Origin of the sequence: Streptomyces sp. NPDC052301, assembly GCF_044593395.1 — a bacterium.
Classification (GTDB): domain Bacteria; phylum Actinomycetota; class Actinomycetes; order Streptomycetales; family Streptomycetaceae; genus Streptomyces.
On the sequence record NZ_JBIUBE010000018.1, the window covers coordinates 1 to 55721 of the forward strand.

General features: G+C 70.2%; 52 protein-coding genes, 1 tRNA gene and 2 pseudogenes (1 of these 55 running past the window's edge). 32 read left to right on the top strand and 23 right to left on the bottom strand.

Going from position 1 to position 55721, the window contains the following annotated elements:
- Both ACIHEJ_RS35435 and ACIHEJ_RS35440 read left to right on the top strand, forming a co-directional pair.
- A pseudogene (locus tag ACIHEJ_RS35435) lies at positions 1-532 on the top strand (ABC transporter ATP-binding protein); the annotation flags it as partial.
- A complete protein-coding gene (locus tag ACIHEJ_RS35440) occupies positions 529-1371 on the top strand; it encodes an ABC transporter permease (protein ID WP_400141716.1) in 843 nt (280 codons plus the stop codon). The pseudogene ACIHEJ_RS35435 and the gene ACIHEJ_RS35440, both read left to right, overlap by 4 nt.
- A gap of 32 nt (positions 1372-1403) precedes the next feature.
- Here ACIHEJ_RS35440 and ACIHEJ_RS35445 read toward each other — a convergent pair whose 3' ends face one another.
- On the bottom strand, positions 1404-2801 hold the full coding sequence (locus ACIHEJ_RS35445) for an FAD-binding oxidoreductase (protein WP_400141717.1): 1398 nt from the start codon (positions 2799-2801) through the stop codon (positions 1404-1406).
- 289 nt (positions 2802-3090) lie between these two features.
- Between ACIHEJ_RS35445 and ACIHEJ_RS35450 the strand changes: the two genes are divergently transcribed.
- A complete protein-coding gene (locus ACIHEJ_RS35450) occupies positions 3091-3303 on the top strand; it encodes an ANTAR domain-containing protein (protein WP_400141718.1) in 213 nt (70 codons plus the stop codon).
- Between the two features lie 271 nt (positions 3304-3574).
- Here the strand turns inward: ACIHEJ_RS35450 and ACIHEJ_RS35455 are convergent, their stop codons facing one another.
- On the bottom strand, positions 3575-4231 hold the full coding sequence (locus tag ACIHEJ_RS35455) for a TetR/AcrR family transcriptional regulator (protein ID WP_400141719.1): 657 nt from the start codon (positions 4229-4231) through the stop codon (positions 3575-3577).
- Positions 4232-4329: 98 nt separating this feature from the next.
- On the opposite strand from ACIHEJ_RS35455, the gene ACIHEJ_RS35460 reads away from it, so the two are divergent.
- The 3 genes from ACIHEJ_RS35460 (at position 4330) to ACIHEJ_RS35470 (ending at position 6783) form a co-directional block, all read left to right on the top strand.
- Complete coding sequence (locus tag ACIHEJ_RS35460; RefSeq protein WP_400141720.1) at positions 4330-5361, top strand: medium chain dehydrogenase/reductase family protein; 1032 nt, start codon at positions 4330-4332, stop codon at positions 5359-5361.
- 192 nt (positions 5362-5553) lie between these two features.
- Positions 5554-5922 (top strand): hypothetical protein, encoded by a 369-nt coding sequence (locus ACIHEJ_RS35465; protein WP_400141721.1) that lies wholly within the window; start codon positions 5554-5556, stop codon positions 5920-5922.
- Between the two features lie 423 nt (positions 5923-6345).
- A complete protein-coding gene (locus ACIHEJ_RS35470; protein ID WP_400141722.1) occupies positions 6346-6783 on the top strand; it encodes a lamin tail domain-containing protein in 438 nt (145 codons plus the stop codon).
- Between the two features lie 415 nt (positions 6784-7198).
- On the opposite strand, the gene ACIHEJ_RS35475 is transcribed toward ACIHEJ_RS35470, so the two are convergent.
- The 5 genes from ACIHEJ_RS35475 to ACIHEJ_RS35495 all read right to left on the bottom strand — a co-directional run bounded on the left by ACIHEJ_RS35475 (position 7199) and on the right by ACIHEJ_RS35495 (position 10515).
- Positions 7199-7486, bottom strand: a complete 288-nt coding sequence (locus ACIHEJ_RS35475) for an SCO5918 family protein (protein WP_400141723.1) — start codon at positions 7484-7486, stop codon at positions 7199-7201.
- 67 nt (positions 7487-7553) lie between these two features.
- Positions 7554-7952, bottom strand: coding sequence for a hypothetical protein (locus ACIHEJ_RS35480; protein ID WP_400141724.1), 399 nt, complete (start codon positions 7950-7952; stop codon positions 7554-7556).
- Positions 7953-8032: 80 nt separating this feature from the next.
- Entirely contained in the window at positions 8033-9565 is a 1533-nt protein-coding gene (locus ACIHEJ_RS35485; protein ID WP_400141725.1) for a DEAD/DEAH box helicase, read from the bottom strand.
- A 177-nt stretch (positions 9566-9742) separates the two neighbouring features.
- Complete coding sequence (locus ACIHEJ_RS35490; RefSeq protein WP_361245524.1) at positions 9743-9946, bottom strand: cold-shock protein; 204 nt, start codon at positions 9944-9946, stop codon at positions 9743-9745.
- A 230-nt stretch (positions 9947-10176) separates the two neighbouring features.
- Entirely contained in the window at positions 10177-10515 is a 339-nt protein-coding gene (locus ACIHEJ_RS35495; protein ID WP_400141726.1) for a MerR family transcriptional regulator, read from the bottom strand.
- 1201 nt (positions 10516-11716) lie between these two features.
- Between ACIHEJ_RS35495 and ACIHEJ_RS35500 the strand changes: the two genes are divergently transcribed.
- The 3 genes from ACIHEJ_RS35500 (at position 11717) to ACIHEJ_RS35510 (ending at position 15272) form a co-directional block, all read left to right on the top strand.
- Complete coding sequence (locus tag ACIHEJ_RS35500) at positions 11717-13501, top strand: trypsin-like serine protease (RefSeq protein WP_400141727.1); 1785 nt, start codon at positions 11717-11719, stop codon at positions 13499-13501.
- A gap of 565 nt (positions 13502-14066) precedes the next feature.
- Complete coding sequence (locus ACIHEJ_RS35505) at positions 14067-14411, top strand: ANTAR domain-containing protein (protein WP_400141728.1); 345 nt, start codon at positions 14067-14069, stop codon at positions 14409-14411.
- Positions 14412-14738: 327 nt separating this feature from the next.
- Positions 14739-15272 (top strand): hypothetical protein, encoded by a 534-nt coding sequence (locus ACIHEJ_RS35510; RefSeq protein WP_400141729.1) that lies wholly within the window; start codon positions 14739-14741, stop codon positions 15270-15272.
- A gap of 430 nt (positions 15273-15702) precedes the next feature.
- Here the strand turns inward: ACIHEJ_RS35510 and ACIHEJ_RS35515 are convergent, their stop codons facing one another.
- From ACIHEJ_RS35515 to ACIHEJ_RS35530, 4 genes are all read right to left on the bottom strand, one after another.
- Positions 15703-16197 (bottom strand): DUF5994 family protein, encoded by a 495-nt coding sequence (locus ACIHEJ_RS35515; RefSeq protein ID WP_400141730.1) that lies wholly within the window; start codon positions 16195-16197, stop codon positions 15703-15705.
- Between the two features lie 134 nt (positions 16198-16331).
- On the bottom strand, positions 16332-16637 hold the full coding sequence (locus ACIHEJ_RS35520; RefSeq protein ID WP_400141731.1) for a hypothetical protein: 306 nt from the start codon (positions 16635-16637) through the stop codon (positions 16332-16334).
- A 369-nt stretch (positions 16638-17006) separates the two neighbouring features.
- Positions 17007-18761 carry a SpoIIE family protein phosphatase gene (locus ACIHEJ_RS35525; RefSeq protein ID WP_400141732.1) on the bottom strand — a complete coding sequence of 585 codons (1755 nt, stop codon included), beginning with the start codon at positions 18759-18761 and terminating at the stop codon, positions 17007-17009.
- 176 nt (positions 18762-18937) lie between these two features.
- The gene (locus tag ACIHEJ_RS35530; RefSeq protein ID WP_400141733.1) at positions 18938-19438 is read right to left on the bottom strand and encodes a DUF5994 family protein; all 501 of its coding nucleotides are present in this window, start codon (positions 19436-19438) and stop codon (positions 18938-18940) included.
- A 782-nt stretch (positions 19439-20220) separates the two neighbouring features.
- Between ACIHEJ_RS35530 and ACIHEJ_RS35535 the strand changes: the two genes are divergently transcribed.
- On the top strand, positions 20221-20442 hold the full coding sequence (locus tag ACIHEJ_RS35535) for a type II toxin-antitoxin system VapB family antitoxin (protein ID WP_180989643.1): 222 nt from the start codon (positions 20221-20223) through the stop codon (positions 20440-20442).
- Positions 20439-20849: a PIN domain-containing protein gene (locus tag ACIHEJ_RS35540; protein WP_400141734.1), complete on the top strand. Its 411-nt coding sequence runs from the start codon at positions 20439-20441 to the stop codon at positions 20847-20849. The genes ACIHEJ_RS35535 and ACIHEJ_RS35540 overlap by 4 nt, the downstream gene beginning before the upstream one ends.
- A 63-nt stretch (positions 20850-20912) precedes the next feature.
- Here the strand turns inward: ACIHEJ_RS35540 and ACIHEJ_RS35545 are convergent, their stop codons facing one another.
- The 3 genes from ACIHEJ_RS35545 to ACIHEJ_RS35555 form a co-directional block, all read right to left on the bottom strand.
- The gene (locus ACIHEJ_RS35545) at positions 20913-21290 is read right to left on the bottom strand and encodes a nuclear transport factor 2 family protein (RefSeq protein ID WP_400141735.1); all 378 of its coding nucleotides are present in this window, start codon (positions 21288-21290) and stop codon (positions 20913-20915) included.
- A gap of 184 nt (positions 21291-21474) precedes the next feature.
- Positions 21475-21612 carry a hypothetical protein gene (locus tag ACIHEJ_RS35550; protein WP_400141736.1) on the bottom strand — a complete coding sequence of 46 codons (138 nt, stop codon included), beginning with the start codon at positions 21610-21612 and terminating at the stop codon, positions 21475-21477.
- A gap of 37 nt (positions 21613-21649) precedes the next feature.
- Positions 21650-21723 (bottom strand) — tRNA-Gly (locus tag ACIHEJ_RS35555).
- A gap of 284 nt (positions 21724-22007) precedes the next feature.
- Between ACIHEJ_RS35555 and ACIHEJ_RS35560 the strand changes: the two genes are divergently transcribed.
- The 3 genes from ACIHEJ_RS35560 to ACIHEJ_RS35570 all read left to right on the top strand — a co-directional run bounded on the left by ACIHEJ_RS35560 (position 22008) and on the right by ACIHEJ_RS35570 (position 23386).
- Positions 22008-22169, top strand: coding sequence for a hypothetical protein (locus tag ACIHEJ_RS35560; protein WP_366011812.1), 162 nt, complete (start codon positions 22008-22010; stop codon positions 22167-22169).
- 118 nt (positions 22170-22287) lie between these two features.
- Positions 22288-22863 carry a dCTP deaminase gene (gene dcd, locus ACIHEJ_RS35565; RefSeq protein WP_400141737.1) on the top strand — a complete coding sequence of 192 codons (576 nt, stop codon included), beginning with the start codon at positions 22288-22290 and terminating at the stop codon, positions 22861-22863.
- 13 nt (positions 22864-22876) lie between these two features.
- On the top strand, positions 22877-23386 hold the full coding sequence (locus tag ACIHEJ_RS35570) for a phosphoribosyltransferase (protein ID WP_400141738.1): 510 nt from the start codon (positions 22877-22879) through the stop codon (positions 23384-23386).
- A gap of 894 nt (positions 23387-24280) precedes the next feature.
- On the opposite strand, the gene ACIHEJ_RS35575 is transcribed toward ACIHEJ_RS35570, so the two are convergent.
- The gene (locus ACIHEJ_RS35575; RefSeq protein WP_400141739.1) at positions 24281-24553 is read right to left on the bottom strand and encodes a saposin domain-containing protein; all 273 of its coding nucleotides are present in this window, start codon (positions 24551-24553) and stop codon (positions 24281-24283) included.
- A gap of 567 nt (positions 24554-25120) precedes the next feature.
- On the opposite strand from ACIHEJ_RS35575, the pseudogene ACIHEJ_RS35580 reads away from it, so the two are divergent.
- A pseudogene (locus ACIHEJ_RS35580) lies at positions 25121-25893 on the top strand (replication initiator); the annotation flags it as partial.
- Positions 25877-26032, top strand: coding sequence for a hypothetical protein (locus ACIHEJ_RS35585; protein ID WP_400141740.1), 156 nt, complete (start codon positions 25877-25879; stop codon positions 26030-26032). The pseudogene ACIHEJ_RS35580 and the gene ACIHEJ_RS35585, both read left to right, overlap by 17 nt.
- A gap of 3 nt (positions 26033-26035) precedes the next feature.
- Here the strand turns inward: ACIHEJ_RS35585 and ACIHEJ_RS35590 are convergent, their stop codons facing one another.
- From ACIHEJ_RS35590 to ACIHEJ_RS35600, 3 genes are all read right to left on the bottom strand, one after another.
- Positions 26036-27457 (bottom strand): recombinase family protein, encoded by a 1422-nt coding sequence (locus ACIHEJ_RS35590; RefSeq protein WP_400141741.1) that lies wholly within the window; start codon positions 27455-27457, stop codon positions 26036-26038.
- Positions 27458-27666: 209 nt separating this feature from the next.
- Positions 27667-28704: a YIP1 family protein gene (locus ACIHEJ_RS35595; protein WP_400141742.1), complete on the bottom strand. Its 1038-nt coding sequence runs from the start codon at positions 28702-28704 to the stop codon at positions 27667-27669.
- A gap of 65 nt (positions 28705-28769) precedes the next feature.
- Entirely contained in the window at positions 28770-30254 is a 1485-nt protein-coding gene (locus ACIHEJ_RS35600) for an FG-GAP and VCBS repeat-containing protein (protein WP_400141743.1), read from the bottom strand.
- A gap of 240 nt (positions 30255-30494) precedes the next feature.
- Between ACIHEJ_RS35600 and ACIHEJ_RS35605 the strand changes: the two genes are divergently transcribed.
- On the top strand, positions 30495-30821 hold the full coding sequence (locus ACIHEJ_RS35605; RefSeq protein WP_400141744.1) for an antibiotic biosynthesis monooxygenase family protein: 327 nt from the start codon (positions 30495-30497) through the stop codon (positions 30819-30821).
- Between the two features lie 248 nt (positions 30822-31069).
- Here ACIHEJ_RS35605 and ACIHEJ_RS35610 read toward each other — a convergent pair whose 3' ends face one another.
- Positions 31070-33388 (bottom strand): (Fe-S)-binding protein, encoded by a 2319-nt coding sequence (locus ACIHEJ_RS35610; RefSeq protein ID WP_400141745.1) that lies wholly within the window; start codon positions 33386-33388, stop codon positions 31070-31072.
- 222 nt (positions 33389-33610) lie between these two features.
- Here ACIHEJ_RS35610 and ACIHEJ_RS35615 point away from each other — a divergent pair, with 222 nt between their 5' ends.
- The 7 genes from ACIHEJ_RS35615 (at position 33611) to ACIHEJ_RS35645 (ending at position 41551) form a co-directional block, all read left to right on the top strand.
- On the top strand, positions 33611-34642 hold the full coding sequence (locus tag ACIHEJ_RS35615; protein WP_400141746.1) for an MraY family glycosyltransferase: 1032 nt from the start codon (positions 33611-33613) through the stop codon (positions 34640-34642).
- A gap of 94 nt (positions 34643-34736) precedes the next feature.
- A complete protein-coding gene (gene dnaK, locus ACIHEJ_RS35620; RefSeq protein ID WP_400141747.1) occupies positions 34737-36575 on the top strand; it encodes a molecular chaperone DnaK in 1839 nt (612 codons plus the stop codon).
- The gene (gene grpE, locus ACIHEJ_RS35625; RefSeq protein WP_400141748.1) at positions 36572-37240 is read left to right on the top strand and encodes a nucleotide exchange factor GrpE; all 669 of its coding nucleotides are present in this window, start codon (positions 36572-36574) and stop codon (positions 37238-37240) included. Before dnaK ends, grpE begins: the two co-directional genes overlap by 4 nt.
- A gap of 36 nt (positions 37241-37276) precedes the next feature.
- A complete protein-coding gene (gene dnaJ, locus ACIHEJ_RS35630) occupies positions 37277-38449 on the top strand; it encodes a molecular chaperone DnaJ (protein ID WP_400141749.1) in 1173 nt (390 codons plus the stop codon).
- Between the two features lie 5 nt (positions 38450-38454).
- Positions 38455-38907: a heat shock protein transcriptional repressor HspR gene (locus ACIHEJ_RS35635; RefSeq protein ID WP_400141750.1), complete on the top strand. Its 453-nt coding sequence runs from the start codon at positions 38455-38457 to the stop codon at positions 38905-38907.
- Positions 38908-39194: 287 nt separating this feature from the next.
- Entirely contained in the window at positions 39195-40301 is a 1107-nt protein-coding gene (locus ACIHEJ_RS35640) for a sugar ABC transporter substrate-binding protein (RefSeq protein ID WP_400141751.1), read from the top strand.
- Positions 40302-40510: 209 nt separating this feature from the next.
- The gene (locus tag ACIHEJ_RS35645; protein ID WP_400141752.1) at positions 40511-41551 is read left to right on the top strand and encodes a LuxR C-terminal-related transcriptional regulator; all 1041 of its coding nucleotides are present in this window, start codon (positions 40511-40513) and stop codon (positions 41549-41551) included.
- A 242-nt stretch (positions 41552-41793) separates the two neighbouring features.
- On the opposite strand, the gene ACIHEJ_RS35650 is transcribed toward ACIHEJ_RS35645, so the two are convergent.
- Complete coding sequence (locus tag ACIHEJ_RS35650; protein ID WP_400141833.1) at positions 41794-42729, bottom strand: helix-turn-helix transcriptional regulator; 936 nt, start codon at positions 42727-42729, stop codon at positions 41794-41796.
- 363 nt (positions 42730-43092) lie between these two features.
- Here ACIHEJ_RS35650 and ACIHEJ_RS35655 point away from each other — a divergent pair, with 363 nt between their 5' ends.
- Complete coding sequence (locus ACIHEJ_RS35655; RefSeq protein WP_400141753.1) at positions 43093-43428, top strand: hypothetical protein; 336 nt, start codon at positions 43093-43095, stop codon at positions 43426-43428.
- Positions 43429-43588: 160 nt separating this feature from the next.
- On the opposite strand, the gene ACIHEJ_RS35660 is transcribed toward ACIHEJ_RS35655, so the two are convergent.
- Positions 43589-44002 carry a pyridoxamine 5'-phosphate oxidase family protein gene (locus ACIHEJ_RS35660; RefSeq protein ID WP_400141754.1) on the bottom strand — a complete coding sequence of 138 codons (414 nt, stop codon included), beginning with the start codon at positions 44000-44002 and terminating at the stop codon, positions 43589-43591.
- 117 nt (positions 44003-44119) lie between these two features.
- On the opposite strand from ACIHEJ_RS35660, the gene clpB reads away from it, so the two are divergent.
- Positions 44120-46717, top strand: coding sequence for an ATP-dependent chaperone ClpB (clpB, locus tag ACIHEJ_RS35665; RefSeq protein ID WP_400141755.1), 2598 nt, complete (start codon positions 44120-44122; stop codon positions 46715-46717).
- A gap of 312 nt (positions 46718-47029) precedes the next feature.
- Positions 47030-47560: a YbjN domain-containing protein gene (locus tag ACIHEJ_RS35670; protein WP_400141756.1), complete on the top strand. Its 531-nt coding sequence runs from the start codon at positions 47030-47032 to the stop codon at positions 47558-47560.
- A 15-nt stretch (positions 47561-47575) separates the two neighbouring features.
- Here ACIHEJ_RS35670 and ACIHEJ_RS35675 read toward each other — a convergent pair whose 3' ends face one another.
- Positions 47576-48772 (bottom strand): mannosyltransferase family protein, encoded by a 1197-nt coding sequence (locus tag ACIHEJ_RS35675; protein ID WP_400141757.1) that lies wholly within the window; start codon positions 48770-48772, stop codon positions 47576-47578.
- Positions 48773-48883: 111 nt separating this feature from the next.
- A complete protein-coding gene (locus ACIHEJ_RS35680) occupies positions 48884-50068 on the bottom strand; it encodes a pyridoxal phosphate-dependent aminotransferase (protein ID WP_400141758.1) in 1185 nt (394 codons plus the stop codon).
- A 619-nt stretch (positions 50069-50687) separates the two neighbouring features.
- Between ACIHEJ_RS35680 and ACIHEJ_RS35685 the strand changes: the two genes are divergently transcribed.
- From ACIHEJ_RS35685 to ACIHEJ_RS35705, 5 genes are all read left to right on the top strand, one after another.
- The gene (locus ACIHEJ_RS35685; protein ID WP_400141759.1) at positions 50688-50951 is read left to right on the top strand and encodes a hypothetical protein; all 264 of its coding nucleotides are present in this window, start codon (positions 50688-50690) and stop codon (positions 50949-50951) included.
- A 794-nt stretch (positions 50952-51745) separates the two neighbouring features.
- Positions 51746-52765: an ice-binding family protein gene (locus ACIHEJ_RS35690; protein WP_400141835.1), complete on the top strand. Its 1020-nt coding sequence runs from the start codon at positions 51746-51748 to the stop codon at positions 52763-52765.
- Positions 52766-52906: 141 nt separating this feature from the next.
- A complete protein-coding gene (locus tag ACIHEJ_RS35695) occupies positions 52907-53128 on the top strand; it encodes a tyrosine-type recombinase/integrase (protein WP_400141760.1) in 222 nt (73 codons plus the stop codon).
- Between the two features lie 805 nt (positions 53129-53933).
- A complete protein-coding gene (locus tag ACIHEJ_RS35700) occupies positions 53934-54458 on the top strand; it encodes a DUF2617 family protein (protein WP_400141761.1) in 525 nt (174 codons plus the stop codon).
- An 89-nt stretch (positions 54459-54547) separates the two neighbouring features.
- Positions 54548-55721: the 5' portion of a polyamine aminopropyltransferase gene (locus ACIHEJ_RS35705; RefSeq protein ID WP_400141762.1), read on the top strand. It continues 464 nt past the right edge of the window; only the first 1174 of its 1638 coding nucleotides appear in the window; it begins with the start codon at positions 54548-54550; its stop codon lies off the right edge, out of view.

Genomic DNA, 55721 nt, shown 5'->3' on the forward strand with positions numbered 1-55721 from the left:
GCTGGGCGACCCGCAGACCGTGATGCTGGACGAGCCGGTCAACGGACTGGACCCGGAGGGCGTCCTCTGGATCCGCAACCTGCTCACCACCCTGGCGGCCGAGGGGCGCACGGTGTTCGTCTCCTCCCATCTGATGAGCGAGGTGGCGCAGGTGGCGGACCACCTGATCGTCGTGGGGCGGGGGCGGCTGCTGGCCGACACCACCGTGCGGGACCTGGTCCGCGAGGCGGGCGGCGACACGGTGAAGGTGACGACCGGCGACCCGGCCCGGTTGCGGGAGGTGCTGGCCGGGCCGGGCGTGGAGATCACCGGCCGGGGCGGTTCCGAGGAGCTGAAGGTGACCGGCCTGACCGCTCGCGAGATCGGGCTGAGGGCGGCGGAACACGGCATCCCGCTGTTCGAACTGACCCCCCGGGCCGTCTCCCTGGAGCAGGCGTTCATGGAGCTGACCCGGGACGCCGTCGAGTACCACGGCAGCACGACGCACGGCGCTGGTGCCGATCTCGCCGGGACCGCCGGGAGGACAGCATGAGCACGCTCACCGCCGCCGCCGAGGCACCCCGCACCGCGCCTCCCGCCCGCCCCCCCTACCGCGTGACCGTACGGCGTGTGCTGGCCTCGGAGTGGGCCAAGTTCTGGACGCTGCGCTCCACCTGGATCACCCTCGCCCTCGGCCTGCTCTTCCTCGTCGCCTTCGGGCTGATCGCCGCGACCCGCTACAAGACCATGTTCGGCACCCCCCGCATGGACCGGGACTTCGCCCGCGCGACGGCCGTGAGCCTGTCCCTCTTCGGCACCAACTTCGCCCAGCTCGCACTCGGCGTGCTCGGTGTGCTGGCCACCGCGGGGGAGTACTCCACCGGCATGATCCGCTCGACGCTCGCGGCCGTACCGCGCCGGCTGCCCGTGCTGTGGGCCAAGGCGGCCGTGCTCGGGCTGGTCGCGCTGGTCGTCGGCACCGTCGGCGCGTTCGCCGCCTTCCTGGCCGGCAGCGGCATCGTCTCGGGAACCCCCGCCGCACTGGGCCTCTCCCACGCGGGCGTCGTCCGCAGCCTGCTGGGCGCCGGGCTCTACCTGGGCCTCGTCGGAGTGATCGGCACCGCCCTGGGCGCGCTGCTGCGCTCGGTGGCCGGCGGCATCTCGGTGCTGGTCGCCGGCCTGATGCTGGTCCCGGGGCTCGTCTCGCTGCTCCCCGGCTCCTGGCAGGACGACGTCAGCCCCTACCTGCCGAGCCACGCGGGCGAGTCGATGTTCGCCCTGACCCGCGACACCACCACGCTGTCGCCCGGGGCCGGGCTGCTGGTGTTCCTCGGCTGGTCGGCGTTCGCGCTGGCGGGAGCGGCGTACCGGCTGGTGCGCAGCGACGCCTGACACCCCTTCACACGGCACGCGCCCGCCCGCGCTCAGGGGGCCGCGGGCGGGATGTTCTGGTTGGCGCGGAAGAAGTTGCCCGGGTCGTAGGCGCGCTTGACCTCGGCCAGCCGGTCGTAGTGCCCGCGGTACGTCCCCCGGACCCGGTCGGCGCTCTCCTGCTCGCCCAGGAAGTTGATGTAGCCGCCGCCCATCGAGTGGGGGTGCAGGTCGGACCAGTAGTCGACGCACCACTGGCGGACCAGGCCGGCGTTGGCCGGATCGGGGTCGATTCCCGCGACGACGCCGGACCAGACGGCGTCCCGGTAGGCCCAGGCCGTGTCGTCGGCGCCGGTCCGGCGGGTCGCCCCGTCCACCGGGTACAGGTGCATCGTCGACAGGGCGGTGGGGAGGTTCTGGCCGTACTTCTCGTGCACCGCGACGGCGTCGTCGGAGATGGCGTCGAAGAAGTCGCCGCGCCAGTACCACTGCAGCCCCTTGGGGATCAGCTGGTCGAACATGGTCTGCAGGGCCGGGTAGGGCATCGGGGTGGTGAAGTGGAAGGCGGGCGGCCCGGGCGCGTTCACCACGGTCAGCACCTTCTCCAGCCGGTCGTCCGCCAGGTCCCCGGTGTAGCACCACACCACGCCGCACATCTTCCGGCCGTGGATCGGCTCGGGGAAGGGCGGCCCGGGCGGGACCGTCAGCAGCAGGAAGAACCCGTACAGCTCCTCCGGAGCGGCCGGCAGGAACTCCCGGTACCACTGGAGCACCTCGCGGGTCCGGTCGACGGGCCACACGGTGATCGCGACGCCGACCGCGTCCACCGGGTGCAGCCGCAACGTGAAGGACGTGACGACGCCGAAGTTGCCGCCGCCGCCCCGCAGCGCCCAGAACAGGTCCGGGTGCTCGTCCTCGGAGGCGGTGACGAAGGTGCCGTCGGCGAGGACGACGTCGGCGGACAGCAGGTTGTCGATGGTCAGGCCGTACGCGCGGGTCAGGTAGCCGTGCCCGCCGCCGAGGGTGAGCCCGCCGACCCCGGTGGTCGACATGATCCCGGCCGGTGTGGCCAGGCCGAACGCGTGCGTCGCGTGGTCGAGGTCGCCCAGCTGGGTTCCGCCGCCCACCCGGGCGGTCCTGGTCCCCGGATCGACGTGGGCCCAGCGCATCGGGGACAGATCGAGCGTCAGCCCGTCGTCGACCAGGCACAGTCCCGGGCCGCTGTGCCCACCGCCGCGCACCGCCGGCCCCGTCCCGGTGTCCCGGGCGAAGGAGAGCACGGCGCGTACGTCCGCCACGTCGACACAGCCGGCGATCGCGGCCGGCCGTCGGTCGATCATGGCGTTGTAGATGCTGCGGGCCTCGTCGTACCCGGTGTCTCCCGGGGCGACGACGGGTCCCCGCAGTGCCTCGCGCAGACTCTCGAGAGCCGGTGCGCTGAAACCGCCCATGGGGAACACCTCCGCTTCACGCGCGCGATACGCGGACGGAGGCGAGCGCGAGACGTCCGGGCGGGCTGCGAGGGCGTGGGGTGCGGATCCGTCGCGCAGGTGACGAGGAGCGGCAGGGCGCAGCTCTCCACCAGCCCCCATTCTCCGCCTGCCCGTCCCCTCCCGCATGTCCGCCTGTCCCAGGAGTGTTCTTCCGTCCCAGGCGCGTCGCGGCCCTCCGACCCGGTACGCGCCCGATGCTCTGGAGGGGGTGGCCCGTCTCTCGGGGACGCGGCTCACTGCATGAGGCGTGTCCATCGACCAGGCGACCGGCGTGGTCATCGCGCTCGAAGGGCTGTGCCCCGAGCAGGGCTGCGCGGTCCTCAAGGAGGTCTCGCAGCGGACCGACGTCAAGCTGCGGACGGTCGCCGAGCAGATGGTGACGGCGGTGCGGGGCGGCCGGCTGCCCGACGAGACCCGCCGGGCCCTGGGCACCGCGCTGTCCCGTACCGCTCCGGGCTGAGGCAGCGGCGACGGCGGTCGTCACCGGACGTCACGCAGAGCCTCCGCGAGGACGTCGACCACCCGCCGCCGCTCCGCCGCCGACATGTCCAGGTCACCGTCGGATGGGCTGCCGTGCTCCGTCACGATGCTCTCCACTGAGCGCGGTCGGACCTGGCTCACTCCACCTGCCAGCCCGGTCCCCCGCCCCGCCGATCAACAGAACTGGTCCGCCAGGGGAGAAGGCGGCGCCGCACGCCGGCGGGCGCGGCCGGTGTACGGGCCGCGTCACGTCACCCGCGCGACGGGCCCGTCAGATCGTCCAGTTCGGCCGCGAAGAGCTGTGCGGGATCGAAACCCATCCCGGTGAAGTGCCCGGCGAGTTCCAGGGACAGGGTGCCGTGCAGCCGGGTCCAGAAGGTCAGGGCCCGGTGCAGGGCGGCGGGCGGGGCGGGGTGGCCGGCCGCCCAGTCCCGGTGGGCTCCGAGGTGCGTCTCGAAGGGTGCCGCGGGGCCGTCCGGGGGCAGTGCGGCGCAGGCGTCCAGGAGGACCGCCATGATCTCGGACGCGATCGCGGTGATGTCGTCGGGCGCGTGGTAGCCGGGGACCGGCGTGCCGTAGACGAGGAAGTAGCGCTGCGGGTCCGCCAGGGCCCATCCCCGCAGGGCGTACCCCAGTGCGCGTACGTCGGCGCCGGTCTCCGCAGCCGCGCGGACGGTGTCGGCGAGGCTGCGGTACGCGTCCCTGACGAGCTCGGTGATCAGCTCGTCCCGGCTGGCGAAGTACCGGTACAGCGCGGGTCCGCTCATGCCCATCCGCTTGGCGATCGCGTTGAGGGACAGCGCGGACGCGCCCGCCGTGGCGATCTGCTCCCACGCGCGCTCCTTGATCTCCGTACGCACCTGGGCGCGGTAGCGCTCGCGCGGGGTCTTCGCATCCTGGCTCACCATGGTTAGAGGGTATCACTGAAGTTATTGACACTTCCGCGGCCAGTGCGTTACAACTTCTAACGAACGCGATGCCAAGTAATCGAGCGGTGGAGGTCACCATGAACGCCGAAGCACTCGTCGAGGTCGTCCTGCCGGGCAAGGTCGAGCCGGAGGGGCTGCAGATCCGGCACGGGGCCGTCCCCACCGCCGGTCCCGGCCAGGTCGTGATCCGGATGGAGGCCACCGGCGTCTCCTTCGCCGAGCAGCAGATGCGCCGCGGTCGCTACTACGACCAGCCGGCCTTCCCGTTCGTACCCGGCTACGACCTGGTCGGCACGGTGCTGGCGACCGGCGAGGGCGTCGACCCCGGCCTGGCCGGCACCCGGGTCGCCGCGCTGGTCAAGGTCGGCGGCTGGGCCAGTCACGTGCTCGTCGACGCGGCGGACGTGGTGCCGGTGCCCGACGGGATCGGTGCCGCGGAGGCGGAGACCCTCGTCGTCAACGGCATCACCGCCTGGCAGATGCTGCACCGCAAGGCCCGGGTCCGCGCCGGGCACACCGTCGTGGTGCACGGCGCCAACGGCGGCGTCGGCTCGGTCCTGGTGCAGCTCGCCCGTGCCGCGGGGGCCCGTGTGATCGGCACGGCGTCCGCACGCCACCACGACGCCCTGCGGGAGCGGGGGGTCGTCCCGGTCGACTACCGCGGCGACGACGTCGCCGCACGCATCCGCGCACTCGCCCCGCGCGGGGTGGACGCCGTCTTCGACCACGTCGGCGGCCGCGGCATCGTCGACTCCTGGCGCCTCCTCGCCCCCGGCGGCACGCTCGTCTCGTACGGCAGCGCCGCCACCCGTGACGCCGAGGGGTCCAAGCAGTGGCCCGTCCTCAAGCTCCTGTTCCGGGTGTGGCTGTGGAACGCGCTGCCCAACCGCCGCAGCGCCTGCTTCTTCAACGTCTGGGCCGGCCGGGCGCTGGCCAGGAACCGGTTCCGCTCCCGGCTCCGGGCCGACCTCACCCAGGTCTTCGCCGCGTTCCAGCGCGGGGAGGTCAGCGCCCAGATCGCCGCCCGGCTGCCGCTCACCCGCGCCGCGGACGCCCTGCGGCTGGCCGAGTCCGGCACGGTCGCCGGAAAGGTCGTCCTGAACCCGTAGCGCGGGGTGGCGGCAGGTGGTCCCAGGTACTCGCCCGGCCCGCGTGCCTGCTGCATCGGCATCACCGCCGTCACCGGGACGGGGGACTGCACCGCCGACCACCGCGCCGGATCCGTCGGATAAGTGTGATTATCAGCCCAAGGTGACCCGGACACTACAGGTGGTCACCACGGCTGGCAGGAGGATCCATCGATGAACCCGGCTCTGAGGCGCCTGCTCGGCGCCACCGCGGCGGTGACCACGGGCGCCACGACCTTGCTCGGCATGGGCGCCGGTACCGCCGGCGCCGAACCCGCGGGCGCCCACTGCGCCCGCGCCGAGCGGCCCATATGGAGTGACGGCCCCAGTCGCAACGTGACCGGCCACCGCTGCAGCATGCCGGCCACCAAGCGCCGCTGGTACACCGTCGAGATCGACACCCTCGTACAGCCCCACTACAAGGCGGCGTACCTGAACGGCGACGTCGACCGGACCGAGACCCTGCGCCACGCGACCATCAGGTGCCTGGGCTACACCGCCGACAACGCCACGGTGAACTGGTTCGGCTGCGTGCCCGACTGACCCGGTCGGCGGGGGAGGCGATGACGGCGGCCGGATGTACTGGTCCGTTCCGGCGGGCCCGACCGCTGTTACTCACTTTCGGGTGAAGGTGTGCCCGGAGCGGTGAGCGGCGGGCCGGGGCCCCGTGCCGCAGAAGTCGGTGCTGGCGCGGCGGCCGTGGCTGATAAAAGGTCAATCAGGGAGTTCGGGAAATATATGGACGATGCAGTTGTCTGTCACCGGAATATGTTGAAACGGTAATGACCGACACATCCTCCCCACAAACCGGCCACTCGGCTTGCAAGGTGTGAGTGCGCGGCCAGTCGGCCGCCATTCGCACCGCGCACCACCGTCGGCCCACGACGCTTCGGCGTCGGTGGCGCCTGCAAGGTGCTGGACCTCTGTAGGGAGATCCTCGTGACTGTTTCCGCTTCCGTGCGCCGCATGACAGCCATTGCCGCCGTGGCGGCCGCCGCCGTGGGTGCCGTCGCACTGCCGGCCGCCGCCGCCGACCACCCGGCGCCCCGGGCGCACCACAGCTGGGTGCACATCACCGGGGTGCAGACCCGCTCGGACCGGGACCGCTCCGACCGGGCCCTGGACCGGGAGTGGGTGGCCCTCACCAACGACTCCCGTGAGGCGGTCAACCTCGACGGCTGGACCCTCTCCGACCGGGACGGCCACACCTACACCTTCGACCACTACCGCCTCGCCGGGCGGTCGTCCGTCCGCGTCCACACCGGCTTCGGCCGCGACAGCCGTACCGACCTGTACCAGGACCGCCGCAAGTCCGTGTGGGACCGGTTCGACACGGCGACCCTGCGCAACGACCACGGCCGTCTCGTCGACACCGCCTCCTGGGGCCGGCGCTCCCACCGCTGACGCGTCGTCACCGGCGCGCCCTCGACGGTGCCGGACGGTGTGACGCTGTCCCGGGCGAGTGACACACCACCCGGCGGCTTCCGTCCCGACGCGCAGGTCCGCGGATGAAGTACAGACCCCCAGGCCTGTGGCCTGGGGGTTTCTCGTGCGGCGGGCGACGAGAGCTGCGCGGTCAACTACCCCACGTGAACAGCTGTCCCGCCGCGGAGCGGGCCGCACCGGTTGTCGCCGGGCAGCCTGGCGGCGACAACCGGGCGGAGCGGGCCGTACCGGCCTCGTGCGGCTTGCGGCTCCTTGCCGAACCGTCGGCCCCTACGGACACGGTCGCGCGTCCGGCCCGCTCGCAGGCCGGGTGCCACGTCTGCGGTCTTCCAACCCGCGAACGGCGCACGACCCGCCGTCGCCCCGGAAAGCGTCACCAACCGAGCGCATCCTCGCCGGCGTGTACGTCACGGGCCGGCATGACCGGGCGCGCCTCATGGCAGGTGAAGCCGAGGCGGTCCAATGCCCGGCGCATCTCACTCGTCGTGAAGTCCCGGCGATTCAGCCGGGTGATCACCTCTCCGACCTGCATCACGGGGTAGGCGCGACGGCCGATGGTCACGGACACGCCGCTGACCGGTTCGGGCGTGATCCCGCTCATCGACTGCTCGACCTCACTCTTGATCAGGTCGAAGGGGAAGCGGGCGATGACACAGCGCATGGAAGCCTCCACAGGGGTGGGGAAGGACGCCGGAGAACCCGGCCGTGTGACGGCGGTCGGAAGGCGGTCAGGGCGTGAGAGCGAGGACGCCCAGGGCGTAGCCGTGCTCGTCGATCACGGGGGACACGTCGAGGGCCCGGACCCGCATGGCGGCTTCCGCCTCGCCGAGCGCGGCCATGGACGAGGTGAACGGTCCGCGGTCGAGCGGGATGTCCCGCAGCCGCGTCCGGTCGCTGTACCACGAGCCGCCGCGGTGCGCGGCGAGCTGGGCCCGGGTGACCAGGCCCGCGCACCGTCCGTCCTCGTCCCGGAGGAGCAGGTGCGGGACGCGGGCCCCGATGAGCACGGACAGGGCCACGTCGACCGCCATGTGGTCCTCGACCTGCGGTCCGGGCGCGTGCATGGCGTCGCGGGCGGCCAGGCCGGTGCCGTCGGCCCGCTGTGTTCGGGGCGGAGTCGGCGTCAAGGGGTTCTCCTCGTCGTCGGGACGTACCGGACGGGCGACGTCTCGGCCTGACTGCTGAGGGCGCATCCCCCCTGCCCCGGCTATGGGTTGGTCCTCGGGGCGGAGCGACGTACCCGGGTGGCGGCCGGACCGCTCCCCTTACGGTCGGTGGCCCGGCCCCCGCGGCCCCGGCCGGCGGATCCCTTGCCCGCGCCTCGCCCGTCGGCCGGCGCGGTGAGGGTGATGGGCACACCGGAGGGAATCCGGGCACCGGTGATGCGCTGCAGCTCGGCCTCGCCCGGACGGATCCGGGCGGTACTCGCTGTGATGCCGGCTTCGGTCATCAGCCGGTCCACCGCGCGCCGCTGGTGCGGCAGGACGAGGGTGACGACGGTGCCGGACTCGCCGGCGCGGGCGGTACGGCCGCCTCGGTGCAGGTAGTCCTTGTGGTCGCCGGGAGGGTCCACGTTCACGACGAGGTCGAGGCCCGTGACGTGGATTCCGCGGGCGGCGACGTTGGTCGCCACCAGGACCGTGACCTGGCCGTCCTTGAACTGGGCGAGTGTCCGGGTGCGCTGCGACTGGGACTTGCCGCCGTGCAGGGCCGAGGCGCGTACGCCGACGGACAGCAGGTGCGCGGCGAGCCGGTCCACGGCGTGCTTGGTGTCCAGGAACATGATCACGCGTCCGTCGCGGGCGGCGATCTCGGTCGCGGCGGTGTCCTTGTCGGCATCGCGCACGTGCAGCAGATGGTGCTCCATGGTGGTGACCGCTCCGGCCGACGGGTCGACCGAATGCACCACGGGGTCGTGCAGGTAGCGGCGCACCAGGAGGTCGATGTTGCGGTCCAGCGTGGCCGAGAACAGCAACCGCTGGCCACGGGCGGGGACTTGGCCGAGCAGTGCGGTCACCTGCGGCATGAAGCCCATGTCGGCCATCTGGTCGGCCTCGTCCAGGACGGTGACGGCGACGTGGTCCAGTCGGCAGGCTCCCCGCTCGATGAGGTCCTTGAGCCGGCCGGGCGTGGCGACGACGACTTCGGTGCCGCCGCGCAGGGCGCTCGCCTGGCGGCCGATCGGCATGCCGCCCACCACGGTGGTGAGGCGCAGCCGCAGGGCGCGGGCGTACGGGGCGAGCGCGTCGGTGACCTGCTGGGCCAGTTCCCGGGTGGGGACGAGGACGAGGGCGAGCGGCTGCTTGGGCTGGGCCCGCTGCCCGTCGAGGCGGGCCAGCAGCGGCAGGCCGAAGGCGAGTGTCTTGCCCGAGCCCGTACGGCCCCGGCCCAGGACGTCCCGGCCCGCCAGCGCGTTCGGCAGTGTGGCCGCCTGGATCGGGAAGGGCACGGTCAGGCCCTCGGCGCCGAGCGCGGCCAGCAGCCTTGCGGGCATGTCCAGTTCGGCGAACGTCTCCACCGCCGGCAGTGGTTCGGTCAGGGTGACCGGCAGGGCGAACTCCTGGCGGCGCGGAGTGGAGCGTGCGCCCTGACTGCCCGATCCCTGCGTGGGGAAACGGCTGCGGGAAGGGGAGCTCGTCGAGCGTGTGGAGCCTGAGCGGGCTGAGCCCGCCGGACGCCCAGACCTTCTGTCCGCGTGGAATCCCCCGGGAGTGCCGCCGGTGCGACGGGTGCGGTTCATGGGTGAACCTTCCTCGATGCGGCGTATCGAGGAATTCCGTCCAGCGGTGAGGACCGCGCGAGGATTCGCAAGAATGAGCCGAACGGAAAAAACAAATGAGCTGGGGCCCGCACCCCAAGAGTGCGGGCCCCAGCCTCATGATGCGCGAACCACTGGCTCGCGAAGATCGCGTCAGCGTCAGGCGGGAACGATGTTCTCGGCCTGCGGGCCCTTCTGGCCCTGCGTGACGTCGAAGGTCACCTTCTGGCCTTCCTGAAGCTCGCGGAAGCCGTTGGTAGCGATGTTCGAGTAGTGGGCGAACACGTCAGCGCCGCCGCCGTCCTGCTCGATGAAGCCGAAGCCCTTTTCCGCGTTGAACCACTTCACGGTGCCAGATGCCATATTGAATCTCCCTTGGGGGGCAGTGCCGGACTCCGCACTTTACGGAGCCGAGTCGCCGCGATGATCACCCCTCCGGAAAGATCCCGGAAAGCTTTGCAAAGAAAAACCTCTGGCAACCAAAACTGCAACTGCTATCACGCTAACACAGGCCGCACGGAAACGGTGCAGCATATTTGTCGGTGTCCGGTGATTCTCAGTCCGCGGGAGGTCGCATTTCTGTACCGGCGGGACTAGATATGCGTACCGTGCTCGCCCAGCCTCCGACGCATTTCCCGGTTCAGGCGGAGCGCGTCGTCGAGCTGGTCCTCGAGGGAGACGATGCGGCACGCGGCCTCGACGGGAGTGCCCTGGTCGACCAGCTCCCGGGCTCGGGCGGCGGTCCGCAACTGGTGGCGGGAGTACCGGCGGTGACCGCCTTCCGAACGCAGTGGAGTGATCAGCCCGGCTTCGCCGACGGCCCGGAGGAAGGCGGGGGTGGTACCGAGCACGTCGGCGGCGCGCCCCATGGTGTAGGCGGGGTAGTAGTCGTCGTCGAGGCTGCCGGCACCGGCGGCGTTCTCAGCGGGCATGACACCTTCGTTTCGGGGGACGCGGCGGGTGATCCCGGCGTACGTGGCACCCGTGCTCCCGTGACCAGCACCATCTGCCTCGAACGCCAACCCTAACTCCGGCAGGCGCGCAGATGTGGCCCCGCCGCGACAGATTTCCGTATCGAGGCAGAGCCCGCACAGCATGCACATGATTCAGGGTCACGACCCCGGCGCGGGCGCGCCCGGGCGCGGTGTGCGCGGCACCGGTACGCCACACGCCCGACGGCCTTCTTCCGGCAGGGGACCGTGACGGGCGTTGATCCCGAACGGTGGTTTCACCATGATCTGCTGTCGTTTCGGCGTCAGCCGTCCCCCGCACCGGATCGTCGTCTCACTCGCAGGGGAGCGCGACTCCGGCACCTGCCCGCAGGTCAGCGAGGTGACGGACACGATGAGCATCCACGGTCGAACCCTGCCGAGCCCGGAGCCCGGGTCGCCCGCGCACGGCACCCGGCGGCAGCCCACGACGTGGCGCCCTTCGCGGGACGGGCGGGCATCGACACGGCCGTCCGGGGGGACTCGGTCGGCAGGCTGGGTCGGCGGCACTCCCCATGGGGGCCGGTCCGGCTGAGGTTCCCCCGGTCCGGACGATGTGCCGGGGGAGCCGCCGTCAGGGCCCTGCACCCGGCCGCGCTCGCCGGTACGGCGGGCGACTTCGCGCAGTGTGGTGCTCTTCTCCTGCAAAGAGCGACGCAGCACGTCGAAGGCCTCCTCCTCCGGGACGGACCCGGCCTCGGCGTCCCGAACGGCACCACTGCGGCCACCGGCTGAACGACAGCACCTCCAGGTCACTGACCTGGGGTTGCGCATGGCGTGGGCACTGCCGCCCTCCGGCCCGTCGAAGGACGAGGGGCAGGACGGGCCCCGCGATTTCGCCAACCCGGCTGACTTTGCACATCCTTGAGCGGTTGTTCCGCACCCGTTTCCCAGCTGGTCCCGGGGGCAATTCCCGACCGGTCCTACGATCGGGCGGCCGCCGGGCGGGGAACGGAATCCCGGGACCGTGCAGGTCCCGAGCCAGTTGGCAGTATCCGCGAGCTGCCCGTCAGCCGGCGGCTTTCTCCCTGTCCGCGTGCGAGTCAACCCCTTTCACCGACGGGAGACCTGAGTGTTCTCTGCCCACAGGGCCAACGGGGGCGCAAGACGCAGGAGACGGGCGCGGAGAATCGTTCCCGCTGCCGTGGCGCTTGCCGCCGCCTTCGCCGGCGTCCTCTCTCTGACGTCCGCCCACGCTTCCCCCACCACCGTTCCCACCCCCGCCCCGGCGAAGGCCACGGTCGCCTCGCAGGCGCAGTTGACGGCCCGTGTGAAGGGCGCACTGCGCACCGAGCAGACCTCGCAGAAGCGGTCCGAGCCGTCCGCGACCACCGCGACGCCGACCACCGCGACGCCGACCACCGCTACGCCGACCGCCACGTCCTCGTCCTCCACCGCCGACCCGAAGATCATCGGTGGCACGGAGACCACGATCGCCAAGGCTCCGTGGATGGCGCAGCTCTGGTACTACGACGACAAGGGCACCAGCGACACCGCGGACGACACCGGCTTCTTCTGCGGCGGCTCGGTCGTGTCCCCGACGAAGATCCTCACCGCCGCGCACTGCGTCAAGGGCTACGACTGGCACGCCAACGGCACGATCGTCACCGGCACCGACCAGCTGCCGACCGACAACGGCGACGGCTCGGTCGACCTGCACGGAGGCACCGTCTCCGGTGTCTGGCGGCAGTGGAACCACCCGTCGTTCAACATGACCACGATCGACAACGACATCGCGGTCCTGACGCTGCCGAACCCGGTCAGCGCCAAGCCGATCAACATCACCACGTCGGACGACACCTCGTCCTACACGGCGGGCACCAGCGCCACCGTGTACGGCTGGGGCCGCACCAGCTCCACCAGCGACGACATCTCGCAGACGCTGCGCACCGCGACCCTGCCCATGGTCGCCGACACCACCTGCTCCGGCGCCTACACCACCGACTTCGTCGCGGGCCACATGGTCTGCGCGGGCACCCCGGGCACCGGATCGGACAGCGGCACCGTCGCCGCCTGCAACGGTGACTCGGGCGGACCGCTGATCGTCGGCGGCAGGATCGTCGGCGTCGTCTCCTGGGGCGTCGAGGACTGCGTGGCCTCCGGCTCGTACAGCGTCTTCACGAAGGTGAGCACGTACGTCGGCGCGGCCTACCCGCGCGTCGACGACACCAACCTGAGCGGCGACGCCGACGCCGACCTGTTCGTGCGCCGTGCCTCCGACAACACCGGCTACGAGTACGACTCCAAGGGCACGTCCTTCGCCACGCGGATCTCCTGGGGCTCTTACAGCGACAAGAACGTCATCCTGCAGAGCGACCTCAACCGGGACGGCTACCAGGACCAGGTCATCCGGCGCGCCTCCACCGGCGCCGTCTACTGGCGGCACTACATACCGGCGACCGACAGTTGGGCCACCACCCTGGTCTTCGGCAACTGGTCCACCCGTACGAGGATCGCCGCACCCGGCGATGTCACCGGTGACGCCCTGCCCGACCTGCTGTCGGTGACGGCGAGCGGCATCCTCTACATCTACCCCGGCCTCGGCAACGGCACCTTCGGCTCGCCGGTCGCGGTCGGCAGCGGCTGGAACCAGTACAACCTGCTGCTCGGCCACGGCGACTTCACCGGCGACGGCAAGGCCGACCTGATCGCCCGCAGCAGCAGCAACTCCTACGTCTACCTCTACCCGGGCACCGGCAAGTCCGGTTCCGGCGCATTCGGCGCCCGGATCCACGTCCGCACGTGGGGCCAGTTCAACGCGTTCGACGCCGTCGGCGACATCACCGGGGACGGCAGGGCCGACCTCGTCGCCCGCACCCCGGCCGGCACGCTCTATCTGTACCCGGGCACGGGCAAGGCCACGTCCGACATCTTCAGCACCCCTGTGACGATCGGCACCGGCTGGCAGCAGTACAACCTCTTCGGCTGACGTGGATTCCGTCCAGCGGCCGTGACCGCACGAGGATCCGCAGGAACGAGCCGAAGAAGAAAGAAGAGCCGGGCCTCGTGGTGCTGAGGCGGGGGACGGCCGGCGGTCTGGAAAACCCGGAAGATCAATGAGCCGGGGCCCGCACCCAAGAGCGCGGGCCCCGGCCACACGAACACGTCAGCTCCTCCACCCTCCTGCTTGCGGGACAGCCATCGTCGTCGAGGTGGCCGGCGACCGAGGCGTTCTCGGCGGGCATGTGGGCCCGCCGTGACGGATTTCCCCGTCGCGCGCAACCCGCCCGTCGGGCGGGACCGGCCATCCCGGCCATCCGCTGCCGTGCACCGCGGAAGGTGATCGACCGACGGTGACCGGTCGCCGAGCGAACTCGCAGGTGGCCTGCGGCGGACGGTCGGAGGGGTGTGACGTCGCCGGGCGACGGCGCGGCGGGTCCGGACACGGATGCACCCGAAGGGGAGGTCGGGGTAATAGTGGAGATGTCGTCCTCACTTTCCGCTCGTGCGGCAGCCTCCCGAGCGGAATATCCGCTGTCAGGGATGTGATCGCGATGTTCCATCCGCAGAACGACCCCGCCGTCCGGGTCGGAGCGCGCCCGCTCCCCGGCCGGGAGGACCTCCTCAACAAGATCGGTGAGCTGCAGAACGAGATCGGCCAGTTGCACAACGCCGTCGTCTCGCACGCCGTGGTCGACCAGGCGATCGGCGTGGTCATCGCCGTCGGTGGTCTCCGCCCCGACCAGGGCTTCGAAATCCTGCGGCAGGTCTCGCAGACCACCAACATCAAGCTGCGGCAGGTCGCCGAACAGATCGTGGACTGGACGTCCAGCGAGAGTCTGCCCGACGAGATCCGGCACGCACTGGACGCCGCTCTGTCCACCGCACGATCCGCCTGAAACGGGCAAGGGATTGCCGTTGCCCGTCAGCGCGCCACTCCCTCCCGGCCACCGCCGTCGTGCGCCTGTGCCACCGGAGTACGGTGGGTTCACCGAGGGCTTTCCGCGCACCGGCTTCGGGCCGTTGCCGTTCTCGGCGCTCGACGACGCCGGGCTGCGGTTCCGTCCGTCCCCCGGGGCTGGGTTCGTTCCATGACTGAGCACGCACCGGACCGGTCCGCGTCGGCGGCCGCAGGGCAGGACGCGGTACCGCACCTCGAGCGGGGCGAGCGACCGCGCACCAGGGGTAAGGGCGCATCGCCCGGGGTGGGGGAGTGCCTCCACCCCTTGACCCGTTGCCAGGTCGCGGACCGGCTGGTGGAACTCGGCGACCTGTACGCGGAGAGTTCCGGAGGAGGCCCGTGGCACTGGAACGAGGGACGCGGCCTGTTCCTTCGCCGACTCGCGACGGATCTGCGGCGACCGGGCTTCGCCCTGCTGATCGCCCAGGCCACCACCATGACGGGATACGCCTACGGCTTCCCCGTGAGTGACGACGGCCCCCGGTGGCCCGGTCTCGACCGGTGCCTTCCCGCCGCCCTGCGCCGGATCGCCGTGTCCGGGAGTCTCTTCGCCGTCTCCGCGATCGTCGTCCGGCCCTCGGTACGCGCCCAGCACCCGGGCCATGACTGGAATCTGGCCCGGCGCCTGCAGCGACGGCTCCTGACCGACCATGACGCGGTGCTTGGCGTCACGTTGGTGGCCCGCGGCGACGTGCAGACCCTGCGGGCCCTGCGGTCCTGGGGATGGCGGTCACCCGTACCAGGCACCCGCGCGACGCCTCGGCACGCCCCCTGCCGCGTCCTGGTCCTCGACCGCTGACCGTCCAGGCGCCCGCAGCCCGGTCGATTCGAGCGCCCGGGGGCGGGGGCGGACCTGACAGTGCCCGTCGCACGTCTCGGAGAGGCGGGACTCAGCACCCCGATGCGGTCGCAGGGCATCAGCCGGCGCGGAGTGAGAAGCCGAGGCCGGCCACGGAGAAATAGGCGCCGCATCGGTGGCTTCGTCCTCGCAGAGTGGGTTTCCTGCCCGCCGCCCGGGTACTCAGCAGGTGGAACGTCCGGTTGGGACCGCAGCTTGGCGGACTCGCGCTCGTGGAGATGCTGCGCGCATCCCCGCGAGTGCGTCATTCCCGGTGACAAGTGGTGGGGTCCGCTTCCCCGGCGAGGCTTCCGCGAACCGCGAACCGCGAGCAGCCGGGCTGTGGACAACGGGTGTTGGTGTCCGCCCCAGGTGGCGGCCGGGCGCGTTCTCAGTCCGCCTGCCCCGCCGTGCTCCCGAGCCGTCCGGTCTCGGCCAGCGCCAGCATCCGGGTGGCGGTCAGCGGGTTCTCGGGGTCGGCCGCGGCGGCGAGCAGCCGGGCGGCCGTTCCGGAAGGCTCCTCGGGCGGGACGATCAGGAGCACCCAGCGTCCCACGGTCCCGCAGTCCAGGGTGATGACGTGCGCCTCGCTTCCGGGTCCGGCCGGCTCCACGGCGATCACCCTGCCGGGCGCCATGATCGTGCGCGGGGCGCCGGGCCATTCGGAGGGGTCCACGGTGACCCGTACCGTGGTGTCCGGGTCCGGCTCCAACGAGCTCACGAGAGAGGGAAGTTCGAGTTCCAGCGCGTCGCAGCGCGGCCACCAGGCCCCGTCCAGGGGGCCATGGCTGACGTCCGTGGTGAGGGTCAGCCGAGGCAGGGGCATGCGGTACGAGTGCGCGGAGGCCGAGGTCGGGTCTTCGATGGGCGTATTGCTGGGTTCCATCGTGCGGTCCCGTTCCGGGAGTCGTCGGACGACCGCCCGTTTCGTCACTCGCCGGGAACGGCACCGCCGACCGCGCTGCGCGAAAAGCTCTCGGTGTGATCAGGCTACTCCTGGCCCGGGGAGAAGCGGACGGGTCAGTCGTCCGGCTGTGCCCGCCGCGCCGTCTGCTCCACCTCGTGTTCCTCCTCCTGCCCCTCCATCAGGCGGATGCCTTCGTGGGTCAGCGAGACGGTGGCGGGGGTTCGGTGCGAGGTCCACTCCACGCTGATCAGGCCGTCGTCAGCCAGATAGGAGCAAGCGGCGGAGAGGTCCTCGTCGGGCAGGCCCAGCTCGGTGCGGAGCGCCGATCCGCTGACCGCGGGGCTATTGGCCTCGACGGCCTCGTACAGGGACCGCAGGACCGCCTTCCGGTTGTTCTTGCGTTCGCTGAGTTTGGTCATGGCTTTCGCTCTCCGAGGTGTCGACGGCTGCGCGGGGACGGACACGGTGCGATCCCGCGGCACCACGGGCCCGGGTCCGCGATCCCGTGGCATCAGGGACCCCGGTCTCACCTCGCCGGCCTGTGCCTGCGCGGGGGTCGAGGGTGAGATGGAGCCGGAATCTCGGACCTCCTGGCCGGCGCCGGGCGAGAAACACCACGCATGCGGTCCTTGCCCGAGATGCCGGACGGCGGTACCGGGCGTGGCGCGTTTCCACGGGCGCCCCTCTTCTGAAGGGTATGCCGGGCAGGCACGCCCGTGCGCTCCGCGGCCGGTGGTCCGGCCGCGGAGCGCACCGGGCGACATCGCGGGCGATCGCCGCGTCGTCGATCACGGCTCGTCTCCCGTCCGGGGGACGGGAAGGCGCAGGGCGAGGAGGGCGATGTCGTCGGTGCTGCCCGGGGGCATCCGGGCGGACAGCCGGTCGCACAGGGTGTCCAGCGGCTCGTGGGCGAGGGCGAGGGCATGGCTCCGCAGTCGGGCGAGCTCGGAGCCGAGGTCGCTCCCGGGTACCTCGACCAACCCGTCGGTGTAGAGGAGGAGCGTGGATCCCGGCGGCAGGGCGCGGACGGCGCTCGGCCGACGACCGGCGACACCCAGGTGCGTCCCGAGGAGCAGTCCCTGCCCGGCTTCGAGGTACTGCGCGTTCCCGTCGGGGGTCAGCAGCAGGGGCGGCGGGTGCCCGGCACTGGTCCAGTGAAGCGTCCACGGGCCGGTGCCGGGGGCCTCGGGGCCCTCCAGCCGGGCGAGGACGAGGGTGGCCATCGGCACGCCGGTGATGGCCTGCATGGCGTCGTCGAGCCGGTCCACGACGGCACCCGTCGGCCCGGCGCGGTCCCAGGCGAGGGCACGAAGGATCCCCTGCAACTGTGCCATGCCGGCCGCCGCGGTCAGATCGTGACCGAGGACGTCGCCGATGACCAGTGCGAGCGTGCCGTCCCTCAAGGTGAACGCGTCGTACCAGTCACCACCGACCTGCGAGCCGGCCGGAGCGGGCTGGTACCTGGCGGCCAGCTGCACCCGCCCGTGCCGGGGCAGCGGGGGAAGGAGGTTGCGTTGCATGGCCTCGGCGACAGCGCGCTGGCGGCCGAACCGGCGGGCGTTGTCGATGACCGGGCCGACCCGGCGGCCGATGTCGCCCACCACGTCCAGGTCGCCGCCGTCGAAGGGGCGCGCCGGGTCGGTGCGCACCAGGGTGAGGGCGCCGGTGACATGCCCTCGGGTGCCCAGGGGCACGGTGATGACGGATGCCGCGCCGGTCGCCCGGAGAAAGGCGGTGTGGACGGCGGCCAGGGGGGAGTCCGGCGGTACGTCCACGCACGTCCGGTCCTGCAGGACGGGGTCGCCCCCGCTCAGCACCTGCACCAGGGGCGAGCGGGCCCCTTCCCCGGCCGGCGGAAGGTGACCGCGCCAGTCCTCCTGACCGGCGTCACGGCCCTCGGGGCCGGTCACCGCCACCCGGTACACCTGGCGGGAGCCGACCCGCAGGTCCACCGCCGCCCAGTCGGCGAGACGGGGAACCAGGAGCCGGCTCAACCGGGCGAGGGCCTCGTCCACCTCCAGGGTCTGCCCGAGCACGTCGGTGATCTCCGCAACGAGCGTCAGCCGCTCGGTGAGGTCCTCCAGAGCACTCGTACGGTCGGCTCGCTCCGCTCGTTCGCGCCGTTCCGCCCGCTCTGCACGTTCCGCGCGTTCCCGACCGCCTCGCCGCTCCTTCCCGGCTTCGACGACCAGTACGACCATGCCCGAGGGGAGGCCACCGTCCGTCAGAGGCGTGGCCGACCAGGAGATCGGGATCAGCCGTCCATCACCTAGCAGGTACCTGTCGTCGTCCCCGTACGCCGCACGCCCTTCGGCCAGTGCCCGCAGCAGCGGGCAGCGCTCGCGCGGGATCAGGGCGCCTCCCGGGTCCCGGTGGCACAGGTCATGCAGGTCCTGGCCGTACATCGCCGCTGCCGGGCGTCCCAGCAGCCGCTCGGCGGCGGGGTTGACGACGACGATCCGCCCTGCCAGGTCCACCACGGTCACGGCCGTGCCCAGCTGCTCCACCACCCGCTGCCACAGGCCCGGGTCCGCCGCCGACACCCGACTCTCCTCCTCACCGACACGCCCCACACCTTCCACCACACCGCCCACCGCCTTACGGACACTCCGCCGCCGGGACCTGGTCCCTCCCGGGGTCACAGGAACTCCGGCGCCCCGATGATCCCGCGCGAGAGCCCCGCTGCCCGGTTGCCACGACCGCCCCGGAGGAGCGGCGTCTACTGCTGCCCGCCGGGGCCGGTGGGACGAGTCCGAGCACGGGCGGTGTCGACCAGGATCTGGCCGGCCTGCCGAAGGCTGCCGGCCCGGACCGCATCGGCCATCGCGGCCCTCGCCGCGGGCGGGGATGCGTCCGGTGGGATCACGAGCAGCGAGAAGTGGTCGCGGTCGCCACGGGTCACGAGGGGGGTGTCGTCCCCCACGACGGAGGAGTCGACGTGCACGACGCGACCGTCGACGGTGATCCGGGTCGGCAGTTCGTCCCATGCGTCGCCTTCCAGGCCGACGCGGGTGACGGGCCCGAGCCGAGCGGACCGCGCGGCGATCAGGCCGGGCAGCTCGGTGGCGGGATCCCTGGAGCGGGGCCACCACGCGCCGTCGAGGACGCCCTCGCGGTCATGGGTGGTCGCAAGCCGCAGGAACGCCGTTCCGGGGCGCAGGGACTCGTCCACGCCGTCCGCCAGGAGTCCTGCCGGGGGAGGGGGGTCGGAGACGGCCATGGACATCACCTGCCTGTCGGTTCCGGCAGGCGGCCGACCGCGGATGGCGGTGACGGAGCAGCTGCCGTAGAGGGATCACGGCCTCCTCGTGGCTCTCGCTCCCACGCTACTCCCGCACTGCCGCGTCACAGTCGACGGCAGGGGCTCGGTTGCCTGAGCAGCGTCCACAGTGCCCCCACCGCCCCGGCCGGCGGGACGGACTCGGGAGGCCGACGACCGCGTCTCCTGCCGGACCGGATCCGCGAGGGTCCATCCGGTCCGAGCTCGCCCGAACGATCCGGGGGCGACGGCAGGCCGAGGCATCTGACACGAACTGCGGCTCTGCGTACGTGACTTCACGCGGCAGGGCTGATCCCCCGCCAAGTCCGTCGCGGTGGCCCCTTACGATGAGACAACAAACAACCCCAGGTCGCTGACCTGGGGTTTCTCTCTGGAGCGGGTGACGAGAATCGAACTCGCGCTCCCAGCTTGGGAAGCGACGGCGCTTGGGTGGGCGAATGGCCGCTGACCTGCGCGGATTCGTCGTGTCGGCACCGCTGCGCGCTTGCTCGCACCGCTGTTGACCGTGGTTGTCCGTTCCTACGGGCACGCTCTGGGCACGAGGGCCACCATCTGTCGAGCTGTACGGCGCGCGGCGCTTCACGCCGACCGGCGGGCATGGCTTGCCGGACTGATCTGGAGTTTCCGTTGTGATGGCACATCTGACGTTCGGATGTGGCGCCGTCAATGTTGGCGACATACTCTTCCATGTACATCACCAACATTGCGTAGGAGATGCTCGTATGTCTGTGACCCAGATCGACATCGATGATGACGCCCTGGAGCGTGCCATGGCTCTGGCCAAGGTCAGGACCAAGAAGGAGGCGGTCAACCTGGCTCTGCACTTCTACGCCGAACAGCAGGAGCGTGCGGCGCGCATCAGCCGTCACTTCGAGCGTGCGCGTGAGTGGGGTGCCGTCGAGGACGCCGAGCGCCTGCACCGGGCGGAGAAGCACAGCCGGTGATCTACTTGCTCGACACCTCCGGCCTGGTCCGGCTGCTGCGCGAACCAAAACTGCAGTCGGCCTGGTACGACGCGATCGACGCCGGTGTCATCGCATCCTGCTACGTGCAGCGAACCGAGTTCCTGTACAGCGCCCGGAACGGCCGTGAGTACGACGAGATCGCGGAGATGTTCACCGACCTCTATCCCGACGTGTCGGTGCCGAAGAACGCGGGGCGTTGGATCAGCGCGGTGCAACGCCGTATGGCCCAGGCCGGGGAGCATCGCAGCGCCTCGGCGGTGGACCTCGTCATCGCCGCCACCGCCGCCCACCACGGCCTGGCTGTCCTCCACGACGATGCCGACTACCGGGCCATCGCCCGGCACGCAACCGATCTGCTCGAGCACAATGTCCACGACATCACCTGAGGTGCTTTCCCCCACAGGTTGTGGACGGGAACTTGCGAAGGTCGGCCATCGGGGCCTGAAGCGTCACTTGACGTGTATGACGTGCCTGGCAATACGCCAGCCGTCATCGGTGCGCCGCAGTTCGTCCTCGTAGACGGCGCTGATGACGGCGCCGCCGTCCACGACGCCCAAGCCCTTGGACCGGACACGGACCTTGTCGCCCGAACCCTCCGACACGACGACGTTCGTCGTGTGGTGAGCTCGCGCGTGCCCGTCGGCGCTCAGGACGGAGGCGATCGCGTCCAGCCCGACGACCGGGTGGAAGCCGAAGGCGCCTGCGTCCCGTACGGCGTCTTCGGTGAGAACCTCGCCGAGGCGGCTCAGCTCGTGGTCGTCCATGAGGTGGCCCCACAGAGCCAGGGCTCTCGCTCTCTTGACTGTGTCTTCGAACGTGGGTTTCACCGTCGGTCCTCACATGGTCAGGAGCGGCTGGGGGCGGTGTCGCTCAGACGCCGCTGAGCAGGGCCAGAACCTCGTCGTAGGTGCCGCTTGCCGCCGCGTCGCGGACGAACTTCGCTCGCTCCACGACGAGTTCCTTGCCATCGGGGTCCGCGGACAGGAGAGCCAGGCTTTCGTCGAGGAACTACTACAGCGGCATGGCCTGCTCGCTGTCCTGCTGGCCGAACAGAGCCGTGCGCACGCCCGGCGGGGCCACTTCGATCACCTGCACGCCCGAGCCGGCGAGCTGCACGCGCAGGCTGTCACTGAAGGCGTCTCTTGACAACAAACAAACCCCAGGTCGCTGACCTGGGGTTTCTCTCTGGAGCGGGTGACGAGAATCGAACTCGCGCTCTCAGCTTGGGAAGCTGATGTTCTACCATTAAACTACACCCGCGTAAGTACGGACAAAGGACTCTTTTCGGAGTCGATGTCCGGACGCTCGCTCACTTTACATCATCGCGGAGCCGAGGCGCTCGGACCGCAGAGGTTTGAGTCTGTCTCAGGGTGGCATCCGACTGCGGACGCGGTGAGTTGGGGCGTACCGTGGAGGCCTGGGAGAGGGTCCGGGCAGGGTCGGAGTGCCGCCTGGAGAGTCGTCTCTTTGATCCCGTAATGTGGCTTTTGTCGTCGGGGAGGTCAGCCCGACGAGCCTCTTGGGGAAGGGACTTAAGGGACTTGATGGAACGCACCGTCGTCCGTTGTGCGGACGGGCACGTCTTCAGCACCGCTTCGTTCCCGATGCAGAAGGCCGAGCGGCTCGGCCCCGGCCGGCTCATGAGGTGTCCCCGGTGCGCCCGGCTCCGCAGCGTGGTGCCGGTCGCCCTGGAGAAGCAGGGATGAGAAGCGAGAGGCACGAGGAGAGCGGCAGCAGCGGACCGCCTGTAGTCGCGCGGTAACACCGGGCGCGCGGAGTCGTCACGATTGTCACGGCTCCGCGCGCCTTGCGTATCCTCGCTACGTGCTTCTCTCAGACAAGGACATCCGGGCCGAGATCGACGCCGGGCGGGTACGGATCGATCCCTATGACGAAACCATGGTGCAGCCGTCGAGCATCGACGTGCGGCTGGACCGGTACTTCCGGGTGTTCGAGAACCACCGGTACCCGCACATCGACCCCTCGGTCGAGCAGACCGACCTGACCCGGCTGGTCGAGCCGGAGGGGGACGAGCCGTTCATCCTCCACCCCGGGGAGTTCGTGCTCGCCTCGACGTACGAGGTCATCACGCTGCCCGACGACCTCGCCTCGCGCCTCGAGGGCAAGTCCTCGCTGGGCCGACTGGGCCTCGTCACGCACTCCACCGCCGGCTTCATCGACCCCGGCTTCAGCGGGCACGTCACCCTCGAACTGTCCAACCTCGCCACGCTGCCGATCAAGCTGTGGCCGGGAATGAAGATCGGCCAGCTGTGCATGTTCCGGCTGTCGTCGCCCGCCGAATTCCCGTACGGCAGCGAGCGCTACGGCTCCCGGTACCAGGGGCAGCGCGGACCGACCGCCTCGCGGTCCTACGTCAATTTCCACCGGACCCAGGTGTGAGGGCTGAAGCAGCATGAGTGACGTGCGGGAGAACCTGACCTACGAGCGGTTCGGCGGCGCCGTCCGCGAGCTGGCCCAGACCATCGCCGACGACGGCTACGAGCCGGACATCGTGCTCAGCATCGCCCGGGGCGGGGTGTTCGTCGCGGGAGGGCTCGCCTACGCCCTCGACTGCAAGAACATCCACCTCGTGAACGTGGAGTTCTACACCGGGGTGGGGACGACCCTGGAGATGCCGGTCATGCTGGCGCCGGTCCCCAACGTGATCGACTTCTCCGACAAGAAGGTCCTCATCACCGACGACGTCGCCGACACCGGCAAGACGCTCAAGCTGGTGCGCGACTTCTGCCTCGACACGGTCGCCGAGGTGCGCTCCGCGGTGATCTATGAGAAGTCCCACTCCCTCGTGAAGTGCGAGTATGTCTGGAAGCGGACGGACGACTGGATCAACTTCCCGTGGAGTGTCTTGCCTCCAGTACATAAGTCTGGCGAGGCGCCGAAGGAGAACAAGGAAGCGCTCTGACCTGCTGTTCTCTTGCCTCGGCCGAGAGTCCTCAGACCTCGTTTGCTTGCTGATTTGAGCGAACGAGGTCTGAGGACATCTGTCTTGGCGGTGATCACGGCAAGGGCGTCTTGGAGTCGGCGGACGGCATCCTCCGCCTCCGTGTAATCCTCAGGACTGGGGAGGACGGTGCCGAAGGTGCCGCCACGGTCGGCTGGCAGGGCACGCCAGCGCAGGACCGGTTCGAGCGCGTTGAGAGCGCCGGAGAAAAACCAGGCCAGACGGCCGTGAGTACGCGCCAGGGAGATGGCCAGGACGGCGAGAGTTTCCCGCAGGTGTTCGAGCCGCTTGATCTGCGGCAAGGCCTCTTGGACGTCCGACGGGCCGACAACGTCGCGCAGGCCGGCCTCGGTTTCAAGGGCGAGTGCGTGGTCGCTCGGCTCCAGTTTCCACACCTGGTTCTGGACGATCTACGGACGCCGACTCCGTCACACCCGCCGGAGAGGCATCGAGACCTCCGGCTTGGCGCGAGCCGTGCCGCCAACACGCTGGTGGCGTGCACCGGCGTCCGGCAGACCCAACCGGGGCCGGCGCGACCAGGCGCCCGATGAAACTCTGCAAGGCCAACACGCTTTCCAAGTCTGTTGGTGGGCCTCGATGCCTGGTACAGGGTCGTTCACCTGCGTTCATGGACGGCTGGGACCCCGTGTGGTCTCTACTGACGGACCCCTCTGAACGGCGGTGGCCGTCGGTGAATGAGACGGAAACTGAGACGAAGGCGACGGCTCCTCGACGCCAACACCGCCTCGGGAGCGCGGTTGGGGATCTGGATTGCCAGGGTGAGCTACCTCGGGGCGTGCTGAGTACCACCCGCCCGGTGGGACCAGTAGACCGACCGCCCCACCGGTGTAGGGCTCATGACTCCAGACCCAGCACGGCCGCGATCGCCTCCGGAGACAAATTCTGCTCGATCAAGGTGATCACGAGGCTTCCGTAGACGTCGACGTAGTTGAGGCACTGGTCGTGACCCATGGGAACGACCTCGCACACCTGCTGCATGGCCTCGGTGATTTCTTGGGCGGACAGTGCCGGAGCCGCCTCTGGCCCTTCGTCGGCCATTGCCGGGGCGGCCAAACCGCCGGCCATCACGGCCCCGGCAAATGCTGCAGCGATCATCGTGTACTTCATGTCAGGGACCCTCTCTAAAGCAGTGCTCGTCACGGGTCATGCCGCCCGAGCGCTCGCTGCCCGGAACACCACTGTTCCCTGACTGACTAGGTCCCTGCCTGCGAAGATATGAAGGATCACCCATATTTCGCATCAGGTTGACCCTCCCAGTTCTCGGGGTGCGGCATCCCTTCGAGCAGGCGCCGCCCCTTGTCGAGCGCTACCTCGACCTGACGGCGGTCCCCGATCCCGCGCCCACGCCTCAGCTCCCATCCCGTACGCCGTCGACCCACACACCGTGGAGCGGGCGTGGTTCCTGGCGTCCAGGTGGAGCGCGCCACTGTACGAACGACCTGGACGCCAGGGGCCGCGTCTGCTCGGCTCTGCCTGGGTCGATGGTGTACGGGATGGGAGTGCCCCGCGCACGCCCCTACGGACCCGCAGCCGGGAACGGCGCCCCCTCCATCCCGGTGCCGGCCGATCCCCCGCCGGAGGCCTTGTCCTGACCGTGGCTTGCCGTCCAGGTCTCGACTCGGGGCCGTAGCTCGCTGCGGCCCCAGGGGCCGGCCCCCTGCGCCGTAGGCGTGTGGGGGGCCGGGCCCAGGGGCCAGCCCGCGCCTCGCGCGGGCACTTGACCTGCTCACCGACGCCATCCACGCCGCAGCCGCCCGCGTCGCCGTCGACATCGCCCCGGCCGGAGACCAACCCGCCCGCACCCTTGCCTGGGGCATGTACGCCCGATCCGCGCCTTCGGCGACGGCTCCGACATCACCGAACAGGCGGTCGCCTCCTACGTCGCCAAGTACGCCACCAAAGCCGCCGAGATCTCCGGTGCCGCCGACGCCCCGGTCCACTGCCGCACCTGCCGGGGCTCCGGCCGCTCAGCCGTGTACGACCGCGCTGGCTCGGCTCTCAGCCGCTGCACCGGCTGCCACGGCACCGGCCTGGGCGAAGACCTCACCCGCCTGGAGATCTCCGAACACGCCCGGCGCCTGATGGCCGCGTGCATCGACCTCCAGGCCCTCTACCCCGAACGCCACCTGGCCCGCTGGGCCCACATGCTCGGCTTCCGCGGCCACTTCTCCACCAAAACCCGCCGCTACTCCACCACCCTCGGCGCCCTCCGCCAGGTCCGCGCCGACTACCGCGCCGCCCAGCAACGCGCCGCCCTCGGCCTTCCCGACCCCGACGACGAGACGGAGGCGACCACGCTCACCCTCGCCCACTGGGCCTACGCCGGCCACGGCCACACCCCCGGTGAGTCCTGGCTCGCCGCCAACATCCGCCGCGACATCCAGCACAACCGCGAGATCGCCCGTGAGGAGCTGGCAGGAGGTGCGCTCGATGAGCACGAACGTTAAGCAGCGGCAGTCCCGTAAGGACGCGGCGGAGCAGAAGGTCATGACGACTGAGGAGTGGCTGCAGATGCACCTCCGCCGGGCTCCCGAGCGGGACGAGGAGTGGGTACGCCGGGCGCTCGTCCTGCAGGGGCGGGCCTGATCGTCAGTGCCAAACGGGCTCGATCAAGCTCGGGTCGAACTTGCGGCTTCCCCGGCCTGCCGGATGAATGATCACGGCCGACAGGCTGTGCAGCACGATCTCCTGCTGCCGCTCGATCGGTAGCCCGAAGAACTCCTCAGCCGTTAGGTTTGCCGTCTCGCCCTTGGCCTCCGCCTGCTTCTGTTCCTTGTAGAACCGGGCTCGCTCCAACTTCAGTTCGTCGCGCGCCCGTTCCTTGGCCGGCAAGAGCTGCAAGAGGGTGGCCACGGTGATCTGCTTCGTCCGCTCGGCCTCGACCAGCTGGGCGATGTCGTCGTTCACCTGCTCCAACTCGGTCTCCTTGGGCCATCGCTGGTCAACAGGGACACCTGTTACCGAGGCGCGCGCCCTCTGCTCCTCCAACACGAGTTGGGCTATCAGCCGGTCGACGGGCTCGCCGGTACGGCCGACCTTGCCGCAGCCACCGTTCACTACAGAGCACTGATAGGTGAATCGCGCGGCCTTCGACTCCGGCTTCCAGCGGGGATTGACCTGACCTCGGATCTTGGTCTTGCACAGACCACAGCGTGCGATCCCTGACAGCAGGTACTTACGGGCGAGCGACTTGCCGGGATGCTTCTGCTTCCGCTCGGCGACCGCTGCGCACACTGCCTCCCACTCTTCGAGCGTGTTGATCGGCTCCCACTCGCCCATGACGGGCTGGCCGTCAATGCCGTAGAGGATCTCGCCGTGGTAGGTCCGGTAGCCGACCAGCCTGGGGCTTGTCAGGATGTGCTCGACGTGGTGGTGGGCCATGCGCTTGGTGCCCGCTCGGGGATTGCCCAGGCCCTGCTCCTGCCACCTTGTACGGATGGTGCCGATACGGACACCGGCGAGGATCTCGCGTTGTGCCTCACGGATCGCCTTGGCCGCCTCCGGGTCGACCTTGGTCCGGTCGGCCTTTCGCCATCCGTACGGTGCCGGCCCACCGCTGTCCTTCCCCTGCTGGGCCAACTCCAGGTGCTTGCGCGTGATGCGGCGCGAGGCATCGTGCGACGACTTGTTGGCGAACGCGACCATGATGCGCGCCATGGTGCGGCCGTCCGGCGTCCCCACGTTGATGTCGTTCGTGACGGTGGCGAACTCCAGCCGCGGGCGCTCGTCGAAGATCTCGATGAGGCGCTCAAGGTCCCTCGGCTGCCGGGCGAGCCGGTCCAGGTCGTAGGCCACGATGCCGTCGATCAGGCCGGCGCGGAGATCCTTCAACATCAGCTCGAACTCGTCGCGGACGACATTGCGCTTGAACGCGGACACGTCGTTGTCCTCGTAGACCTTCACGGCCTGCCACGACCGTAGGTCCGCCAGGCGCTCGCAGTCTTGCTGCTGCCGGGCGACACCGAGGGTATCGCCTTCGTCGTCCCGCGAGATGCGGGTGTAGATCCCCACCCTGCGTGCCAAGATCGGGCCTCCCCTGCCTCCGAAGCAGGGCTCAGGCTACTACCATCATTGAGTCAAGTCAGCCTCGAGCGTCGAGCCGCCGGTGGTGCGACGCGCCGGGCAGGTCCTCGACGCCTGAGAACCGACGCCGGAGAACTCCGGACACGTGAAAGGGCCCCCGGCTGTACCGCCGGGGGCCCTTTCCTGCGAGCGAACCGTCAGAACGTACCCAGCTTCACGATCGACAGCAGCGCGACGAGCTGGATCGCCGACGCGCCCAGCGCCTTCGGCCAGGGCAGGTCGTGCGAGCGGGAGACCATCAGGGTCAGCAGCGCGCCCGCGCCGATCCAGGTGGCCCAGCCCAGCAGCTGGACGAAACCGGCGTCGCCGCCGAAGAACATGGCGAAGACCAGCCGGGGCGTGTCCGTCAGCGCCGTGATCAGCATGGACAGGCCCACCGTGGGCTGCCAGGCGCCGTCACCGCCGAGCTGGCGGGCCAGGGTGTGGGTGACCACGCCCAGGATGAACAGGCCCAGCACCATCACGATCGCGGTGATCAGCACGATCGGGACCGCGTTGGAGAGCGTGGCGTTGATCGCGTCCGCGCGGGCGCCGTCGAAGCCGAAGACGGCGAGCAGGCCGTAGAGGAAGGTGACGATCACCGCGGGGACCCACATGGTGTAGTCCCGCATGCGCAGGAAGGTCCGGTCGGGGGAGAAGATGATCCCCTTCAGCAGTTCCTTCCAGTGCAGGGGCGGGCCCAGCGGGGCCGCGGGCGCGGCGGCGGAGCCGGCCTGGTAGGTCGAGCCCTGGGTGTAACCGGCGGCCTCGTCGACCGAGAAGGCCTGGGTGTGGCCCGGGTTGTTCGCCGCGTACGGGTCGTGGCCCCGGCCCCCGCCCGGGTAGCCGCCGTCGTCGCCGAAGTACTCCGGTCCGTCGTCGGCCGGGCCCGGGTAGCCGTAGGGCTGCCCCTGCTGCGGGTAGGGCGGCTGCGGCGCCGACGGGTTGCCGTACGACGGCCCCGGGTGCTGCCCGTGTCGCTGCCCCTGCTGCCCGCGCGACGGTCCCTGCTGTCCGTACGACGGTGCCGGCCGGCCGTACGGTCCCTGCGGCGCCTGCTGTCCCTGGGGGGCACGGTCGTTCCGACCCCCGCGTCCGTTCCTGAATCCAGCCACGTCATCGAACGTACCTGGTCCCGGAGAGCGGTGTGCCGGGCCCGGCGGTCCGGGCCCGGCTTTGCGGCCGACCTGTGACATCCCCTAAGGGACCGTCAGCCGCCGGACCGGGGGTTCCTCGGGGAATCCCCCGGGTTTGCGGTGGCTCAGTCCGCGAAGAGGGCGCCGAGCTGCGGGGTGCCCGTGGTGGAGACGCCCACCGTGCTCGGGCCGAAGGCACGCGAGCCGCTCGTGGTGATCTCCGAGCCGTTGGACGGCAGGTAGGTGATCGCGCCGTCGGCGCTGTTCTCGTACGAGCCGACGACCAGGTCCGCCTTGCCGTCACCGGTGACGTCGTCGAGCTTGACGTCGGCGCCGAACAGGTCGCTCTTCTCGCTGCTGCCCGGGACGCCCGCGGTGTTCTGCTCGAAGGACTGGGCACCGGAGGCCGTGTTCACGCCGGACGCGGAGCCGTACAGCACGGTGACCATGCCGGTGTTGGTGACACCGTCGATGTCCTCGTCGGGGCTGCTGACGACGAGGTCCTGGTAGCCGTCGCCGTTGATGTCACCGAGGTCCAGGTCCCAGCCGAAGGAGTCGCCCTTCTCCGAGGTGCCGGGCACGCTGCCGGTGTTCTGGCTGATGCCGGCCGTGGAGGCCGGGCCGGACGCCGAGCCGTAGGTGACGTTCACCCGGCCGCCGTCGGAGGAGTCCGGGACGGGGGTGCCGTCGGAGGCGGTCTCGGCGTCCCAGCCGGCACCGCTGACGATGTCGCCGAAGCCGTCGCCGTTGATGTCGCCGATGGCGGTCACGATGCCGGGCTTGAGGGCCTTGGCGGTCGAACCGCTCAGGCCGCTGGAGCTGCCGGGCAGCCAGTAGTTGGTGTTCCAGCCGTACTTCGTCTGGGTCTCGTAGCCGTCGACCACCAGGTCGGTGCGGCCGTCGCCGTTGACGTCGCCGGCGGTCAGGCTCATCGGGCCGAAGGGGTCGTCGTTGGTGCCGGACACGATGGGCGGCTTGACGGTGGTGCGGCTGCCGTAGGAGCCCGTGGTGGTGAAGCCGCCCTTGTAGAGGTAGAGGGTGCTGGAGGAGCTGCCGACGACCAGGTCGGCCCTGCCGTCGCCGTCGAAGTCGCCGGCGGCCAGGTCCTTGCCCCAGAAGTCGTGGGAGGAGGCGGCCGGGTCGGGCACGTTGATGCCCTTGCCGGTGAGGCCGCTCTTGGAGCCCCAGAAGATGGCGAGGCCGCCGCCGTTGGTGTCGGTGCCGACCTTCTCGTCAGGGGCGCCGACGGCGAGGTCGTCGTAGCCGTCGCCGTTGAAGTCGGCGTAGGCGGTCTCGGCGCCGAAGAAGTCACCGGCCTCCGCGGTGCCGGGGGCGCCCGAGGTGTTCTGGCTGATGGTGGTGCGCTCGGTGGAGGTCACGCCGGAGGCGGACCCGTACAGGACGACGACCTGGCCGGCGTTCTTCTGGCCGTTGACGTACGCGCCGGCCGCCGAGGTGGCGACGTCGCCGATGCCGTCGCCGTTGAAGTCGGCCTTCGCGACCTTGAAGGAGTCGGCGGCCGAGGCGGGTGAGGCGGCGAACGTGAGCAGACCGCCCGTCAGCGCGGCCGCGGCGGCCGTCGCGAGGGCGAGTCGCGTGTGCGTGTGCATGCGATCTCCTGCGGCATGCGGGGGATGCCTGGCCGGCATCCACAATCGATGAGGTGCGGACCGCCCGTGTTCGTCGCGAGTTGTCCCACGGTTCACCGGGAGGTCGGCGATCAGGAGACCTGCGGGGGTGCTCAAGGGTTGTACGTGAGACCCGTAAATCTGTGAGACGGGTGTGACGGCGGTCGGGTTCCGTGGCGGGCGTTGCCGTCGTCAGCGAACTCCGTAGGCCAGGATGGTGTCATGAGCGTAGTGAAGATCAACGTGCTGACCGTGCCGGCCGAACAGCGGGAGGAGCTGGAGAAGCGGTTCGCCTCGCGGGCCCACGCCGTGGAGAACTCCGACGGCTTCGAGTGGTTCGAGCTGCTGCGCCCCGTCGAGGGCACCGACACCTACCTCGTGTACACGCGCTGGCGTGACGAGGAGTCGTTCAAGGCGTGGATGGAGGGGCCGATGAAGGCCGCGCACCAGGGCGGCGGAGAGGGCGCCGAGCGACCCCGCCCCGCTGCCTCCGGTTCGACGCTGTGGTCCTTCGAGGTGGTGCAGCAGGCGGGCCCGAAGGGGGCGTGACGCCGTCACGGGGAGGGGGCTGCCGGCAGATGTGTTCCACCCGTGGCGGGTCGACCGAGCGCGGAGGTCCGAGGGAAGACCCCCGCGGGCCGGCCTCCCTGGAACGAATCTGCCATCAGGCCACTCCGCCCCGCCCACGACCGGCGAGCGGCACGGCACCGGTCCCGTGACCCGACGGCCCCGGCACACGACAGCGCCCCCTGCCTGTGCGGGTCAGGGGGCGCTGTCGGGTATCGGGGGCCGGGGTGTTACTTCACCGGCTCCGGTTCCGGCTCGGTCTCCGACTCGGCCGTGCCCGCGGGGGGCTCGTCGTCGTGGACCGGGGTCCTGACGGAGTCCAGGAGGAGCTGGGCGACGTCGACCACCTGGATCGACTCCTTCGCCTTGCCGTCGTTCTTCTTGCCGTTCACCGAATCCGTCAGCATGACCAGGCAGAACGGGCAGGCCGTCGAGACGATGTCGGGGTTCAGCGAGAGAGCCTCGTCGACGCGCTCGTTGTTGATGCGCTTGCCGATCCGCTCCTCCATCCACATCCGCGCGCCACCGGCGCCGCAGCAGAAGCCCCGCTCCTTGTGGCGGTGCATCTCCTCGTTGCGCAGGCCCGGGACCTTGCCGATGATCTCGCGCGGGGGCGTGTAGATCTTGTTGTGGCGGCCCAGGTAGCACGGGTCGTGGTAGGTGATGATGCCCTCGACCGGGGTCACCGGGACCAGCTTGCCCTCGTCGACGAGGTGCTGCAGCAGCTGGGTGTGGTGGATGACCTCGTAGTCGCCGCCGAGCTGCGGGTACTCGTTGCCGATCGTGTTGAGGCAGTGCGGGCAGGTGGCGACGATCTTCTTGGCCGACCTGGGCTTCGCCGACTCGGGCACGACCTTGCCGTCGTCGTCCAGCTCCTCGCCGAACGCCGTGTTCAGGGCCATGACGTTCTCCATGCCGAGCTCCTGGAACAGGGGCTCGTTGCCCAGGCGGCGGGCGGAGTCGCCGGTGCACTTCTCGTCGCCGCCCATGATCGCGAACTTCACGCCCGCGATGTGCAGCAGCTCGGCGAAGGCCTTCGTGGTCTTCTTGGCGCGGTCCTCGAGGGCGCCGGCGCAGCCGACCCAGTACAGGTACTCGACCTCGGTGAGGTCCTCGATGTCCTTGCCGACGACCGGGACCTCGAAGTCGACCTCCTTGAGCCACTCCAGGCGCTGCTTCTTCGCCAGGCCCCAGGGGTTGCCCTTCTTCTCCAGGTTCTTGAGCATCGTGCCCGCCTCGGAGGGGAAGGCCGACTCGATCATGACCTGGTAGCGGCGCATGTCGACGATGTGGTCGACGTGCTCGATGTCCACCGGGCACTGCTCGACGCAGGCGCCGCAGGTGGTGCAGGACCACAGGACGTCCGGGTCGATGACGCCGCCCGTGGCGAAGCCGCTGTCGGACACAGGTCCGGCGGTGCCGATCAGCGGGCGCTCGGCCTCGGCGAGCGCGGCGGCGGGGACGCCGGCCAGCTGCTCCTCGGAGGCCTTCTCCTCGCCCTCCATCGTCTTGCCGCCGCCGGCCAGCAGGTACGGCGCCTTGGCGTGGGCGTGGTCCCGCAGCGACATGATCAGCAGCTTCGGGGAGAGCGGCTTGCCCGTGTTCCAGGCCGGGCACTGCGACTGGCAGCGGCCGCACTCGGTGCAGGTGGAGAAGTCCAGCAGGCCCTTCCAGGAGAACTGCTCGACCTGGGAGACACCGAAGACGTCGTCCTCGCCGGGGTCGGAGAAGTCGATCGGCTTGCCGCCGGACGTCATCGGCAGCAGCGCGCCGAGGGAGGTCTCACCGGTGGCGTTGCGCTTGAAGAAGATGTTCGGGAAGGCCAGGAAGCGGTGCCAGGCCACGCCCATGTCGGTCTTCAGGGCGACCGTGATCATCCAGATGAACGAGGTAGCGATCTTCAGGCCGGCGAAGAAGTAGGTGAGGTTCTGGAGCGTGGAGACGTCCATTCCCTTCAGCCACGACACCACCGGGTAGGAGATGAAGAAGGAGGCCTCGTAGCCGTCCACGTGGTGCTGGGCGCCCTCGAGGGCGTGCAGCATGAAGATGCAGACGCCGACGATGAGGATGACGGCCTCGACGAAGTAGGCCTGGCCGAAGTTGGAGCCGGCGAAGCGGGACTTGCGGCCCGGCTTGCGCGGGTGGCTCAGCTGGCGGATCGCGATCAGGACGAGGATGCCGACGACCGTCATCGTGCCGATGAACTCGACATAGATGTTGTACGGCGCCCATTCGCCGATGATCGGCAGGATCCAGTCCGCCTCGAACAGCTGCCCGATCGCGTTGACGATCGTCAGCAGCAGGGTGAAGAAGCCCACCGCCACGAACCAGTGCGCCACACCGACGACGCCCCAGCGGTTCATCCGGGTGTGGCCGAGGAACTCCTTGACCACGGTGAGGGTGCGCTGTGCGGGGTCGTTGGTCCGCGTCCCGGCCGGTACCGGCTGGCCGAGGCGCATGAAGTTGTAGATCTGGAGGAGGGCGCGGCCGAACAGTGCCACGCCGACCACGATCAGGACCAGCGACACGATGATCGCGGCGAGTTGCATTGGGGCTCCTGAGGCGGCCTCGAACTTAACCGAGCGACTAACCGATCGACATTACTAAGCGGTAACTTATGCAGTCCGTCTGAGACTACCCCCATCTTCCGACGAGATGCAGCCGAGCGCGGGGTGATCTGAGTCGCTGAGGGTTGCCTCCGCCATCATGCCGCAGGCAATCCGATCGTGTTATTCATCCAGAATTGCTACATTCGCCCCTACCTTAGAGCCGTGCTCTACGGGATCACCGCGGCCACCGCCGCCCTCCTCCTGGCCGCACTGCTGGCGGCCCTGCTCCGGCTGCCCGCCCTGCGGGCCGGAGTGGTGGACCGGCGCCGGCAGCGGCCCCTGCCGCTGCTCGGCGGGCTCGCCGTGGTGGCCGTCACCTGTCTCGTCGCCTGGATGGGGGAGTGGACCCGGGTCGCGCCGCTCGGCGAAGGGGTCGGGGAGCTGCTCGTCGCCGCCGCCGCGGTGGCCGTGCTCGGTCTCGTCGCCGACGTGTGGCGGCTCCGCGCGCGCGTGCTCGTCGCCGGTACGACGGTGGCGGCGGCCTGCGTGGTGCCGTACGACGAGACGGGTGTGTGGGGCGGGATCCTCGCCGTCGGCTGGATCGTCCTCGCCTCCCTCGCCTTCAAGGGACTCGACCATGCGGACGGGCTCGCCGGGACCGTGGGGGTGATCACCGCCTTCGGGGTCGGCGCCTGTGCGGCCGCCGAGGTGATGGACGGGCTCGCCGTCCTGCTCAGTGTGCTCGCCGCCGCGCTCACCGGCTTCCTGATGCACAACTGGCATCCCGCGCGGATCGGGCTCGGTGCCTGCGGTTCGCTGTTCGCGGGCTTCCTGCTGTCGGCGTCCGTCGTCCTCACGCGCGCGGGGTACGAACTGGGGCCGAGTGCGGCCGTGGCGTTCTGCATCGGCGCGGTCGCCGTCGCGGACGCCGTCCTGGTGGTCCTCACCCGGCTCCTGCTCCGCCGTCCGCTGCTGCGCCGAGGTCCCGACCACCTCGCCCACCGGTTGCGCCGGATCGGGCTGACCCCGCAGGGGTCCGTGGTGCTGCTGGGTGCCGGCTCGTTCTCCGCGGTGCTCGTGGGGGTGCTCGTGGACACCGGCTGGACCGGGCAGGGGGCCGCTCTGTGGGTGGCGGGCGGTGCGCTGTGCGCCGTTCTCGTACTCCTTCGCATCCCTGTCCAGCCTCCGCGCCGTACAGCATCGACGCAGGTCAGCGGGCAGTTAACCGGGCAGTTGCGCATAAGGAACGGATAAGAGTTGAGCCTCATTGACTCAGGTCTGTTGACCCGGGGGACCCGCTCATGCACACTTGAGCCTGTTCCACTCAAGTCAGCTGGAGGAATCAACCATGGCACGTGCGGTCGGCATCGACCTGGGCACGACTAACTCCGTCGTCAGCGTTCTGGAGGGCGGCGAGCCCACCGTCATCACCAACGCCGAGGGTGCCAGGACCACGCCGTCCGTCGTCGCCTTCGCGAAGAACGGTGAGGTGCTCGTCGGCGAGGTCGCCAAGCGCCAGGCGGTCACGAACGTGGACCGGACCATCCGCTCGGTGAAGCGCCACATGGGCACCGACTGGAAGATCCAGCTCGACGGCAAGGACTTCAACCCGCAGCAGATCTCCGCCTTCATCCTGCAGAAGCTGAAGCGGGACGCCGAGGCCTACCTGGGCGAGAAGGTGACCGACGCGGTCATCACCGTCCCGGCGTACTTCAACGACTCCGAGCGTCAGGCGACCAAGGAGGCCGGTGAGATCGCCGGTCTGAACGTCCTGCGCATCGTCAACGAGCCGACGGCCGCCGCGCTGGCCTACGGCCTCGACAAGGACGACCAGACGATCCTCGTCTTCGACCTCGGTGGCGGCACCTTCGACGTGTCCCTGCTGGAGATCGGCGACGGCGTCGTCGAGGTGAAGGCCACCAACGGTGACAACCACCTCGGTGGTGACGACTGGGACCAGCGCGTCGTCGACTACCTGGTCAAGCAGTTCGCCGCCGGCCACGGCGTGGACCTCGGCAAGGACAAGATGGCCCTGCAGCGTCTGCGTGAGGCTGCCGAGAAGGCCAAGATCGAGCTGTCCTCCTCCACCGAGACCTCGATCAACCTGCCCTACATCACCGCGTCCGCCGAGGGCCCGCTGCACCTGGACGAGAAGCTCACCCGGGCTCAGTTCCAGCAGCTGACGGCCGACCTGCTGGAGCGCTGCAAGACGCCGTTCCACAACGTCATCAAGGACGCCGGCATCTCCATCAACGAGATCGACCACGTCGTCCTCGTCGGTGGCTCCACCCGCATGCCCGCCGTCGCCGAGCTCGTCAAGGAGCTGACCGGCGGCAAGGAGGCCAACAAGGGTGTGAACCCGGACGAGGTCGTCGCCATCGGCGCCTCGCTCCAGGCCGGTGTCCTCAAGGGCGAGGTCAAGGACGTCCTGCTGCTCGACGTCACCCCGCTGTCCCTCGGTATCGAGACCAAGGGCGGCATCATGACCAAGCTGATCGAGCGCAACACCACGATCCCGACCAAGCGCTCGGAGATCTTCACCACGGCCGAGGACAACCAGCCGTCGGTGCAGATCCAGGTCTACCAGGGCGAGCGCGAGATCGCGGCCTACAACAAGAAGCTCGGCATGTTCGAGCTGACCGGTCTGCCGCCGGCGCCGCGCGGTGTCCCGCAGATCGAGGTGTCCTTCGACATCGACGCCAACGGCATCATGCACGTGACCGCCAAGGACCTGGGCACGGGCAAGGAGCAGAAGATGACCGTCACCGGCGGCTCCTCGCTGCCGAAGGACGAGGTCGACCGGATGCGCCAGGAGGCCAAGCAGTACGCGGAGGAGGACCACCGCCGCCGCGAGGCCGCCGAGACCCGCAACCAGGGCGAGCAGCTGGTCTACCAGACCGAGAAGTTCCTCAAGGACAACGAGGACAAGGTCCCCGGCGAGATCAAGACCGAGGTGGAGTCCGCCGTCGAGGAGCTGAAGGAGAAGCTCAAGGGCGAGGACACCGCCGAGATCCGCTCCGCCACCGAGAAGGTCGCGGCCGTCTCGCAGAAGCTGGGCCAGGCCATGTACGCCGACGCCCAGGCCGCGCAGGGCGCCGCCGGTGCCGACGCCGGTGAGGCCAAGGCCGACGACGACGTCGTCGACGCCGAGATCGTGGACGACGAGCGCAAGGACGGTGCCGCGTGACGGAGGAGACTCCGGGCTTTGAAGAGAAGCCCGACGTCCCCTCCGGCGCCACCTCTGACGACGCCGAGCCGAAGGCTGCTCCCTCCGAGGAGGGGGCGGCCCCGGCCGGGGACGCGAACGAAAGTGCCGGTCTGGTCGCCCAGCTGGACCAGGTGCGCACGGCGCTGCACGAGCGCACGCTGGACCTCCAGCGCCTCCAGGCGGAGTACCAGAACTACCGCCGCCGGGTCGAGCGGGACCGGATCGCGGTCAAGGAGATCGCCGTCGCGAACCTCCTGACCGAGCTCCTGCCGGTCCTCGACGACATCGGCCGCGCGCGGGAACACGGCGAACTGGTCGGCGGCTTCAAGTCGGTGGCCGAGTCGCTGGAGACCGTCGCGGCGAAGATGGGCCTGCAGCAGTTCGGCAAGGAGGGCGAGCCCTTCGACCCGACGATCCACGAGGCCCTGATGCACAGTTACGCGCCGGACGTCACCGAGACGACCTGCGTGGCGATCCTGCAGCCCGGGTATCGCATCGGCGAGCGCACCATCCGCCCCGCGCGGGTGGCCGTCGCCGAGCCGCAGCCCGGCGCGCAGACCGTCAAGGCCGAGGGCTCCGAGGAGAAGACCTCCGAGGCGAAGCAGGCCGACGACAAGGAGAGCGGTGGCCCGGACGAGGGCTGACGTGAACACCACTGAGGGGAAGGAGGGACGTCGGGGATGAGCACCAAGGACTTCATCGAGAAGGACTACTACAAGGTCCTCGGCGTCCCCAAGGACGCCACCGAGGCCGAGATCAAGAAGGCGTACCGGAAGCTCGCCCGCGAGTTCCACCCGGACGCCAACAAGGGAAACGCCAAGGCCGAGGAGCGCTTCAAGGAGATCTCCGAGGCGAACGACGTTCTCGGCGACCCCAAGAAGCGCAAGGAGTACGACGAGGCACGCGCCCTGTTCGGCAACGGCGGCTTCCGCCCCGGGCCGGGCGCCGGCGGCGGCTCCTTCAACTTCGACCTGGGCGACCTCTTCGGAGGAGGAGGGAACGCCCAGAGCGGAAGCTTCGGCGGCGGACTCGGTGACGTCTTCGGGGGCCTGTTCAACCGGGGCGGCGCGGGTACCACCCGCACCCAGCCGCGCCGCGGCCAGGACATCGACACCGAGGTCACGCTGAGCTTCACGGAGGCCATCGAGGGCGCCACCGTGCCCCTCAGGATGTCCTCGCAGGCGCCCTGCAAGGCCTGTTCCGGCACCGGCGACAAGAACGGCACACCGCGCGTGTGCCCGACCTGCGTCGGCACCGGGCAGGTGGCGCGGGGCTCGGGCGGCGGTTTCTCGCTCACCGATCCCTGCCCCGACTGCAAGGGACGCGGCCTGATCGCCGAGCACCCCTGCCTGGAGTGCAAGGGCAGCGGACGCGCCAAGTCGTCGCGCACGATGCAGGTCCGCATCCCGGCCGGTGTCACCGACGGGCAGCGGATCCGGCTGCGCGGCAAGGGCGCCCCCGGCGAGCGGGGCGGACCGGCGGGCGACCTCTACGTGGTCGTGCACGTCGGCGAGCACCCGGTCTTCGGGCGCAAGGGCGACAACCTCACCGTCACCGTCCCGGTGACGTATCCCGAGGCGGCTCTCGGCGGCGAGGTCCGGGTGCCCACCCTCGGCGGCCCGGCGGTCACCCTGAAGCTGCCTCCGGGCACGCCCAACGGCCGCACCATGCGTGCCCGGGGCAAGGGCGCGGTCCGCACGGACGGCACCCGAGGGGACCTGCTGGTCACCGTAGAGGTGAGTGTTCCGCAGGACCTGTCGGGGAAGGCTCGTGACGCACTGGAGGCGTATCGCGAGGCGACCGCGGGCGAGGACCCGCGGGCGGAGCTGTTCGAGGCCGCGAAGGGAGCTTGAGAGTGATGGACGGCCGTCGACGTAATCCGTATGAACTGACCGAGGAGACCCCGGTCTACGTCATCTCGGTGGCGGCCCAGCTCTCCGGCCTCCACCCGCAGACGCTGCGCCAGTACGACCGCCTGGGTCTGGTCTCCCCGGACCGCACCGCCGGCCGGGGCCGCCGGTACTCGGCCCGCGACATCGAACTGCTCCGCCAGGTACAGCAGTTGTCGCAGGACGAGGGCATCAACCTGGCCGGCATCAAGCGCATCATCGAACTGGAGAACCAGGTCGCCGCCCTGCAGTCCCGCGTCGCGGAGCTCCAGGCGGCCCTGGACGGCGCGGCGGCCGCGATGCAGCAGCGCGAGGCCGCCGTGCACGCCTCCTACCGGCGTGACCTGGTCCCGTACCAGGAGGTCCAGCAGACCAGCGCGCTGGTGGTGTGGCGGCCCAAGCGGCAGCAGCAGAAGGACTGAGTTTCAGCCGAGTGGCACCCGGCCGGGGCCGGAAGGACGAGCGCCCTTCCGGCCCGGCACGCTTGTCCGGATCTTTGCCGGTCCATGAAGTCCCTTTGAATGGACGGTCCGTAAAGAGCGTTTGAAGGTGATTTCGCTCGCCCTTCACAGGTGCAGCGGAGCGTGGTGTTGCGGACTCGTTAAGTAGTTCTTCTTGACGCCGGGTGTGGCGTCCGCGTTGTCTTTTCAGACACCTGGGTCGTATAGCAGCGCCCACGTCCAAAACGCACCTGAAGTGAGCCCCCGAAATGCGTCGTATCGCCATATCCGTGGCCGCGTCCACGATGACCCTCTCGCTCGCCGGCTGCGGCATGCTGAACGCGACGGGGGACAGCGCGAGCGCGAGCCCGAGCAAGGGCAACGACGTCACCGTGGGCCTGCTGCTGCCGGAGAAGGCCAACACCCGCTACGACAAGTTCGACTACCCCATCATCAAGTCCCAGGTCGCCGAACTCACCAAGAACCAGGGCAAGGTCGACTACAAGAACGCGAACGCGGACGCCTCCCAGCAGGCCTCGCAGATGCAGGAGATGATCGACGAGAAGGCCGACATCATCCTGCTGGACGCGGTCGACTCGCACGGCATCGCCGACGAGGTGAAGAAGGCCAAGGACGCGGGCATCCCGGTCATCGCCTACGACCGGCTCGCCGAGGGCCCCATCGACGCGTACATCTCCTTCGACAACGAGCTGGTCGGCGAGGTGCAGGGCCGTACGCTGCTGGAGGCCCTCGGGTCGGGCGCCGACACCTCGGACAAGATCGTCATGGTGAACGGCTCGCCCACCGACCCGAACGCCAAGCAGTTCAAGGAGGGCGCGCTCTCCGAGCTGAACGGCAAGGTGACGATCGCGAAGCAGTACGACACCAAGGACTGGAAGCCGGAGAACGCCCAGGCTGAGATGGCCCAGGCGATCGCTGAGATCGGCAAGGGCAACATCGCCGGTGTCTACGCCGCCAACGACGGCATGGCCGGCGGTGTCATCAAGGCCCTGAAGGCGGCCGGCGTCACCAGCCTGCCCCCGATCACCGGTCAGGACGCCGAACTCGACGCGGTCCAGCGGATCGTGTCCGGCGAGCAGTACATGAGCGTCTACAAGTCCTACCCGGACGAGGCCCAGGCCGCCGCGCAGATGGCCGTCGCCAAGATCCAGGGCAAGGACATCGCGTTCGACGCCCTCACCCAGGACAAGGTCGACAGCCCCACCCAGAAGGACATCCCGTCCAAGCTGGTCCAGGTGAGCGCGCTGACCAAGAAGAACATCGAGGGCACGGTCATCGCGGACGGCATCTACACCGTCGACGACATCTGCGCCCCCAAGTACAAGGCGGCCTGCTCGGCGATCGGCCTGAAGTAGCGCCGGTGCCCGGGCCGTCGAGAGGTGGGACACGGCCTCGGCGGGTGCCTCCATCATCTTCTTGCAATGCGCGGCGCGGAGCCTGGGCGAAAAGGGTGCGTAACGCCCCTTTTCGGCAGCCCTGTTGGGGGGAGTCGTGTTGCGGACCCGGACGACGCCGCGCATAGTTGCGCTGCGGAAGTGGCAGCACACCGGGGGTGGAATGGGCGATGGCCGGGCGCGGGGCGGAGAAGCATCCACACGGTGCCGACCGACTGTGCGAGGCCGGGGATCGCGTGTATTCCCGGGCCGTACGACGGGGACGGGTGTCGCGTACGGATGCCGAGACGGTGCCCTGCCTGCTGGAGCTGGCCCTGCTGCACCCCGACCCCGACGACATGGACTGGCTGGTGCCGACCTCCCCGCAGGAGGTCATGACCAGGCTGCTGCGCGGGGTCTACGACGAGGTCAGCGCGAGTCAGCGGCGGGTGGGCTCGGCGGTGTCCGCTTTCGAGTGGTACGCGGGGCTGGGCCGGCAACTGCACGCGCCCGCCTCGGCCGAGGGCAGCGCCATCCGGGTCCTGGACGGGCTCTCCCGGATCCAGGCCGCGATGGACGAGGCGACCGAGGCGTGCACGACCGAGGTGCTCACCGTGCAGCCGGGCGGCATCCGGCGTGAGGCGGAGCTCACCGAGGGGCTGCACCGGGCGCTGGCGCTGCGCGGCCGGGGCGTGCGGATGCGCGACCTGTACACGCATGTGGCCCGGCACGGACAGGGTCTGCTCAACTACCTCGAACTGATGGGTGACACGGTCGAGGCCCGCACCCTGGACGAGGTCATCGACCGCCTCATCCTCTTCGACCGCACGGTGGCCTTCATCCCCGCCAACACGGAGCGCACGATGGCCCTGGAGCTGCGCCACCCGGCGCTGGTCGAGTACTTCGTCACGGTCTTCGAGCGCCTGTGGCGGCTGGCGATCCCGCTGACCGCCCCGCTCCCCGACACCGGCATCGAGGGCATCTCGCACCGCGAACAGTCCATCGCCGCGCTGCTCGCCGAGGGCCACCAGGACGCGGTGATCGCCGAGCGGCTGGGCATCAGCGTGCGCACCTGCCGGGCCCACATCGCCCGCCTCTCCGAGACCCTGGGCGCGGCCAGCCGCACCCAGCTCGGCGTGCGCATCGCCCAGGTGGGCCTGGACGGCCGCACCCGCGGCCTGTCGGCCACGGCTCTCACGGCTCCTGATCCAGGATCCCCGAGCGTGCGATGAGACAGCCGGGCTGCGCCCGGCTGTCGCTGCCGAGGCGGGCGGCGAGCCCGGCGATGCGCAGCCGGGCGGTGGGGATGCTCATGCCGAGCCGCTCGGCGACGGCGGCGTCGGTGCGTTTCGGCGTCCCGGCACGCGCATGTCCGTCCCGCAGGGCGCGTTCGTGCAGCTCCCGGCCCGCGGCGCACGGCTCTTCGGCGCCGTGGTGCGGGTGAGCCGGGGAGCCGGGCGCTGACGTCGTCGCCTCAGTGGTCCCGCTCCAGCATCCCCGACTGGGCGATGAGGTAGCCGAGCTGGGCCCGGCTGCCGCTGCCGAGGGCCTGGGCGAGCTTGGCGATGTGGGCCCGGCAGGTGCGCACGTTCATGCCGAGGCGGCGGGCGATGGCCTCGTCCACATGGCCCTCGATGAGAAGCTTCGCGATGGAGTGCTGGATCTCCGTGATGCCGTCGGGAGCGGTCTCGTACCGGGCGCCGGCGCTCAGCGGGACCGCCCGGTCCCACATGAACTCGAACACCTTGATGAGGTAGCGGACCAGTCCCGGGTGGCGCAGCTCCAGAGCGACCTGCTGGTCGTCGCGGATGGGGATGAAGGCGACGGCCTCGTCGCAGATGATGAGACGCTCCACCAGCTCGTCGATGGTGCGGTACTCCACCTTGCCGTTGGCGAGCTGGGCCACGTAGGCCAGCTTCTCCGGGTTGTAGCGTGCGGTGTGCTGGTACAGCGTGCGGATTCTGACCCCGCGCTCGATGAGCGGTCGGTCCCGCTCCAGGCCCCGCAGCAGGCTCCGCTCGGTGTAGCGGTCGCTGGGCTGGATGGTGAGCACCTCGGCCTGGCACTGGGACGTCGCGAGGTTCAGCGCCGCGTTGATGCGCTCTCCGCCCTCCAGCACCGTGAGGGAATCGGTGGTGGCAGCCAGGTGGCTGCTGAGGGTCATGAAAGGCTCGAAAGCGTCGGCAAGTTGGATGGACAGCCGTCTGCGGTCCGCGATTTCCCGCTCTATGGGGCTGAGGCGCTGGGCCAGGGCCACCGGCGCGGGCAGGGGGCGCAGCCATTCGGGATCGTCGGGATCGGGGTGCAGGAGGGCGAACTCCAGCAGGCAGGGGGCGGCTTCCGCCTCCGACCGGGCGATGCGCCCGGCACGCAGAGCTTCGGCGTAGAGACGGCCACCGTCCTCACACATCTCGGTCACAGCATGGGGATGTGCAGCTTTAGTCTGATTCGTTGCCAAATCTCCACCCCCCAGGGTCCTGAACGTGCAGGAACATGATGCATCGATTATGTGGCCATGACGTGCCCGAATGAGCCATCGTCGTACTCGACGGGGGAAGAGGGGACCTTCAAGTGAGGACGAAGCCGACTATGGGCAAGAGACTGCTTCGCTCGATACTTGTTGCCGCTTTCTCCGTCGTGGTGACCGCGGGGGCGCTGAGCGGCTTCGCGAGCGAGAAGGGTGACGTTCGGGCGGACACCAGCTGGCCGGCGGTCGCGGCGACCGGCGGAATCGGTGGGGCGGCGCAGCCCACCCTAGGCGTGAGGAGCTGACGTGACGACCCCGCCTGACGACCGTTCCTTCCGCCGCGAGATGGCCACCGCCTACCGTTCCGGCTGGCATTTCATCGACCTGGTCACCGCCATCCCCCACAGCGGTGACTCGCTGATGGTGACCGTGTTCGGTGAGCCGGTCGTCGTCACGCGGGACGAGGACGGCGACGTGCGGGCGTTCCGGTGCCTGCGCAAACCGCGTGGAGCGCCCCAGCCGGTGCGCTGCGCCATCCGGTACGGAATGATCTTTGTGAACCTTGACCAGCGGGACCACCGGCTGACCGAGCCGTCGGACGCAGACCTGAGGACCATCTCGGCCACCCCCCGCAGTGCCTGACGCGATTCCCCCGTCGTAAAAGATCGCTCAGGTGCTTCCCCCCGCAGCGGCGTCACCGTGACCTGAACACGGTGACGCCGCTGCAGTTTGTGGGGACATTTCGCGGTATGCATGCGATTCCACAGTGGCCGAAAGTCGTCGCTCGGCGGTCGAACGCCCGTCAGCCGTGCCCGAGGGCCCGTTCCACCTCGATCTCGATCACCACACGCGCCGGATTTGGGGACGGCTTGCGCTCGTACCGCTCGGCGTACCGCCGCTCCGCCTCCGCCACCCGGTCCGGCTCCGTCCGGACGTGCGCCCGGCCCTCCAGCGTCGCCCAGCGCCGGCCGTCCACCTGGCAGACCGCCACCCGCGCCCCCTCCGCTCCGGCCGCGCGCACATGGCCGGCCTTCGCGCTCGATCCATTGGTGATCACCCGGGCCACCCGTGCCTCGGCGTCGTACGTCACCCCGACCGGCACCACGTGCGGGCTGCCGTCGGGGCGGAGGGTCGTCAGGGTGCACAGGTGCCGTTCCCGCCAGAAGGCGAGATAGCGCTCGTCCGGGGCAGCCGGGTCTACGGAGTGGGGGGTCATGCCCGCAACCTAGCCCCGAGCGCGCTCCCGCCCGAACCTTGAGCGGAATAGACTCAACTTTGTGTACGCTGGTTAAGTCAGCAGTGGGAACTGTGGCCGAGGAGGAGAACGGACGACGTGGACGCCGAGCTGACCAACAGGAGCCGGGACGCGATCAACGCGGCGAGCAACCGTGCCGTGACCGAGGGGCACCCGGACCTCACCCCTGCTCATCTGCTGCTGGCTCTGCTCCAGGGGCAGGAGAACGAGAACATCACCGACCTGCTCGCGGCCGTCGAGGCCGACCAGGCCGCGGTGCGCGCGGGCGCGGAGAAGCTGCTGGCCGCGCTGCCCAGCGTGACCGGATCGACCGTGGCGCCCCCGCAGCCCAACCGTGAGCTGCTGGCCGTGATCGCCGACGCGACGGAGCGGGCCAAGGACCTCGGTGACGAGTACCTGTCGACGGAGCACCTGCTGATCGGCATCGCAGCCAAGGGCGGAGCCGCCGGTGAGCTGCTCGGCCGGCAGGGCGCCGACGCCGAGAAGCTGCTGGAGGCCTTCAGGAAGGCCAGGGGAGGACGCCGCGTGACCACCGCCGACCCCGAGGGCCAGTACAAGGCCCTGGAGAAGTTCGGCACCGACTTCACCGCCGCCGCCCGTGAGGGCCGGCTGGATCCGGTCATCGGCCGGGACCAGGAGATCCGGCGGGTCGTGCAGGTGCTGAGCCGCCGTACGAAGAACAACCCCGTGCTCATCGGCGAGCCCGGTGTCGGCAAGACCGCCGTGGTCGAGGGGCTCGCCCAGCGGATCGTCAAGGGGGACGTGCCGGAGTCTCTGCGGGACAAGCGGCTGGTCGCGCTGGACCTCGGCGCGATGGTGGCCGGCGCCAAGTACCGCGGTGAGTTCGAGGAGCGGCTGAAGGCCGTCCTCGCCGAGATCAAGGAGTCCGACGGGCGGATCATCACCTTCATCGACGAGCTGCACACCGTCGTGGGGGCCGGCGCCGGCGGCGATTCGGCCATGGACGCGGGCAACATGCTCAAGCCCATGCTGGCCCGCGGCGAGCTGCGGATGGTCGGCGCCACCACCCTGGACGAGTACCGGGAGCGGATCGAGAAGGACCCGGCGCTGGAGCGCCGCTTCCAGCAGGTGCTGGTCGCCGAGCCGACGGTGGAGGACACGATCGCGATCCTCCGTGGCCTGAAGGGCCGGTACGAGGCCCACCACAAGGTGCAGATCGCCGACAGCGCGCTGGTGGCCGCCGCCACCCTCTCCGACCGCTACATCACCTCCCGCTTCCTGCCCGACAAGGCCATCGACCTCGTCGACGAGGCCGCCTCCCGTCTCCGTATGGAGATCGACTCGTCCCCGGTCGAGATCGACGAGCTCCAGCGCGCCGTCGACCGGCTGAAGATGGAGGAGCTGGCGATCGCCAAGGAGACCGACCCGGCCTCCGTGGCCCGGCTGGAGAAGCTGCGCCGCGACCTCGCCGACAAGGAGGAGGAGCTGCGTGGCCTGACCGCCCGCTGGGAGAAGGAGAAGCAGTCCCTCAACCGGGTGGGTGAGCTGAAGGAGCGCCTGGACGATCTGCGCGGCCAGGCCGAACGCGCCCAGCGCGACGGCGACTTCGACACCGCCGCCAAGCTGCTCTACGGCGAGATCCCGCAGCTGGAGAAGGAGCTGGAGGCCGCCTCCCAGGCCGAGGAGGAGGTCGCCAAGGACACCATGGTCAAGGAGGAGGTCGGCTCCGACGACATCGCGGACGTCGTCGCCGCCTGGACCGGCATCCCGGCCGGGCGCCTGCTGGAGGGCGAGACGCAGAAACTGCTGCGCATGGAGGACGAGCTGGGCAAGCGGCTCATCGGCCAGACCGAGGCCGTACGGGCGGTGTCGGACGCGGTGCGCCGCTCCCGCGCCGGTATCGCCGACCCCGACCGTCCGACCGGTTCCTTCCTCTTCCTCGGCCCGACCGGTGTCGGCAAGACCGAACTCGCCAAGGCGCTCGCCGACTTCCTCTTCGACGACGAGCGGGCCATGGTCCGCATCGACATGTCGGAGTACGGCGAGAAGCACAGCGTGGCCCGGCTGGTCGGCGCGCCCCCCGGGTACGTCGGCTACGAGGAGGGCGGCCAGCTGACGGAGGCGGTGCGCAGGCGCCCGTACACCGTGGTCCTGCTGGACGAGGTGGAGAAGGCCCATCCCGAGGTCTTCGACATCCTGCTCCAGGTGCTGGACGACGGCCGTCTGACCGACGGTCAGGGCCGCACGGTCGACTTCCGCAACACCATCCTGGTGCTCACCTCCAACCTGGGCAGCCAGTTCCTGGTCGACCCGGTCGCCGGCGAGGAGGAGAAGAAGGAGCAGGTCCTGGAGGTCGTCCGGTCCTCCTTCAAGCCGGAGTTCCTCAACCGGCTGGACGACCTGGTGGTCTTCTCCGCGCTGACCAAGCCCGAGCTGGAGCGCATCGCGGGGCTGCAGATCGACCGCCTGGCCAAGCGGCTCGCCGAGCGCCGGCTCACCCTGGACGTCACGCCCCAGGCGCTGGCCTGGCTCGCCGAGGAGGGCATGGACCCGGCCTACGGCGCCCGCCCGCTGCGCCGCCTGGTGCAGACCGCGATCGGCGACCGGCTCGCCAAGGAGATCCTCTCCGGTGAGATCAAGGACGGGGACACGGTCCGCGTGGACCGCTTCGGGGCGGGCCTGCTGGTGGGCCCGGCGACGGGGAAGACGCTGTAGGCGCCGGCCGTCGGGAGGGCCCGGCCCCCTCGCCCGTTCGGGGCGCGGGGGCCGCCGCCTTCGGCCGGGCGGCTCAGACGCTGCTCATGGCGACGTACAGCGACCAGAAGCACCAGATCGAGAACGCCAGACAGCCCCACCACAGGGCCCAGCCGACCCACCGCACCGCTCTTGGTATGCGCATGCCCGCATCCTGCCTGAACAGCGGCTCCCGGCCCCTCTTTCCGCCCTGGGCTGACTGTCGGCGCGGGGTTGCCATCCCCCGCCCCCTCTGGGGGAGGATGGCGGAATCCGCATGAAGGGAAAAACACGGTGAGCATCGACCCGTCCTCGATTCCGAACTTCGGGGGCCAGCCCGAACCGCAGCCCCAAGGACCGGCGGGCCCCGTCGTCCCGGATCAGGATCTCGTGAAGCAGCTCCTCGACCAGATGGAGCTGAAGTACGTCGTCGACGAGGAGGGTGACCTCGCGGCGCCGTGGGAGCAGTTCCGCACGTACTTCATGTTCCGCGGGGAGGCCGAGCAGGCGGTCTTCTCGGTGCGGACCTTCTACGACCGCCCCCACAAGATCGACGAGAAGACGGCGCTGCTGGAGTCCGTCGACGACTGGAACCGCCGCACCCTGTGGCCCAAGGTGTACACCCACACCCACGACGACGGCACCGTCCGTCTGATCGGCGAGGCCCAGATGCTGATCGGCACGGGCGTCGACATCAACCACTTCGTCTCCTCGACGGTCAGCTGGGTGCGGGCCGCGATCGAGTTCGACCGGTGGCTGGTCGAGCAGCTCGGCCTGGAGCAGGAGGTCAACGAAGCGGACAAGCCCGAGGACGAGGGCGAGTAACCCCCGCCGCGGTACCTACAGCGGCGTACGCGCGAACACCAGCAGGTACGCGCCGTAGAGATAGCTGAGCCCGGCCAGGGCCGCGACGATCACCGTCGCGTGCCAGGGCCGGGCTCTCGCCGTCCGCACCAGCGCCCCGGCGAGCGGCAGCAGCAACGGGAACGCCGGCAGCAGGAACCGCGGCTTGGACTCGAAGTAGCCCGACCCGCCGAGCGCGATCAGCAGCAGCACCCCGCTGTGCACGACCAGCGGCAGCGGGGCCCGATCCAGGAGCAGCAGCACGTACAGCAGCACGCCCGCCGCGACGATGACCAGCGCCATCGGGAACACCATGCGGTGGCCGGTCAGCAGCAGCCCGCGCACGAACTTCCACGAGCCGCGCCCGAGGTCGAACCGCGACCCCCACTGCCGCTGCACCTCGAAGTAGCCGTCCAGCAGGTTCCGCTTGCGCAGGCCCACCCACAGCACGTACGCGCTCCAGCCCAGCGGGGCGAGCGCCGCGCCCGTCCACAGCCTGTGGGAAACCCGGCCGCGCCCACGCCACACCTCGACGCCGGCCGCGGCCAGCACGGCGGCGGCGACCGCGAAGCCGTTCGGCCGGGACAGCCCCGCGAGCGCCGCCAGCGCGCCCGCCCACAGCCACGACCCTGCCAGCACCGCGTACAGCGACCAGGCCGCGAACGCGGTCAGCAGCGGCTCGGTGTACGCCATCGACAGCACCACCGAGTGCGGCAGCAGCCCCCACAGCACCACCAGCGCGACACCGGTCGCCCGCCCGTGCAGCCGGGCGCCGACGGCGTGGATCCCGGCGGCGGCGACGGCGGCCGCGGTCCAGGACACCAGCAGCCCGGCGGCGCCCCCGCCGAGCGGGGTCAGCGCGGTCACCAGCCGCACCAGCGCCGGGTACAGCGGGAAGAACGCGAGATCGCTGTGCTCGCCCGGGGCGTGGGAGGGCAGGTCGTGGCCGTAGCCGTGCGCGGCGATCCCCAGGTACCAGACCGAGTCCCAGGACCGGCCGAGCAGCGCGAGGGGATGCCGGCCGACGGCCGGGGCGACGAGGGCGAGCACGGCCACCCCGGCGAGCCGGGCGCCCAGGAACAGGCTCACGGCGAGCCCGCTCGCGCGGAGCAGCGACGGGCCGGTGCGCTCCTGGGGCGCCGACTGGGGTGTGGCGACGGGCGGGGCGAGGACGGTGCTGGCGTGGGTGGTCACACCTCCGCACCCTGCAAGGGGTGGGCCGCCGATGCGAGCAGGCGACGGCCGAGTGCGGCACGGGTTCACCTGTGTCGCGTACGTGAGGGTGCGGTCGGGGAGCCGGGGCGCCTACATCGCCCGCAGCCTCTCCGCCGCCTCCCGCAGGACCTCCTCCCGCTTGCAGAACGCGAACCGTACGAACGGTGCGCCCGCCTCCCGGTGGTCGTAGAAGACGGCGTTGGGGATGGCGACAACGCCCGCGCGCTCGGGCAGGGCGCGGCAGAAGGCGAAGCCGTCCTTCTCGCCGAGGGGGCTGATGTCGGTGGTGACGAAGTAGGTGCCGGCGGGGCGGAAGACCCGGAAGCCGGCGTCCGCCAGCCCCGCCGAGAGCAGGTCCCGCTTGGCCAGCATGTCCGTGCGGAAGTCGTCGAAGTAGGAGTCCGGCAGGGCGAGTGCCTCGGCGACCGCGTACTGGAAGGGGCCCGAGGAGACGTACGTCAGGAACTGCTTCACCGAGCGGACCGCGGTGACCAGCTCGCGCGCGGCCGTCACCCAGCCGACCTTCCAGCCGGTGAAGGAGAACGTCTTCCCGGCGGAGCCGATGCTCACCGTGCGCTCGCGCATCCCGGGGAAGGTGGCGAGCGGCACGTGCTCGGCGTCGCCGAAGACGAGGTGCTCGTACACCTCGTCCGTCACCACCAGCAGATCCCGCTCCACGGCCAGCTCGGCGATCGCGGCGAGCTCCGCGCGCGTGAGGACCGTTCCGGTCGGGTTGTGCGGCGTGTTGATCAGCAGCAGGCGGGTGCGGTCGGTGACCGCGGCGCGCAGCTCGTCGAGGTCGAGGCGGAAGCTGCCGTCGTGCGGCCGGAGGGTCACCGGCACGCGCGTGCCGCCCGCCAGGGCGATGCTCGCCGCGTAGGAGTCGTAGTACGGCTCCAGCGCCACCACCTCGTCGCCCGGCTCGACCAGCGCCAGCAGCGCCGCCGCGATGGCCTCCGTCGCGCCCGCCGTCACCAGCACCTCGGTGTCCGGGTCGTACGCGAGGCCGTAGCGGCGCAGCTGGTGCGCGGCGACCGCGGTGCGCAGCTCGGGGATGCCGGGGCCCGGCGGGTACTGGTTGCCGCGGCCGTCCCGCAGCGCCCGTACGGCCGCCTCCCGGACCTCCTCCGGGCCGTCGGTGTCCGGGAAGCCCTGGCCCAGGTTGATCGACCCGGTGGCCAGGGCGAGTGCGGACATCTCGGCGAAGATCGTCGTCCCGAACTCGGCGAGCCGACGGTTGAGGTGGGGGCGCGCGGTGGAGGTCATGCCGGCCATCCTCCGCCCAAGCTCCGGGGATCCTCAACTCACCTTCGTGGATGAGCACCTGCGACAGCCCTAAACGCACCATCTCTGAGCAGGGGCAGATCCGTCGTCGACTGTCGTCGTCTGTCGGCGCTGGTCCGCCTCGGACGGCCCACAGACGGCCCAGCCGACGGGGCCGTTCGCCCGCCCCAGCCATGACGGGGTTCCCCCTCCTCATGGCTGCGCCCGCCGTCCGGCCGGTGGCCTGGTGTGGGATCGGCGGGCCGTTCGAACGCCCGCGCATCTGGTAGTGGCGGTGGCATGCGGGCCGGGAGCGGCCGTTGATGTGCTGGGGCGAAGTGTGCGGCGGTCGGGTTGGCGATGATCGATGAGCGCCGTTGGCCGCCGGACGGTCGAGCGAAGCGAGCCTTGATGAGGTAGAGAAACCTGTAACAGGTCGGCCTAAAGGACAGCGCTTCGCTCGGCGAGGTCACGCAGGGCCTCAGGTACCCGGGAGCCTGAAAGCTGGATCAGGTCCCGGATGACCTCACGAGCCAAATGGTGATCTTGGATCTCCGCCCGAGGTGTCCGCCGCTACGGCGGTGCCGCCCCGGCCCCCGGGCCGGCCGTGTCGGAGGCCGAGGAACCGGCCGTGCCGGAAGTCGAAGTGCACAGCACCGACGAACCCACGCGCACGCCAGCTCCCGAACTGGCTGCCGCGCCGGAACCGCCCCCCGCGAAGCCCGCGGCTCCTGGCCCGGTCGTCCCGGCCGCGCTGCTCGACCACGCCCGCAAGCTCGCCGAAGCCCACCAGGCCTCCACCGGATCCCCGATGCCCGCCGACACCCTCTCGGCCCGCCTCGGCCTGCCCGCCGACATGACCCGCGTCATCACCAACCAACTCCAACTTACCTGATGTGAAAGGGAAGTCACCGTGACAGCTAGAAGGGCAGATCAGGGGCTTCCATGCGTTGACCCTCAGAATTTCCTCAACAGCTTCGCGGACGGACACCTTCGGTGGAATCCAAACGCCATCTCCGACCAGGCGGAAAGCCTCGTCGTCCGTCATCGTCGGCTGCCCTCGGACAACCCGGAGACGGGCATGGCGACCCAGCGGTCCCCATCCGTGATCAGCTCGGCACCGTAAATCCCCGCGTCAAGGCTTCCCAGCGCGAAGAGGCAGACCGACGCACTACCGGGCGATCCCCATGTATTGCCGCTTCTTGCTCCTACTTGGACACTCTGCATGCCGCTCATGATGAGTGTGATCAGGCCGCATGGCTTATCCCAACAGCTTGCGTCCTGGCGAGATCCTCATAGTCCCTCTGCGAGGGAGAGCAGGACCCATGAGCGTCAATGCACTCGTGCTGAGTCGATGGCCCGGGTAATCCGTTGGGCTTCCCCGTCGGCAGGACGACGCCACGCCATCGCAACACTTTCGGCCTCAATCCGCCCCTTTGTGTATGTATAGGCGTAATTTATGCAGGCAAGTGACGGTATGTCACGATTCTGCGAGATGTGTTGCGAGCTCGGTGGTCAACCACCTGACCGAGCTGCCCCGAGCGCTCGGAGGCGTGGTGACTGCGGTCAACGGTGACAAGAAAGGACTGGTGCATGGCAGTGGATGTCATCCCTTCCGCCCCTCCTGGTAGGCGACGAAAGTGGAGATCCAGAGCGACTGTCGTCATGATGGCCGCGGTTGCGCTGCTGATGTCGCTCACTTTGATCTCGCAACTTGCGAGCGCGGCTGAGGCCCCGGTGGGATTGGGAACCGCCACGAGTTACGCGGTCCTGGCCGGTTCAACGGTCACGAATACGGGCCCGACGGTTGTCAACGGCGACCTGGGAGTCAGCCCTGGGTCCTCGGTGACGGGCTTTCCGCCCGGAATCGTGAACGGAGTCAAGCACGTCGCCGATGCTGCCGCCGCTCAGGCCCAGTCCGACCTGACCGTTGCCTACAACGACGCGGCCGGCAGAGCACCGACCGTCAACCTGACCTCCCCGGGCAACATCGGCGGACTCACGCTGACGCCGGGCGTCTACAAAGCCTCGTCGTCGCTGAATCTCACGGGGACGGTCACTCTTGACGCCCAGGGTGACCCCAACGCCGTTTTCATCTTCCAGATCGGCTCCACTCTCATCACGGCTCCGGGGAGCAATGTCCTGCTCGTCAACGGAGCGCAGGCCTGCAACGTGTTCTGGCAGGTGGGGAGCTCAGCCACCCTGGGCACGAACTCCTTCTTCAAGGGCAACATCCTGGCCCTGACGTCCGTCACGGTGAATACCAACGCTGCGATCGAGGGTCGGGCGCTGGCGCGTAATGCTGCGGTCACGTTGCAGAGTAACGTGATCACGAGGGCGGTCTGCATGACGGGGCCGCCCGGGCCGTCCGGGCCTCCTGGACCCTCTGGGCCTGCCGGGCCGTCCGGGCCTGCCGGGCCGTCCGGGCCTGCCGGGCCGTCCGGGCCTCCTGGACCTTCTGGGCCTGCCGGGCCGTCCGGGCCTGCCGGGCCGTCCGGGCCTCCTGGACCCTCTGGGCCTGCCGGGCCGTCCGGGCCTCCTGGACCCTCTGGGCCTGCCGGGTCGTCCAAGCCTCCCAAGCCGTCCAAGCCTCCCAAGCCGTCCAAGCCTCCCAAGCCGTCCAAGACTCCCAAGCCGTCCAAGCATCCCAAGCCGTCCAAACCCGGCCACGAGGGCAATGGCGACAAGGGCCACGGCCCCAAGGGCTAGAAGATCACTGGAAACGTTGCGGTTCTGGCCCCGGCGCGGTTACGTCGGGGCCAGTGCTGTTGGCTGCCCGCTCTCGCGGCCGCGGGCCTCATCCCGGAAGCGGACGGTGACGGCAAGTACGAGTCGGCGCGCGAGCACGGGATGCACGCCCTCCGGCACTTCTACGCTTCCGCGCTGTTGGACGCCGGCGAGAACATCAAGGCCGTCAGCGAGTACATGGGGCATGCCGACCCGGCGTTGACGCCACGGGTGTACGCCCACCTGATGCCCGAAAGCCGCGAGCGTGCCCGGCGTGCCATCGACACTGTTGCGGCGTGCCTCGCAGGAACATCACGGCCCAGAGACGGTCCAGTGAGACCCTGACGGCCCCTGATCTGCCCTTCTGCGCAGGTCAGAGGATGTCTCTACTGAGGGTCCCTCAGAAGTTCCTCAACTCTGCTTTGGCGGCCGGGACGGCTGGGCATCCCCCGGTCATCGCGGCCCAGCAGGGTCGCTTCGGGGGAACGGAAAGAAGGTGACGCCCATGGGCATCATCGTCGTCGTCGTGGTGGTGGCCGCGATCGTGGGGGTGCGGCTCCTCGTGTCCGCGGCGAACAGGTCGGGGAACGGCAAGCGGCCGGTGCGCTCGCGGTCCTCGTCGTCGTCCTCGTCGTCCTCGTACGACGGCAGCGGCAGCTGGTGGGCCGGCGCGGGGGACGCCGGATCGTCGTCCGGTGGTCACCACGGCGGTCACCACGGGGGTCACTCGTGCGGAGGGCACTCCTGCGGGGGCGGGTCCTCCTGCGGGGGCGGGTCCTCGTGCGGCGGGGGTTCGTCGTGCGGCGGGGGAGGATGCGGGGGAGGCAGCTGACACGGGGGCAACCGCGCCTCCGGGGGAACCGTGTCCGAGGCCGCACCAGGGGCGCCCGTCGGCGAAGGCTCCGGCGGGTGCCTGGCCACGGGGCGAGCGCGCCCGGCGCACACCATGGTTGAACAGTTGAACTGTGGAGCCCTCTGAGGGATGGAAAGCCCACGAAGTTGGGTAAAAACGCTGTGGCGGTGCCTCTGTCCATGATTCCCTCTAAATCGCCGAGCAGCCCCTCGGACGTCCTCCCAGAGCCCCCCCGGCCGGGCCGACCGGGCTGACATGGCCGATCTCCCCCTCATCGCGTGTTAGCGGAGCCGATCCATGCTCACGACCCTGAACACCTCCTACACCGATACGCGCGCTGCCGACCTCGCCTGGACACTGGGGCGCGAGCCGCTGCCCGCGCTGGCCACCCTGGATCTGGAACTCGCCGGAGCGAAACTGCAGTTGAGACTGCTCGGTGCGTCCCACCAGGTGCTTCTGGAGGAGGAGTGCGGCAGTTGTTCGGAGACGGTCGCCTGCATCCCCGGCTCCAGCACCCCGCTGCCCCTCGGCGTCGCCAAGCGCGTCGGTGACTGGGAGTACGAGTTCGCCGCCCGCGTCGAGGTCCTCACCCCCGGCTCCTTCGCGGGCCGCGCCCAGGAGTTGCTTGACCTCGTCTCCGACCATCCGCACGGTCTGGCCGGTGTCTTCCCCGGCAGCCCGCACGCGTTCACCGCGATGCTGGCACAGCGGCACGAGGGCCAGGTGCACTGGCGCACCTGGCACGCGTACCCGCAGGACGGGCAGTTGGTGGCCACCCGGACCCGGGTCGGGGCGCGCAGGCAGACGGCACAACCGGGTTAGTGCGCCATAAACCCGGCATGCGTCAACTGCCCGCAGCTCCACACGTGTGGGTGACGAAGCGTGCCGAGCGTGTGACGTAACGTCTCAGAGTGATCGAACAGCACGCCCCCGCGCCCCCGGGCTGCCCGCCGTCCTGGACAGCTCCCGCACGGCTGCCGGTCAGGCCCGGCACCGGGCGGTTCCTGGTCCTCGTGTGCGTCTTCGTCTGCGCGGCCTGCGGACTCGTGTACGAGCTCGAACTGGTCGCGTTCGCCTCGTACTTGATCGGCGATTCGGTCACCCAGTCCTCCGTCGTGCTGTCCGTGATGGTGTTCGCCATGGGCATCGGCTCGCTCGGCGCCAAGCGGCTGCGCTGGCACGCCGCCGCCGGGTTCGGCGCGATCGAGACCGCCCTCGCGCTGGTCGGCGGGTGCAGCGCGATGGCGCTGTACGCCGTGTTCGCCTGGACCGGCGGCTGGGGCGGGATGTGGTCCGAGGGCCCGCGCTGCCTGCTGGTCGCCTTCTCGCTCGCCATCGGACTGCTCATCGGCGCCGAGGTCCCGCTGCTGATGGAGCTGATCCAGCGCATCCGCCGGCAGGACGCGGGCGGCGCGGTGGCCGACCTGTTCGCGGCCGACTACGTCGGCGCACTGGTCGGCGGCCTGGCCTTCCCCTTCCTTCTCCTGCCGTTCTTCGGGCAGTTGACGGGCGCCCTGCTGACCGGCACGGTCAACGTGGTCGCGGGCGGAGCCCTGGTGCTGGGCCTCTTCCGCCGCGACCTCACCCGCCGGGCCCGCTGGACCCTGCTCCTCGTCGGTCTCACCGTCCTCGGCGTCCTCGCCTCCGCCGCCGCCCTCGCCGACGACTTCGAACGGGCCGCCCGGCGCGCCGTGTACGGCGACGACGTCCGGGTCGCCGTACAGACCGACGTGCAGGAGGTCGTCCTGACCGGCGGCACCCACGGCAAGCCCCTCGACCTGTACCTCGACGGCCGTCTCCGCGTCGGCGGCCAGGACGAACACCGCTATCACGAGGCCCTGGTCCACCCCGCCCTGTCCGGCGGTCCCCACGCGCGCGTGCTGATCCTCGGCGGCGGCGACGGCCTGGCCGCCCGCGAGGTGCTGCGCCACCGCGGGGTGCGCCGCGTCGACATCGTCGAACTCGACCCCGGCCTGGTCCGCCTCGCCCGCCACGACTCCGGCCTGGCCGCCGCCAACGGCCACGCCTACGCCGACCCCCGCGTCCACGTCATCACCGCGGACGCCTTCGGCCGGCTGCGCGGAG

What these genes read in the sequence shown, in the direction of transcription:
- ACIHEJ_RS35640 (WP_400141751.1), top strand. Translation starts at nt 39,195, where the DNA reads ATGCGTCGTATCGCCATATCCGTGGCCGCGTCCACGATGACCCTCTCG.
- ACIHEJ_RS35600 (WP_400141743.1), bottom strand. Translation starts at nt 30,254, where the DNA reads ATGCACACGCACACGCGACTCGCCCTCGCGACGGCCGCCGCGGCCGCG.
- ACIHEJ_RS35695 (WP_400141760.1), top strand. Translation starts at nt 52,907, where the DNA reads ATGCACGCCCTCCGGCACTTCTACGCTTCCGCGCTGTTGGACGCCGGC.
- ACIHEJ_RS35505 (WP_400141728.1), top strand. Translation starts at nt 14,067, where the DNA reads ATGTTCCATCCGCAGAACGACCCCGCCGTCCGGGTCGGAGCGCGCCCG.
- ACIHEJ_RS35650 (WP_400141833.1), bottom strand. Translation starts at nt 42,729, where the DNA reads ATGTGTGAGGACGGTGGCCGTCTCTACGCCGAAGCTCTGCGTGCCGGG.
- ACIHEJ_RS35455 (WP_400141719.1), bottom strand. Translation starts at nt 4,231, where the DNA reads ATGGTGAGCCAGGATGCGAAGACCCCGCGCGAGCGCTACCGCGCCCAG.
- ACIHEJ_RS35535 (WP_180989643.1), top strand. Translation starts at nt 20,221, where the DNA reads ATGTCTGTGACCCAGATCGACATCGATGATGACGCCCTGGAGCGTGCC.
- ACIHEJ_RS35520 (WP_400141731.1), bottom strand. Translation starts at nt 16,637, where the DNA reads ATGACCAAACTCAGCGAACGCAAGAACAACCGGAAGGCGGTCCTGCGG.
- ACIHEJ_RS35475 (WP_400141723.1), bottom strand. Translation starts at nt 7,486, where the DNA reads ATGCGCTGTGTCATCGCCCGCTTCCCCTTCGACCTGATCAAGAGTGAG.
- ACIHEJ_RS35470 (WP_400141722.1), top strand. Translation starts at nt 6,346, where the DNA reads ATGACAGCCATTGCCGCCGTGGCGGCCGCCGCCGTGGGTGCCGTCGCA.
- ACIHEJ_RS35460 (WP_400141720.1), top strand. Translation starts at nt 4,330, where the DNA reads ATGAACGCCGAAGCACTCGTCGAGGTCGTCCTGCCGGGCAAGGTCGAG.
- dnaJ (WP_400141749.1), top strand. Translation starts at nt 37,277, where the DNA reads ATGAGCACCAAGGACTTCATCGAGAAGGACTACTACAAGGTCCTCGGC.
- ACIHEJ_RS35700 (WP_400141761.1), top strand. Translation starts at nt 53,934, where the DNA reads ATGCTCACGACCCTGAACACCTCCTACACCGATACGCGCGCTGCCGAC.
- ACIHEJ_RS35495 (WP_400141726.1), bottom strand. Translation starts at nt 10,515, where the DNA reads ATGCCCGCTGAGAACGCCGCCGGTGCCGGCAGCCTCGACGACGACTAC.
- ACIHEJ_RS35440 (WP_400141716.1), top strand. Translation starts at nt 529, where the DNA reads ATGAGCACGCTCACCGCCGCCGCCGAGGCACCCCGCACCGCGCCTCCC.
- ACIHEJ_RS35585 (WP_400141740.1), top strand. Translation starts at nt 25,877, where the DNA reads ATGAGCACGAACGTTAAGCAGCGGCAGTCCCGTAAGGACGCGGCGGAG.
- ACIHEJ_RS35595 (WP_400141742.1), bottom strand. Translation starts at nt 28,704, where the DNA reads ATGTCACAGGTCGGCCGCAAAGCCGGGCCCGGACCGCCGGGCCCGGCA.
- ACIHEJ_RS35660 (WP_400141754.1), bottom strand. Translation starts at nt 44,002, where the DNA reads ATGACCCCCCACTCCGTAGACCCGGCTGCCCCGGACGAGCGCTATCTC.
- ACIHEJ_RS35680 (WP_400141758.1), bottom strand. Translation starts at nt 50,068, where the DNA reads ATGGCCGGCATGACCTCCACCGCGCGCCCCCACCTCAACCGTCGGCTC.
- ACIHEJ_RS35560 (WP_366011812.1), top strand. Translation starts at nt 22,008, where the DNA reads ATGGAACGCACCGTCGTCCGTTGTGCGGACGGGCACGTCTTCAGCACC.
- ACIHEJ_RS35530 (WP_400141733.1), bottom strand. Translation starts at nt 19,438, where the DNA reads ATGGCCGTCTCCGACCCCCCTCCCCCGGCAGGACTCCTGGCGGACGGC.
- ACIHEJ_RS35465 (WP_400141721.1), top strand. Translation starts at nt 5,554, where the DNA reads ATGAACCCGGCTCTGAGGCGCCTGCTCGGCGCCACCGCGGCGGTGACC.
- ACIHEJ_RS35635 (WP_400141750.1), top strand. Translation starts at nt 38,455, where the DNA reads ATGGACGGCCGTCGACGTAATCCGTATGAACTGACCGAGGAGACCCCG.
- ACIHEJ_RS35445 (WP_400141717.1), bottom strand. Translation starts at nt 2,801, where the DNA reads ATGGGCGGTTTCAGCGCACCGGCTCTCGAGAGTCTGCGCGAGGCACTG.
- ACIHEJ_RS35610 (WP_400141745.1), bottom strand. Translation starts at nt 33,388, where the DNA reads ATGCAACTCGCCGCGATCATCGTGTCGCTGGTCCTGATCGTGGTCGGC.
- ACIHEJ_RS35490 (WP_361245524.1), bottom strand. Translation starts at nt 9,946, where the DNA reads ATGGCATCTGGCACCGTGAAGTGGTTCAACGCGGAAAAGGGCTTCGGC.
- ACIHEJ_RS35575 (WP_400141739.1), bottom strand. Translation starts at nt 24,553, where the DNA reads ATGAAGTACACGATGATCGCTGCAGCATTTGCCGGGGCCGTGATGGCC.
- ACIHEJ_RS35645 (WP_400141752.1), top strand. Translation starts at nt 40,511, where the DNA reads ATGGCCGGGCGCGGGGCGGAGAAGCATCCACACGGTGCCGACCGACTG.
- ACIHEJ_RS35690 (WP_400141835.1), top strand. Translation starts at nt 51,746, where the DNA reads ATGTCGCTCACTTTGATCTCGCAACTTGCGAGCGCGGCTGAGGCCCCG.
- dnaK (WP_400141747.1), top strand. Translation starts at nt 34,737, where the DNA reads ATGGCACGTGCGGTCGGCATCGACCTGGGCACGACTAACTCCGTCGTC.
- ACIHEJ_RS35605 (WP_400141744.1), top strand. Translation starts at nt 30,495, where the DNA reads ATGAGCGTAGTGAAGATCAACGTGCTGACCGTGCCGGCCGAACAGCGG.
- ACIHEJ_RS35515 (WP_400141730.1), bottom strand. Translation starts at nt 16,197, where the DNA reads ATGGAACCCAGCAATACGCCCATCGAAGACCCGACCTCGGCCTCCGCG.
- ACIHEJ_RS35570 (WP_400141738.1), top strand. Translation starts at nt 22,877, where the DNA reads ATGAGTGACGTGCGGGAGAACCTGACCTACGAGCGGTTCGGCGGCGCC.
- ACIHEJ_RS35485 (WP_400141725.1), bottom strand. Translation starts at nt 9,565, where the DNA reads ATGAACCGCACCCGTCGCACCGGCGGCACTCCCGGGGGATTCCACGCG.